This is a genomic window from Salinisphaera orenii subsp. orenii MK-B5, from assembly GCF_003788635.1.
GTDB lineage: Bacteria > Pseudomonadota > Gammaproteobacteria > Nevskiales > Salinisphaeraceae > Salinisphaera > Salinisphaera orenii.
Map to the genome: position 1 here is coordinate 57,067 of NZ_AYKH01000001.1, position 56,651 is coordinate 113,717.

A 56,651-nucleotide genomic window follows, 5' to 3' on the forward strand; every position below is an offset into this window, starting at 1 on the left:
CGGCACGCCCGCAGCGGGTGAGCTCGAGATAGTAACGGTCGCCGAACACCGCCTGCCAGTGGCGCGCCGCGGCGTCCGCGAGCTCGGGCTTGCCCGCGAGCAGGGCCGCCCCCGTGTCGCCGGCCATGCCGCCGGACAGCGCGATCAGCCCCTCGGCCTTCTCCTCGACCCACTCGCGGCGGCACAGCACCTGCCCGCGGTCCTGGCCCTTGAGATAGGCGCGGGTCAGCAACTCGCACAGATGCCGGTAGCCCTCCCGGCTCTGGGCAAGCAAGGTCAGGCGCGACGGCGGTGTTTCCGGGCCCTCGTCGATCTTGAGATCGACCCCCACGATCGGCTTCACACCGGCGCCCAGCGCGGCCTTGTAGAACTTGACCATGCCGAACAGATTGACGTTGTCGGTCACGGCCACGGCCGGCATGCCGGCCTCTCGCGTCTGGGCGATCAGCGGCTTGATCCGCACGATCCCGTCCGATAGCGAATATTCGGTGTGGACGCGCAGGTGAACGAAGGGCGTGGTCATGGGCTTATCGTAACGTGTAATCGAAGACGGTCTGGCGCGCTTCGGCCAGGCGGGCGACCGGAGCGAAGCTGCGCCGGTGGATCTCGGTGACGCCGAGCCGTTCCAGGGCGCGGCGATGGCCGGCAGTGCCGTAGCCCTTGTGCCGGGCGAAGCCGTAGCCGGGATAGGCCGCGTCGAGCGCGACCATCTGCCGATCGCGCGCGACCTTGGCCACGATGGAGGCGGCACTGATCGCCGGTACCGCGCCGTCGCCACCGACCACCGCACGCACCGGCATCGCCAGCCCGGGCGCGTGGTTGCCGTCCACCCAGGCCGCGAAGGGCGTGAGCGTGAGTGCGGCCACGGCCCGCCGCATCGCGAGCAGACTCGCCTGCAGGATATTCATGGCGTCGATTTCCGCAACCGACGCCTCGCCCAGCGCCCAGGCCAGCGCCCGCGCGCGGACCTTGGCATCGAGCCGCTCGCGCTCGGATTCGGTCAGCGCCTTGGAGTCCGTCAGACCCCGCGGCAGCCCCTTCGGCGGCAGAATCACGGCGGCGGCCACCACCGGCCCGGCCAGCGGGCCACGGCCGACCTCGTCGACGCCGGCGACACAGGGGCAGGCGAAACGTCGGCGGCGGCGCGTCACGGGCGGGCCTCGACGAGATCCACCACCGCGCGCGCCGCTCGCGCGTCAGCATCCAGCGCGAGGCGAGCGTGTATCCCGTCGAACGCGTCGATCTGGCGCCGGCGCGCGGTCTCGGCGTGCAGCAGACGATAGAGCCAGGGGCCCATGAAGTCCGGGCTCGCCTCCTGCTGCAGGAATTCGGGCACCAGCGCACGGCCGGCCAGCAGATTGGGCATGCTCACGTGCTCGGTCTTGATCAGGCTGAGGCTTCGGGCGATCCAGTAGTTGCTGTCCGACAGTGCATAGGCCACCACCATCGGTGTCTTGGCCAGCAGCGCCTCCAGCGACGCGGTTCCGGAGGCCAGCAGCAGCACCTCGACCGCGCGCATCACCTCGCGCGATCGACCGTCGATCAGCGTCACGTCGACATCAGGATAGTCGGCGAGATCGGCCTCGAACAGGGCGCGGACGCGGGCGTTGGCCATCGGCGCGACGAAGCGCAGGCCCGGCGAACGGCGCGTGAGCCAGCGCGCGGTCTCGAGAAACGGGCGCCCCAGCCGGCTGACCTCCGCACCCCGGCTGCCGGGCAGCAGGCCCACCCAGCGGGCGCCCGGCTCCAGACCGAGTGCGCGCCGGGCAGTGTCCGCGTTCGGATGCCGCGGCAGCTCACCGGCCAGGGGGTGGCCGACATAGGTCACCGGGATGCCGTGACGCGCGAAGAACGCCTCCTCGAAGGGAAAGATCGCCAGCAGGCGATCGACCGCACGCCGGATGTGGCGCGTGCGCCCCTCGCGCCAGGCCCAGGCCGTGGGGCAGACGTAGTGGACCGTGGGCACGCCGCGCGACTTGAGTCGAAGCTCGAGCCCGGTGTTGAAGGCCGGCGCGTCGATACCGATGAAGGCCGCGGGCCGAGCCGACAATACGTGTGCCGCGAGCCGGCGGCGCAGTCGCAGCAGCCGCGGAATCTGGCCGACCACCTCGCTGACACCGAACAGCGACAACGCCTCAATATCGGCCAGGCTCTCACAGCCCTCGGCCCGCATGAGCGGCCCGGTCACGCCCTCGAAGCGGGCCTGCGGATAGTGCGCCCGCAGCGCCCGGATCAACCCCGCGCCGAGGCTGTCGCCGGAGGTCTCGCCGGCGACCAGCGTGAACAGCGGTGCCGCATGGGACACGCGCGCTCGCCGCGACGCTAGCGGATGATGCCGCGCTGGGCGGCGTCCAGCGACGCCAGCATGACGCGCACCGCCTCGCTGTGTTTGGCCGGTTCGCGCAGTGCCTCGCGGGCCTGATCCAGGCGCAGCTTGGAACGATAGATGGTGCGATAGGCCTGCTTGGCCGCGGCCACTTCGTCCTCGGAGTAACCGCGCCGGCGCATGCCCACGGAATTGATGCCGTGGGGCTCGGCGGGCGCCCCCGAGGAGCGCACGAATGCCGGCACGTCCTGCTGCACGCCGCTGCAATAGGCCAGAAACGCCATCGTGCCCACGCGCCGGAACTGATAGACCAGCGCGAAGCCGGCGAGAATACAGAAATCGCCGATACGGACGTGGCCGGCCAGACTCGCCCCGTTGGCCATCGTGATGCCGTTGCCGAGCACGCAGTCGTGAGCCACGTGGGTATAGGCCATCAGCAGATTGTCGTCGCCGATGATGGTCTCGCTCTGATCGATCGTCGTGCCGCGGTGCACGCTGCAGTATTCGCGGAACGTGTTGCGATCGCCGATGACCAGCCGCGTCGGCTCGCCCTTGTAGACGCGATGCTGCGGCTCCGCGCCGAGCGACACGAACTGGAATATGTGGTTCTCGCGACCGATGTGGGTGTGGCCCGTTATCACGGCGTGCGGGCCGATGCGGGTGCCCGCGCCGATGCGCACGTTGGGGCCGATCACCGAGAACGGGCCGACATCCACGTCGTCTGCGAGCTGGGCCTCCGGATGGACCTGTGCGCTGGGATCAACTGGCATCGGCCTTCCCCGGAATCGCCATCATCTGCGCGCGGCAGGCCAGCTCGTCGCCCACCCAGGCTTCGGCATCGAAACGCCAGAGACGCTTCTTGGCCGAGCCGACCACGAGCTTGAGCAGCAGCTGATCGCCCGGTACAACCTGACGCTTGAAGCGCGCCTTGTCGATCCCGGCGAAGTAGACGATGGTGCCCTCCTCGGACTCGACCGTACGCATGCCCAGAATCAGGCCCGCCTGCGCCAGCGCCTCGAGGATGAGCACGCCCGGCATCACCGGATGCTCCGGGAAATGGCCGGGGAAGAACGGCTCGTTGATGGTCACGTTCTTGATCGCGGTGATGGACTGGCCCGGCTCGCACGAGAGCACGCGGTCCACCAGCAGAAAGGGAAACCGGTGCGGCAGCTGCCGCATGATCGCCCGGATGTCGTCTTGCTCGCTCATTCGTCCTTGTCTCCTGTGAAAGCGCCGGGCCGCTCCACCCGGCGCAGACGGCGCTCGATCCGGTCGAGCTGGCGAAACAGCGCCAGACGCTTGCGCCACTTGCCCGCCGGCATCGCGCGCAGGGTCGACGAGTATACGCCGGCCGCAGTGATGTCCTTGGGCACCTGGCTGGCGGCGGTGATGATCACGCCGTCGACGACCGTGACGTGATCGCCGATGCCCACGCCGCCGCCGATCATGCAGTGCGCCCCGATGGTGCAGGAACCGGCGATGCCCGTACAGCCCGCGACCACCGTATGCGCGCCGATGACGCAGTTGTGGCCGATATGGACCTGATCGTCCAGCTTCACGCCGGGGCCGATGACCGTATCGTCGATGGCGCCGCGATCGATCGTGGTGCCGGCCCCGACCTCGACGTCGTCATCGATGCGCACGCCTCCGAGCTGCGGGATCGGGTCCCACCCCTGGCCGTTGTGAACGAGACCGAAGCCGCGACCGCCGATCGCGGCATTGGCCTCGATGCGCACCCGGGCACCGATGACGACGCCGTCGCCGACGCTGACGTTGGCCTCGATACGCGTATCGGTCCCGATGCGCGCTCGCGCCCCGATCACGCTCGACGGCCCGACCACGACGCCCGCTTCGAGCACCGCATCCGCCCCAACCACCGCCTGCGGCCCGATACTGGCTCCAGGGTCGACACGCGCGCCGGGCTCGACGACCGCACTCGGGTGCACGCCGGCCGCCGGCGGCGCCGGCTCGAACACGCTCGCCGCCCGGGCGAACGCCAGCCGCGGGCGCTCGCAGACCAGCGCCGCCACGGGGCAGCGCGGCGCCAGCGCCGCGGTCAGAATGACCGCCGTCGCGCCGGTCGCGGCCAGGGCGTCGGCCTGCGCCTCACTCTCGGCGAAGGCCAGACCGGCGTCGCGGCCGGGGGTCAGCGCACAGACGCCGTCCAGCCGCGCGCCCGGATCCCCCAAGGCGAGCTCGAGGTCGAACTGCTCGGCTATCGCGCCGAGCGTGGTCTCGTAACCGGAATGATGCGACACGTCAGCGCTGCTTCAGGCGGTCGAGAATCTCGTCGGTGACGTCGATCGCCTCGGTCGCATAGAGCACGCCGTCGCCGAGCATGAGATCGAAACCTTGCTCCCGGGCGTAGGCGTCGATCACGCCGCGGATATCAGCGCGCATCCGCTTGAACTCCTTTTGCTCGGCCTCGGCCACGTCGTCGTTGTACTGGCCCTGGCGCATCTGCAGCTCCCGCTGGCGCTCACGGATACGGGTCTGGAGCCGGGCCCGATCGTCTTCGCTCATCACCGAACCGTCCCGATTCAGCCGCTCCATATCCTGGCGCAGACTCTCGGAGGCGGCCTCCAGCTCGTTCTTTCGCTTGGCGAACTGCTTGGCCATGCTGGTTCGCGCACGGCTGGCCTGCGGGGATTCGCTGACCAGCCGATCAACGTCGACGACGCCGATCCGCGGTGTCTGCGCGGGTGCAGACACTGCCACCGACGCCAGCAGCAGGCCGAACATCAGCACGAAGGCGTACCGCAGATGGGTCATGGTCGCTCCTGGACAAGGCAGCGCAGGCGCGGCGCTACAGCCCCACACCGAAGGAGAACTGGAAGCGATCGGTATCGTCTCCCGGCTGACCGTCGACGTAGGCGGCGTAACTCACGCGCAGCAGACCGAAGAACGGGGTGAACCAGTAGAAGGCAACACCCGCCGACTTGCGCAGCTCACTGGCGTCGAAATCGCTGGCTTCCTCGTACACGCTGCCGATGTCGTAGAACGCGGCCAGACGCGTCGACTTGTTGTCCGACTCGAGGAAGGTCGGAATCACGAGCTCGTTCTGCAGAGTCGTGAGGAACTGGCCGCCGTAGGGATTATCGAAGGAGTCCTGCGGGCCGATGCCGCCGTTCGAGAAGCCGCGCACCGAGCGCGCGCCGCCGCCGAAGAAGTTGTCGTAGGGTGGTACGTCTTCGCCCTGCCCCCAGATATCGGTCTGGGCGATGCGGCCGTCGGTCTGCAGCACGACCTTGTCCGACAGCCCCGGAATCCAGGCGCCGATACGGAAATAGCGCTGGTGCTCGAAGCTGACGTCGTAGTACTCGAGATCCGAGCCCGGGCCCTTGATGTTGAACTCGACCTGGGAATTCGAGCCGCGGGTGGCGAAGAACGTGCGGTTGCGCGTGTCGCGCTGCCAACCCGTCTGCAACTCGTAGGTCGTGGCCTCGCGGCCGTTCTCGTTAATGAACTCGGCAAGCTCGTCGGACAGACGCTGCTCGCCGTCACGATTGACCGCGGAGTTGATTTCGTTGCGCTCGACGCCAAGCCCCGCACGGATCTGCGAATACTCGGTGATTGGCAGGCCGAACGTCATCGCGCCGCCGACCGAGTTCAGATCGAAGCCGGAACCGATGCGAATGAGCTGATCGGTGTCACGATAGAACGCGGAGATCGTGCGCGAAACGCCCTCGTCGGTGAAGTAGGGATCGGTCCAGCTCGCGCCCACGCTACGCGCGTAGTCGTTGGTCTCGGCCTGCAGGCTGACCTTGTTGCCGGTGCCGCGGAAATTGCTGTGCGACACGCTGCCATTGATCAGAAAGCCCTGGGCGTCGGAGAAGCCGACACCGAACTGCAGCGTGCCGGCCGCACGCTCGGACACGTCGTAATTGACGTCCACCAGATCCTCGGAGCCGGCGACCTTCTGCGTGTCCACCTGCACGTCCTGCATGAAGGGCAGACGCGCCAGCCGGGTGCGCGAGCGCTCGACGCCACTGCGCGAGAACGGCGCGCCCTCGAACTGGCGCATCTCGCGACGCAGCGTTTCGTCGTTGGTCTTTTCGTTGCCGGAGAACGTGATCTGACGTACGTAGGCCCGCTTGCCGGGATCGATGAAGAACGTCAGATCGACCGTCTTGTCCTCCTCGTCGACCTGGGTCAGCGGATCGACTTCGGCGAAGGCATAGCCGAAGTCGGCCAGCCCGGAGCTGATGCGGCTGGCCGAACCGTCGACCTCGCTGCGACGGAAGATCTCGCCGGCCTCCACGTCGACCAGACGCTGCAGCGTCGTCTCGGGCACGATCATGTCGCCGGCGAATTCGTAGTCGCTGATCGTGTACTGCGCGCCCTCGTCGACGTTGATCGTCAGGAAAATGTCGCGCTTGTCCGGCGACAGCGACACCTGGATCGAGGACACGTTGAAGCGGATGTAGCCGCGGTCCTGATAGAACGAGTTCAGCGATTCCAGGTCACCGAGCAGCCGCTCCCGCGAATAACGGTCGCGGTCGCGCCAGAAGGTCAGCGGATGCGTGTAGAACGGCGCGCTCGATTCAAGCTGGAACACGTCACGCAGCTGATCGTCGGAGAAGCGCTCGTTGCCGATGATGTTGATGTCCTTGATCGAGGCCACCGGCCCCTCCTGGACATCGATATCGATCGCGACGCGGTTGTTGTCGAGCTCGGTGACCTCGCTGTCGAGCTGGACGCTGTAGTAGCCGTTGGCATAGTACTGGCGCCGCAGTTCCTGATCGAGCTGATCCACGAGAGAGCGCTTGTAGAGCTCGCCCTGGGCCAGCCCCTGCTGTTCGAGGCTCTCCTTGAGCTGATCGCCACCGATCTGCTCGTTGCCCTCGATCGTGAAGCGCGCGATCTCCGGACGCTCGACGACGTCCACCACGAGGGTGTTGCCTTCGCGCTGCAGCGTGACGTTCTCGAACAGCCCGGTGTCGTAGAGGGCGCGGATCGCCTGTTGCGCACGCGCCTGGCTCAGCCGGTCGCCGGTCGAAAGGGGCAGATAGGTCAGTACCGTGCCGGGTTCGAGCCGTTGGACGCCGGTCACCCGCACGTCCTGCACGCGAAAGTCATACTGAGCCCACGCGCCGGCGGCATAGAAACACAACAGCACGACGAGCGCGCGCATCAGAATTCGAGGCATATAAACAGCTCCGCTACCCGAGCAAGCGCAGGATATCGTTGTAGAAAGCCAGAGTCATGAGCATGAGCAGGGCAACCATGCCCGCCTGCTGACCCGCCACCTGTACAGCCTCAGACAGAGGCCGCCCCCGTATCCATTCGATCGAATAATACAGAAGATGCCCCCCATCCAACACCGGGACGGGCAACAGGTTGAGCACCGCCAGACTGACGCTGACGAGTGCGAGGAAGCCAACGAAGGCCTCCAGACCAACGCTCGCGGTCTGGCCGGCGATGTTGGCGATCTGGATCGGGCCGCTGACGTTGCGCCAGGAGACGTCGCCGGTGACCATGCGCGCCATCAGCCGCACCGTCAGCGCCGAGACCTCCCAGGTCTTGTCGACGGCGGCGGGAATCGCCGCCAGCGGGCCGAGCTGACGCGTGGTGCGCATGGCATCCCAGGCCGCGGCATCGACACCGATGCGTGCCCCAAGCTGGCCGCGGGGCTCACCGTCGTCGCCGTCGACCCGTGCCAGCGTCACCGGCAGTGTGAGCCGTTCGCCGTCGCGGGTGACGTCCAGTTCGACGCGTTCACCCGGCCGCGCCTGGACATAGTCGACCAGAGCCTGCGGCGAATCCAGTGCCCGCCCGTCGATGGCCGTGACATCATCCCCGCTCTCGAGACCCGCCCGTGCCGCGGGGGAATCGTCGACCACGCCCGCGATCCGCGGCGTCGCCGGCGGCTGGTAGGGGGCGAGCCCCAGGCGTTCGAACAGCGCTTCCGGATCGGACGGCGCGCTGCTCAGATCGATGGTGATCGAGCGTCGACCCGCGTCCGGCCGCGCCACATCGAGGGTGATCGGATCGCCGTCGAGGCCACGGTCGAGCAGCGTCAGGCGCAGCTCCTGCCAGTCACCCACCGCACGGTCGTCGATCGCCACAATTTCGTCCCGGGCCTGCAGGCCGGAGGCCGCCGCCAGCGTGCCGTCGGCGACCGGACCGATCACCGGCTTGATGCCGGCGACGCCGATCATGAACACGAACCAATAGGCCAGAATGGCGAACAGGAAGTTGACGCCCGGGCCCGCGGCGACGATGGCGATCCGCTTGGCCGGATGCTGTCGGTTGAAGGCGTAGGGCTTTTCCGATTCGGCAACCGCCCCTTCCCGCTCGTCGAGCATCTTGACGTAACCGCCCAGCGGAATCGCCGACAGCCAGTACTCGACTCCGGAACGGCGACCGGTGAAGCCCCAGATACGCGTGCCGAAGCCGATCGAATACCGCAGCACCTTCACGCCCATCCGACGCGCGACCCAGAAATGGCCGTATTCGTGGACCGCGACGAGGATGCCGATCGCCACGATGAATGCCGGTACCGACATCAGCCAGTCAGACATGCGTTTTGATGCTCCCTGTGAACGGCGATGCGCGGCACGGCGTCACGGCCTTCGACCGCGGCGCTGCCGACATGATCCCTCGATGACGAAAATTCCCGATTGCAGCTAGACCTGCGCCGGCAGCCAGTGCAGCCCGGCAACAAACCACGGCGCGGCCGCGAGCACGCTGTCGAGACGGTCCAGCACGCCGCCGTGGCCCGGAAACAGCGTACCGCTGTCCTTGCGCTGTGCGTGTCGCTTGAACATGCTGATCGTGAGATCGCCGACTATCGAAACGGCCGCGACCCAGCCGGCCAGCACCATGAAGGCGATTGTACGCCCACCGCCGTAACCGAGCAGCCATGCGGCCGCAGCGCCCATGATCATGGCGGCGACCAGACCGCCCACAGCGCCCTCGATCGTCTTGCCCGGACTGACGCGCGGCGCCAGCTTGTGGCGGCCGAATCCCTTGCCGGCGAAATAGGCGCCGGTGTCCGCCGTCCAGACGAGCACGAACAACGTCAGCAGCAACAGCACGCCGTCGTCGCTCTGATGCAGATAGGTCACCGCGGCGACCGGCGCAACCAGCGCGACGACGCCGACGGCCGCACCCGGGCCGAGGCGGCCAAGCACGCTGGACCAGCCCTGCGGGTAGCGCACGATCCAGGCGATCGCGGCCAGCCACCAAAGGCATGCCAGACCGATCACGAACAGTTCCGCGCTCACCGGCAGCGGCGCGTTGCGCAGAAGCACGACCAGGCCCATCACCGCAGCAACGACCGCGACGAACACACCGCGACCGGTGGTCTCAAGGCGCACAAGGCCGCCCCATTCCCAGGCGCCGAGCAGCATCAGCGCCGAGAATACGAGCGCGATCGCGCCGGTCGGCAGAAACAGCATGCCCAGGACCGCGATGGGCACCACCACGGCCGCGGTCGCGATTCGCGTGGCCAGCATGCTCAGCGGCCCGGTGCGGCCGCCTCCGGCAACCGACCGAAGCGCCGCTCGCGGCGGGCATACCAGTCGATCGCCTCCTCCAGCGCCTCGCGATCGAAGTCCGGCCAGAGACGATCAGTGAAGTAGAGCTCGCTGTAGGCGAGATCCCAGAGCAGGAAATTGCTGATCCGGCGCTCGCCGCCCGTGCGGATGAACAGATCGGGCTCGCGCACGTGCGCCAGGCTGCGATATCGGCCGAACACCGCTTCCGTGATGCCATCGGGATCCAGCCGTCCGGCCGCGCAGTCGCGCGCCATCTCGCGGGCGGCGCGCACCACGTCCCAGCGTCCGCCGAAGTCGACCGCAACGACCAGATCGAGACCGTCGTTGTCGCGCGTGCGCGTCTCCGCGGTCTCCATGGCGCGCTGCAAGCCGGCGGAGAAATGGTCGCGCTCGCCGATGAAACTCAGGCGCACGTTGTTGTCGTGGAGCGAACCGAGCTCGCGCTGGATCGTCCGGCGAAACAGGTCCAGCAGCAGCCGGACTTCCGCACGCGGACGCTGCCAGTTCTCACTGGAGAAGGCGAAGACCGTCAGCACCCGGATACCGGTCTCGCGGGCGCTCTCGACGATCGCCCGGGCCGCGCGCGCGCCCGCCCGATGACCGGCGGCGCGCGGCAGACCACGCGCGTTCGCCCAGCGGCCGTTGCCGTCCATGATGACGGCCACATGTTCGGGAACAGTCATGGCAGCGGCGTCCGCGTGATGGCTCAAACCGTCATGATTTCCTGCTCCTTGTCCTGGAGCAGGCTATCGATGCGGGCGACGTGCTGATCGGTCAGCTTCTGGATATGCGCCTCAGCGGCATGCTGGTCGTCGGCGCTGATGTCCTTGTCGTTGAGCAGCTCCTTGACCGTGGCGTTGGCATCGCGACGCACGTTGCGGACCGCGACCCGCGCATCCTCGGCCTCGGCCCGGATCACCTTGACCAGGTCCTTGCGGCGCTCCTCGGTCAACGGCGGCAGCACGATGCGGATGACTTCGCCTGCCGTCGACGGATTGAGGCCGAGATCCGCGCCCATGATCGCCTTCTCGATCTTGCTCACCATGGACTTCTCCCACGGCTGGATCGTGATCGTGCGCGCATCCTCGACGGACACGTTGGCGGCCTGATTGATCGGCACTTCGGTGCCGTAGTAGTCGACGGTCACGTGATCGAGCAGGCTCGTGCTCGCCCGACCGGTGCGGATCTTGCTGAAATTGTCGCGCATGACGCTGATGGTCTTGTCCATGCGCTGCTGGGTATCCTTGTAGATGTCCTCGATCATGCTGTGGCTCTCGTCGTATTGTTGTCGACCAGCGTGCCGACATCGGTGGCGCCGTCGACGATCCGCAACAGATCCCCCGCGCGATTGATGTCGAACACCCGTAGCGGCATGCCGTTGTCGCGGCAGAGCACGATCGCCGTCGTGTCCATGACCGCCAGACGCTGGTCGATGACCTCGTCGTAGGTGAGATGCGTGTAGCGGCGGGCGCTGCTGTCGCTGACCGGATCGGCGCTGTAGATGCCGTCGACCTTGGTCGCCTTGAGCATGAGATCGGCGTTGATCTCGATCGCCCGCAGGCTCGCCGCCGAATCGGTCGTGAAGAACGGATTGCCCGTGCCCGCCGCGAAGATCGCCACCCGGCCCTTCTCGAGATGCCGGATCGCACGACGGCGGATGTAGTCCTCGCACACCTGATTGATCCGGATCGCCGACATCACCCGGGCGGTCATGCCCTGGTTCTCGATCGCATCCTGCAGGGCCAGCGCGTTGATCACGGTGGCGAGCATGCCCATCTGGTCGCCGGTCACCCGATCCATGCCGCGCCCGGCCAGACCCACGCCGCGGAAGATGTTGCCGCCGCCGACGACGAGCGCCACCTGCACGCCGGCCTCGATCAACTCACCCAGTTCGCGAGCGAGCCGCTCGGCCACATCGGCGGAAATACCGTAGTCCGACTGGCCCATCAGGGCCTCGCCACTGAGTTTCAGCAATATGCGTCGATAGGTCGGCTTCTTCTGGCTCATCGACAAGCGTGCACGTGGGAGGACATGGGCAAAACTCCGGCCGGGTCAAGATAACAGTACGCACGGCCCGCCGACGGCGGCGGGCAAAAAAAACCGGCTGCCTCGGCAGCCGGCATCTTTCTTCAGGCGGTCTTCTCGGCTTGCGCCTTGACTTCGGCCGCGAAGTCTTCCTGCTTCTTCTCGATCCCCTCGCCGACCTCGATCCGGGCGTAGTCGGTGATCGTCGCGCCCTGCTGCTTGCAGAGCTGCTCGACCGTGACGTCCGGATCCTTCACGAACGGCTGACCCATGAGCGTGATCTCGGCCAGGAACTTGCGCAGACGACCGTCGACCATCTTCTCGATGATGTCGTCCGGCTTGCCGGAGTCCTGCGCCTGGGCGACGAGAATCTCGCGCTCCGCCTGGCGGCGCTCGGCGGGCACGTCGTCGGCCGACAGATGCGCCGGCGCGGTCGCCGCGACGTGCATCGCCAGATCCCGGGCCAGCTCCGGCTCGCCACCTGACACCGCCACCGCACTGCCGATACGGGCACCGTGTTTGTAGACGTCGAGCCGGCCCTCGGCGGACTCGATGCGCCGGAAGCGACGCACCGTGATCTTCTCGCCGAGTTTGGCCACGAGGGCACGTCGGCGCGCCTCGATGTCCTCGCCGTCGATCGTCAGCGCGCCCAGCGCGTCGACGTCGGCCGGATTCTCGTCCAGCACCACGCGGGCCACCGCCTCGGCGAAGGCGATGAAGTCGTCGTTCTTGCCCACGAAGTCGGTCTCGCAGTTGACCTCGACGAGGACCGCCGACTTCGCGTCCTCGGACACGACGGCCGCCACGCGGCCCTCGGCCGCGATGCGGTCAGCCTTCTTGTCAGCCTTGGCAAGACCTTCGCGGCGCATGGCCTCCGCCGCGGCCTCGATATCACCGTCGGCGGCCTGGAGCGCCTTCTTGCACTCCATCATGCCGGCGCCGGTGCGCTCCCGGAGCTCTTTCACCAGAGCAGCGCTAATCGCCATCACTAATACCTCTCGAAAACTGCAGTGTTACTTGTCGGCGTCGTGCGCGTCGGACTCGCGCGGCTCCTCGGCCGGAACCGAGGCGACGTCGCCGAGAGAGGCGGTAGCCCGCGGCTCGGACTCGCCCTGTGATTCCTGGATGACCGAATTCTGGGTCGCCTCGCTGGCGGCCTGCGCCTCGGCCGGCTTGCCGGGCTCGTGCGCCGCGCCCTCTTCCTGGACCTCGACGATGTCCTCGCTTGGACCGGTGAACTCGCCCTTGCTGCCGCGACCGGTCAGAACGGCATCGGCCACCATCTCGGTGTAGATCCGAATGGCGCGAATGGCGTCGTCATTGCCGGGGATCACCACGTCGATGTTGTCCGGCGAGCAGTTGGTGTCGACCACGGCGATCACCGGGATGCCGAGCTTGCGGGCCTCGTCGACGGCGATCTTCTCGAAGCCGACGTCGATGACGAACAGCGCATCCGGCAGGCTCGTCATCTCCTTGATGCCGCCGATCCCGCGCTCGAGCTTGTCGCGCTCGCGGTGCAGGTCGAGGCCCTCGCGCTTGGACAGCTTGCGGATCGAGCCGTCCTCGATCATCTGCTCGAGATCGTGCAGGCGCTGGATCGAGTTCTTGACGGTCTTGAAGTTGGTGAGCATGCCGCCCAGCCAACGATGATTGACGAACGGCATGCCGCAGCGCTGGGCCTGCTTGCCGACGGCCTCGCGCGCGGCGCGCTTGGTGCCCACGAACATGACGTTGCCGCCGTTCGCAGACAGCCGGCTGATGTAGTTGTAGGCATCCTTGATGAGCGGCAGCGTCTCTTCAAGGTTGATGATGTGGATCTTGTTGCGGTGGCCGAAGATGTAGGGGGCCATCTTCGGGTTCCAATAGCGCGTGCGGTGGCCGAAATGCACACCCGCCTCGAGCAACTGGCGCATGCTGACTTGACTCATATCGTTTCTCCGGGTTGATCCTCCGCGCCTCCCATGAGACAACCCGTCGACGTCATGCCGACCGGCACCCCGTCTCATGTGCCGAAGCGCGTGTGTATTTTCGGCGGTCGAGCCGCCGGATTTCGCCTCGCATTGCCGCGAGCGCGAGCGGTTTATACCATAGCCGCCCCATTCAGGCCACCGATGCGGCGCCTCGACACGGCCCCGCCACCCCGCAACGCCGCCCCAGAAGGACAGCCACACCCATGAGCGTGACCCTAAAGACGCCCGAGGAACAGGACAAGATGCGCGAAGCCGGCCGCCTGGCCGCGCAGGTGCTCGACATGATCGGCGAGCACGTCCGGCCCGGCGTGACCACCGACGAACTCAACACCCGCTGCCACGACTTCATGGTGGACACCCTCGGCACGACCCCGGCGCCGCTGAACTACCACGGTTTCCCGAAATCGATATGCACGTCGATCAACCACGTGGTCTGCCACGGCATCCCCGGCGACAAGAAGCTCAAGAAGGGGGACGCACTCAACATCGACATCACCCTGATCAAGGACGGCTACCACGGCGACTCGTCGCGGATGTTCTTCGCCGGGGAGCCGTCGATCAAGGCCCGGCGACTGTCCGACGTCGCCGAGGCCGCGATGTACGAGGGCATCGCCGCCGTGCGGCCGGGGGCCACGCTCGGCGACATCGGGGCGGTGATCCAGACCTATGTCGAGGCACAGCGCTGCTCGGTGGTACGCGAATACTGCGGCCACGGCATCGGGCTGGGCTTTCACGAGGAACCGCAGGTGCTGCACTACGGCGAGCCCGGGACCGGCCTGCGCCTGGAAGCGGGGATGACCTTCACCATCGAACCGATGGTCAATGCCGGCAAGCGCCACGTGAAGGTGCTGCCGGATGGCTGGACCGTGGTCACCAAGGATCACAGCCTGTCCGCGCAGTGGGAGCACACCGTGCTGGTGACCGCCGACGGCGTGGAGATCCTCACGCCGAGCCAGACGGCCGCCTGAGGTGACCGACCCGATCGATAGCGCGCCCGACGCCCCGGCCTCGTCATGGGCCGATTTCCTCGAACGAGCGGGCGCGATTCAGGGACGCGAGATCGCGCCGGCCCGCGACGTCCTCGCCGAGGGCGCACGCCGCATCGAGGCCGCCTTCGAGGCCGGCGCGCATATCGACAGCCTCGTCACCGCGCGCAGCGAGCTGGTCGACACCGTGCTGGCCGGCGCCTGGGAGACACTCGTCGACACCCCCGACGCCTGCCTGGTCGCGGTGGGCGGCTACGGCCGCGGCGAGCTGCTGCCGCATTCGGACATCGATCTGCTGATCCTCTATCGCGACGGCCAGCTCGACGACATCGGCCCCGCGCTGGAAGCGTTTCTGATGCACCTATGGGACATCGGGCTGGAGATCGGCCACAGCGTGCGCTCGCCGGTCGAATGCGCCGAACGCGCCACCGACGACATCACCATCATGACCAACCTGATGGAGTCGCGCGCGCTCGCCGGGGACCTGTCGCTGTTCGCCGCCATGCGGGCGGCGACCTCGGCCGAGCACATCTGGCCCTCGGCCGAGTTCTTCAAGGCCAAGGTGGAAGAACAGCAGACCCGTCATGCCCGCTACGACGAGACCGCCTACAAGCTGGAACCCAACGTCAAGGAATCGCCCGGCGGACTGCGCGACATCCAGACGATCGCCTGGGTCGCCAAGCGCCAGTTCGCCACCGACACCCTCGACGGGCTGGTGGACTACGGCTTTCTGAGCGCGCGGGAGTTCACCGAGCTCAAGCGTGGCCAGGCGTTCCTGTGGCGGGTCCGCTTCGCGCTGCACACCCTGACCGGTCGCGCCGAGGACCGGCTGCTGTTCGATCACCAGATCCAGATCGCCCAGATGCTCGGCTACAGCGACGCCGAGAACACGCTGGCGGTCGAGCAGTTCATGCAGCGTTATTACCGCAATATCAAGGCGCTGTCCGCACTCAATGATATTCTGCTTCAACTGTTTTCGGAAGCGATTCTGCATCCGCACCAGACCGAGCGCCCGCGTCCGATCAACGAGCGCTTCCAGGCCCGTCACGGCTTCATCGAGGTGACCGCGGACGACGTTTTCATCGAGAGCCCGAGCGCGCTGCTCGAAATCTTCTATCTCATGCAGACCCGGCCGCGTCTGACCGGCATCCGGGCACACACCCTGCGCCTGATGCGACGCGACCGCCATCTGATCGACGAAAACTTCCGCAGCTCAATCCATTGCCGGCGTCTTTTCACCGAGATTCTGCGCCAGCGCAGCGGTGTGACGCGCGCGCTGCGGCGCATGAACCGCTACGGCGTGCTCGGGCGCTATCTGCCGAACTTCGGCCGCATCATCGGCCGCATGCAGTACGACCTGTTCCACACGCTCACGGTCGACGAGCACACGCTGTTCGTGATCCGCAATCTGCGCCGCCTGGCATTGCCGCGCTTCGACCACGAACTGCCGTTCGCCAGCGAACTGATGCAGACGCTCAACAAGCCCCAGATCCTGCTGATCGCGGGGCTCATGCACGACATCGCCAAGGGGCGCGGCGGCGATCATTCGGTACTCGGCGAGCGCGACGCCCGGGAATTCTGCACAAACCACGGCCTGTCCTCGGACGACACGGATCTCGTCTGCTGGCTGGTGCGCCAGCATCTGCTGATGTCGATGACCGCCCAGCGGCGCGACATCAACGACGTGACCGTCGTCAACGAGTTCGCGCGCGAGGTCGGCAGCCGGGCCCGGCTGGACCGCCTGTTCCTGCTGACGGTCTGCGACATCCGGGCGACCAATCCCAGCCTCTGGAACTCCTGGAAGGAAAGCCTGCTCGTCGATCTGTACACCAGCACGCGACGCGCGCTCGAGCGCGGTCTGGACGATCCGCTGGACGAAGACGAGCTGATCGCCGAAACGCGCAGTGCCGCCGCCGCCCTGCTCACCCGTACCAAGGTCAACACGCCGCGTTTCAAGGCCGTCTGGGAACGCTTCGAGCCGGATTACTTCCTGCGCCACAGCCCCGAGGAGATCGCGCGCCAGACGCGCGCCATCGTCAGCCACGAGGGCCGCGACGGACCGCTGGTGTCGCTGACCTACATCGAGGATCAGGGCACGACCCTGTTCGTCTACACGCGCGACCGCGACTATCTGTTCGGCGTGACCACGGGGGTGCTCGCCCAGCTCGGCCTGTCGATTCTCGACGCGCGCATCAATTCGACGCGCGACGACTACACGCTGGACACTTATGTCGTCTGCGACGAGAACGGCGAGTCGATCACGGAGGAGTATCAACGCTACGAGGTCGAACAGGCGCTGATCGACGCCATCGCCGACCCGGCGGTGCAGCACATCGACGTGACCCGGCGCGCCTCGCGTCGCAGCCGCTATTTCAATGTGCCGACCCAGATCTACTTCAGCGAAGCGACCGAACGCGACTGCACGATCGTGGAGATCATCACCGCCGACCGCCCCGGCCTGCTCTCCGAAATCGGCGATGTATTCCGCGAGTCCGGCATCCTGCTCGAAACCGCGAAGATCGCCACCATCGGCGAACGGGCCGAGGATATCTTCTTCGTCACCGATCACGACCATCAACCGCTGCGCAATCGCGCCCGGCTGCTCCAACTGCGCCAGACGCTGACCGCCGAACTCGACAAGACCGGCCCATGAATCCCCGACTCGACGCCCTCCAGCCCTATCCCTTCGAAAAACTCGCGCGACTGGTCGCCGATGTCACCCCCAACCCGGACCGATCACCCATTTCGCTGGCCATCGGTGAGCCCCAGCACCCGCCGGCGGCCTGCGCGCGCACCGCGCTGGTCGAGCATCTCGATGGCATCGCGCATTATCCCCCGACCCGCGGCGGGCCGGCGCTGCGCGAAGCGATTAGCGATTGGCTGATAAATCGCTTCAATGTTCCAGCGCAATGGATTGATCCCGAACGACATATACTGCCAGCGGCGGGCACCCGCGAGGCGCTTTTTTCGTTCGCTCAGGCGCTCATCGACGACCGCGCCAGCCCGACCCCGCGGGTGGCGATGCCGAACCCGGGCTATCAGATCTACGAGGGCGCCGCTCTGCTGGCTGGCGCCCAGCCACTCTACCTGCCCTGCCTGCCCGAGACGGGCTTTCTGGCCGATCTCGACGCGCCGTCCGCCGCCGACTGGGACCGGGTTCAGCTGCTGTATCTGTGCTCGCCGGGCAACCCCACCGGGGCGGTCGCCGACCTCGACTATTTCAAGCAGGCGCTGGCGCTGGCCGATCGACACGACTTCGTGATCGCCTCCGACGAGTGCTACAGCGAGATCTATCCGGACGAGAGCGCGCCGCCACCGGGCCTGCTGCAGGCCGCGGCGGAAACCGGGCGCGACGATTTTTCGCGCTGCGTCGTCTTTCACAGCCTGTCCAAGCGCTCCAATCTGCCGGGCCTGCGGTCCGGCTTCGTCGCCGGCGACGCACGCGTGCTCGCCGATTTCGTGCGCTATCGCACCTACCACGGCGCGACCCTCGGGGCCCACGTCCAGGCCGCGAGCATCGCCGCCTGGCGCGACGAGGCCCACGTGCGCGCCAACCGCGACCGCTATCGCGAGAAATACGACGCCGTGATGCCGCGTCTCGCGCCGTTCTGCGACGTCGCGCGGCCCGCCGGCGCCTTCTATCTCTGGCCGGCCTTCGACGCCGACGACGAGGCACTCACGGTGGCCGCGCTACGCGACGAGAATCTGCGCGTGGTGCCGGGTCGCTATCTTGCGCGCGAGGTCAATGGCGTGAATCCCGGGCGCGGCCGCCTGCGCCTGTCGCTGGTGGCCGATACCGGAGGCTGCGTCGAGGCAGTGGAGCGGCTGGCGCGCGTCTGCGAGGCGCGGACGCTCTAGGTTAGACTTCGCAGCCCGACAAGGCCGAGCCATGCACGACCCGCATCGGGGCCACCGATGCGCCGAAGGGAGAGATCATGACCGACACCCAGAAGATCATCGAGGACGCATTCGACAACCGCGATGCGATCTCGCCGGATTCCGCCGACGACAGCGTGCGCAGTGCCGTACAGGACGCGCTCGACCGGCTCGACGCCGGGCAGGCACGCGTGGCCGAGCCCCGGGGTGACGGCTGGGTCGTCAACGAATGGCTGAAGAAGGCGGTGCTGCTGTCATTCCGTCTCCGGGATAACCAGCCGATCGAAGGCGCGCACACCCGCTATTTCGACAAGGTCCCGGCCAAGTACGCCGACTTCGATGCCGCGGACTTCCAGCAGCAGGGCGCGCGCATCGTCCCGCCGGCGATGGTGCGCCGCGGCGCTCACATCGCCCCCAACGCCGTGATCATGCCCAGCTACGTCAATATCGGCGCCTATGTCGGCCGCGGCACGATGGTCGACACCTGGGCGACGGTGGGCTCCTGCGCCCAGGTCGGCGACAACGTGCATCTGTCCGGCGGCGCCGGGCTCGGCGGCGTGCTGGAGCCGCTGCAGGCCGCCCCGACCATCATCGAGGACGACTGCTTCATCGGCGCCCGTTCGGAGATCGTCGAGGGCGTGCGCATCGGCCGCGGCTCGGTGATCTCCATGGGCGTGTTCATCGGCGCGTCAACGCCCATTTACGATCGTGAGGCCGACGAGATCGTGCGCGGCGAAGTGCCGGCCGGGTCGGTGGTGGTCGCCGGCAGCCTGCCGCGCGACAACGGCCGCTACAGCATCAACGCGGCGATCATCGTCAAGAAGGTCGACGAGAGCACGCGCGCCAAGGTCGGCATCAACGAGCTGCTGCGCAGCGCCGAATAACGCGGCGGGGTCCACGATGATCCACCTCTACGGCATCGATAGCTGCGACACCTGCCGCAAGGCCCGGCAGTGGCTGGCCACGGCCGGCATCGACCACAGCTGGACCGACCTGCGCCGCGACGGTGTCGATCGCACGCGCCTGGAGCGTTGGCGCGCGGCCCTGGGCGACAATGCGCTGATCAACCGTCGCAGCAAGACTTGGCGGGACTTCGACGCGGACATGCGCGCACGCGCTGAAGCCGATCCCGTGCCGGTCCTGCTTGAGCATCCGACGCTGATCAAGCGGCCGATTCTGGAGACCGCCACGGACACCCTCGCGGGCTTTTCCGCGGCGCGCTACGAGGCCGCGCTCGCCGGCGCCGACTGACATGGCGGAGGCGGCACTCGAACTGGCCCGGGCGCTGATCGCGCGCGCCTCGGTCACGCCGGACGATGCCGGCTGCCAGGCGCTGATCGCCGAGCGCCTGGCCGCCGCCGGTTTCGAGATCCATCACCTTCGCTTCGGCGAAGTCGACAACCTCTGGGCCGTGGCCGGCGACAGCGGGCCGCTGCTGTGCTTTGCCGGGCACACCGATGTTGTGCCCCCGGGGCCTGTCGAGGATTGGCATCACGAGCCCTTCTCCGCAGAGCTCGCCGACGGCTGGCTCTACGGCCGCGGCGCGGCGGACATGAAATCCAGCGTCGCGGCGATGGTCTGCGCCTCGGAGCGTTTCCGCGCGGCCCATCCCGACCACGCCGGTCGGCTGGGGTTTCTCATCACCAGCGACGAGGAAGGCCCCGCCGTCGACGGCACCCGGGCCGTGGTCGACTGGCTCGCCGAGCGCGATATCGCCATCGACTACTGCGTGGTGGGTGAACCCTCCAGCACCGCCGCACTCGGCGACACGCTGCGCAACGGCCGCCGTGGCAGCCTCAACGGCCATGTGCGGGTGCGTGGCCGGCAGGGCCACGTGGCCTATCCGGACAGCGCCGACAACGCCCTGCACCGGCTTGTTGGGCTACTCGCCGACCTCGGCGCCCAGCATTGGGACGACGGCGACGATTTCTTTCCCCCGACTTCTTTTCAGGTCTCCAACATCCGGGCCGGCACCGGCGCGGAAAACGTGATCCCCGGCACGGCGGAGGCCCGTTTCAACTGGCGCTTCAATCCCTGCCAGGACGAAGCCGGCCTGCGAGCGCGGGTGGAACGTCTAGCCGAGGCGCACGGCATCGACACCGACGCCTTCGAATGGCGGCTGTCCGGGCATCCGTTCGTCACCCGCCCCGGCGCGCTGATCGACGCCACCCGGGCCGCCGTCGCGGAGGTCTGCGGCACGGCGCCCGCGCTGTCGACCGGCGGCGGGACGTCCGACGGGCGCTTCATCGCCCCGACCGGCGCCGAGGTGATCGAGCTCGGTCCGCTCAACGCCACCATTCACCAGGTCAACGAACACATCGCCGCCGCCGACGTGGCCCGCCTCAGCGACATCTACGAACGCATCGCGGCCCGCCTGCTCGGCGGCTGACGGCCGCGGGCGCGACGGCGTCCGCCGCCGCTCAGCGCTGATCGCTGCGGTTGCCCAGCACGCGTTCGCGCACCGGCTCGTCGCGGTCGGCGAGCCACTCGTCCAGCATTTGATCGGCGTGGTGATAGGCGCGATAGACGACCTCGTCCATTTCGTCCCAGTCGAACATGCTCACGTCGCTGACCGGCATGTGCAGGACCAGATCAGCCCGCGAGTCGATATCCCGGCTTTCGCGCTCGCTGGTCAGCGTCGCGGTGTGGAACAGGATCTTGAACATGTTCAGATGCCGGGCCGCCGCGCCGACCGACAGCAGCGACGTGGTCTGCGCATCCTCGGCGGTGTCGACGCGCAGATTCGGCTCCCGGCTGACGTCGGAGACGATGATGCGACCCCGGCCGAAGGCGGCCATCGGCTCGAACGGGATCGCACTCAACAGGCCGCCGTCGACCAACAGATCCCCCTGATGCACGATCGGCGGCGCGATTCCGGGCACCGCCATGCTCGCCCCGACCCAGGTCGCGAGCGCGCCGCTGTCGTGCACCATGGGCGTGCCCCGCGTCAGATTGGTGCTCAGGCAGTAGAACGGGATGTCGAGATCCTCGATACGGCGCTCGCCGAACAGGACCCGCAGCTGTCGGTGGAACTTCTGCGCGCTGATCAGCGAGATTCTCGACAGCGAGTAGTCGTTGAGAAACTTGCCGGTGACGAACGTCGCGCGCAGCCGGGCCAGCAGCTCGTGCGCGTCGTAGCCCATGGCCACCAGCGCGGCGACCATCGCCCCCATGCTCGTGCCGCCGACGGCATCGATGGGAATGCCGCGCTCCTGCAGTGCGCGCACAAGCCCCACGTGGGCGAAACCGCGAGCCCCGCCGCCGCCCAGCACGAGACAGACCCCGCGCCCGGAGACGAGCCGTGCCAGCCGCGCGATATCGCGCGGCGGCAGCGTGCGTTCGACGCGGTGATGGATGTCCGCGCCGACACGTTCGCGCCATGCAAGCCCGGAATAGCGCGCATCGCCGTCGTGCAATAGTGCGAGTTCGCGCGGCGCCCTTAGATTCTGCTCACCGAGCCAGGCCAGATTGCGCGAGACGAACGGGCGCTGGTCGGCGCTGGCCACCACGAGAATACGATCGGCCTGACGCAGGCAGCGCCGCGTCCAGGCGTCGGGCGCGGCGCTGCCCTGATAGACCAGATAGCGATAGCGATCCTCGAGCTGAGTGAGCCAGCCGGTGAGACGGCGGTGACGGTCACCGCCGCCGAAATCGGTCGCGGCCATGCCCTCGCCCAGCGCCTGCTCCACCCGCGCGACGTCCAGGCGCAGGGTGGCGGCGACCCGCCCGAGCTCCGCGGACAGCGCGTGCGCGAACGCCGCCACATCGACGCCCGGATGGGCCGGTACCACGGCGTAGGTGCGGGTACTGCGCACGCTCTCGCGTTCGGGTGCCGGCGTGACCGCACGCAGGCGGGCCACCACCAGCCGGGTGACCTGAAGCATGGCCGTGGGATGTCGCACGACGAGGTCGTCGAACACCTCGCGCGAGAGGCGAATCATCGCGGTGTCGCGCAGGGCGTAGGCGTCCGCGGTGTGGCGCTCGGCCGTCACCAGCGTGATCTCGCCGACAGTGTCGCCGGCACCGACCTCGCCGAGCATCAGCGGCGGGCCGTCGGCGTTCGTGCCGACCACGCGAATGCGCCCGTTGACGATCAGATAGAGCGCGTCGCTGGGCTGGCCGACACGAAACAGGTATTCACCGCCGCCGATCTCGATCCATTCCGCGCGGGCCGCCGCCGCGCGCAGGGCACGCCGGTCGAGATCACGGAACAGCGCGTTGGCTTTCAGCGCTGCCTGTATATCCATGCGGCCATTCTAGAGCCTGTGGCCGGGTTGCGCGCGGCACGCATTGCAGCTCGGGGCCATGACACGCGGTCGGGCATTGAAGCGCACGCCAGCGATTCGGCAGACCGGCCCGACACAACCCGCGCCCGGCCGCGCTTCACGTCGTCGTAAGCGGCGCGGCCGATGCCGCGCTCCGGGCCGGCATACGCCCCGTGCCGCGGAAGAGCGAATTGCGCCGGATACAAAAACCCGGGCGAACCCGGGCTTTTCGACGCGCCTCGTGCGGGGTTTTAGGCCGCGTCTTCCATGTCTGGGCTGTAACGACCCTCGGCGGCCGCGCCGTTGTTGCGGGCGCGCTTGTAGTAGGCCTGCTGCGCGGCCGGAATGTTGTCTGGCTCGCCCCGCCAGGCGGCCAGCGCCGGCGCCTGCAGCGCCCGGCCGTAGGAGAACGACAGCACCCACGGCTGCGGGCCGCGCTTGTTCATGGCGTCCAGGTGCGCGGTGGCGACCTCGTCGCTCTGGCCGCCCGACAGGAAGACGATGCCCGGCACCGCCGCAGGCACCCGGCGCCGCAGGCAGCGCAGCGTCGCGTCCGCGACTTCCTCCACGCCCGCCTGCTGCGGGCACTGCTTGCCGGCGATCACCATGTTGGGCTTGAGCAGCATACCCTCGAGCAGCACCCGCTGGGTCTTCAGTTCGTCGAAAACGCGGTCCAGCACGCGATCGGTGACCGCCTCGCAGCGCTCGATCGAGTTGGCGCCGTCCATCAGCACTTCCGGCTCGACGATCGGCACGATGCCGGCCTCCTGACAGAGCGCAGCGTAGCGGGCCAGCGCGTGGGCGTTGACATGGATGCAGTAGTCGCTCGGGCGATCGTCCGCGATGTCGATCACGGCCCGCCACTTGGCGAACCGCGCACCGGCCTCGCGGTATTCGCCCAGCCGATCGCGCAGCCCGTCCAGGCCCTCGGTGACCTTCTCTTCCGGGCTGCCGGCCAGCGGCTTGGCGCCCTTGTCCACCTTGATGCCCGGAATCACGCCCTTGTCCGCCAGCAGCCGGGCGAACGACGTGCCGTCATCGGCGTTCTGGAACAGGGTCTCCTCGAACAGGATGACGCCGCTGATGAACTGCTCTGCGCCCTCGGTCGTGAACAGCAGGTTCCGATAGGCCTGACGCGTGGCCTCGGTCGACTCCACGTTGATGCTGTCCAGCCGCTTCTTGATGGTGCCCGTGGACTCGTCGGCCGCGAGCACGCCCTTGCCCGGTGCGACCAGTGCCTTTGCCGTATCGATCAGTGCCTGTTCGTACATCGCCATTCTTCCAAACCAATTTGCGCGGAATAATACCGGAAAACGCGCACCGCGAAGAGACCTTGCGCCGCGCACCCTGAACTGGCGGAGAGGGTGGGATTCGAACCCACGAGGGGCGTGAACCCCTGCCGGTTTTCAAGACCGGTGCAATCAACCGCTCTGCCACCTCTCCGATGCACCGACGGCGCGCAGAATGCAATCGATCCGCGCCCGTCGGCGCACGCATTGTCGTTAAACCGCTGCCATCGACGCAAGCGCCGCGCATTCGCGCGCTGGCACGCCCCGTGCATGGGCTCCATGGGGGCGGCGGCGAAACGCTATTTTGCAAGCCAACCCCTGGTTCTCCTTTTCCATGCGGCGGCATCGCCCGCCGGCTCAACCAGGGTATGTCATGAAGCCAGGATTTCTGTTCCTACTGTGTCTGCTGACCGCGCTGCTCGCGGGCTGCAGCGATTCCGACGGCGGCGACGTCGATGTCGATGCGCCGGCGGAATTCGTCTTCGTCGAGGGCACGATCGCTCAAGCGCATGCGGCCATGCGAAGCGGCACGCTGAGCTGCGAGGCCCTCGTGCAGGGCTATATCGATCGCATCGAGGCCTATGATCGCGCGGGGCCCGAGCTTCGGAGCGTGATCAGTATCAATCCCTACGCGCTGGAACGCGCAAGCACCCTGGACGCACGCTACGCCGACGGCGGCCTGACGGGTCCGTTGCATTGCGTGCCGGTGTTGCTCAAGGACAACTTCGATACCGTCGACGTCTACACCACGGCCGGCGGCCTCGCGCTGGAGACGAGCCAGCCGCCGGACGATGCGTTTTCCGTGCAGGGCATCGTGGATGCCGGCGGGATCGTGCTTGGCAAGGCCAATCTGGATGAATTCGCCTTTGGTTTCCGGGGCAGCAGCTCCGTGCGCGGCCAGGTTCGAAATGCCTATGACCCGACCAAGGGCCCGGGCGGCTCGTCGTCGGGCACCGGCGCGGCGGTCGCGGCCAGTCTGGCGATGACCGGCACGGGCTCCGACACCGGCGGCTCCGTACGCGTGCCCTCGAGCGTCGAGGGTCTGGTCGGCATCCGGCCCAGCCTGCGCCTAGTCAGTCAGGACGGCATCGTGCCGCTGGCCGCTTCCCAGGACACGGCCGGCCCGATGTGCCGCACCGTGGAGGACTGCGCGCTCATGCTCGACGCCATGGTCGGCTTCGACGACGGCGAGTACAGCAATCAACGTGAGGCGTTCGCCTACGACTCCGCCCTGATCGAAACGGCCGACGACTACCGCACCGTCACCGGCGTGCCCGAGACCTACACCGGCTACCTGGACGCCGACGGCCTCGACGGTGCCCGCATCGCCGCGATCCGGCCGTTGTTCGGCGATGGCGAGGGCGACAACGCGGCCGTACAGGCCGAGCTGATGGCCGCGATCGAGCGCATGCGCGACGCCGGCGCGACCGTGGACGTGCTTACCGAAGACGACCTCGCCGCACGGAACGTATCCATCGATGCGCTGACCGATTTCGATAGCAATTCGCGATACGAATTCCGCCAGGATCTGACCGCCTACCTCATGAGCTGGTCCTCGGCGGTCGATCAGCACCCGCGCAGCTTCGATGCGGTCGAAGCAAGCGGCGGCTACGAGGCCCGCAACGAGGGCACCTTCGCCTTCTACGGCGCCATCGGTCGGGCGATCGAGAACACGGATGACGACAGCGAACAGGCCGTGGCCTATCGTGCAGCCTACGAACGCAACCTCGAGGAACGTCCGGCCATCGTTCGAAACGGCCTGCTGCGGATTCTCGACAACCGGGCCGGCAACGACCTCAATGCGCAAGCGCTGGGCGCGCCTTACGACGCCCTGCTCTACCCGTCGGTGCTCAGCCTTGCCCCGGAATTGGGCGACTCACCCAACGCCGGCAGCAACAACCGGCTCAGCCCATTCTCCGGGTTCCCGGCGCTGACCATGCCTGCCGGCATGGTGGACGATCCCGATCCGGACACAGAGGGCGAGCCCGCCCTGCCGGTCGGCATGGAGCTTCTGGCCCGCGAATTCGACGAACCGACGCTGATCCGGTTGGCCTACGGCTACCAGCAGACGTCCGAGCCGCGTGCCGCGCCGACGTTCACGCCGGAGCTCGCCACGGCGGAACAAGACACGGCGGACGACTGATCGACTATCGCAACCCTATGGGCAAAGGGCGGCTGCGGCCGCCCTTTTTGCGTGCACCACGTCGCTCGACGCCCTTCAGTCCTGTACCGACGATTCGTGAACGATCGCCAAGCCCGTAGCAAATGAGTCCGACGCTCCCGCACGAGGCATCGCCAATTCGTTTCCGTGAAGCTTTCCGGTTGCCTTAGGCCGTAAAGCTTTATAGAATCGCGCCTCGCCGAACCGGGCCGGGGTAGCTCAGTCGGTAGAGCAACTGATTCGTAATTAGTAGGTCGGAGGTTCGATTCCTCTCCCCGGCACCAATTAAAACCGGCACTTACACTTGAATCAGCCTCCCGTGTGGAGGCTTTTTTGTGTCCATGGACACACTCTTGGACACACTTTCATGGTTGGCATCGCGCTTGCGTGCGCGCATTCACTATTCGCACGCCACCGAAGTAGAAGGCCGCCTACCCGATTTGCAATATTGGAGCCGGCGGATAACGCCCCGACCATTAAGGCGCTGCTGAAAAACACGCCCAGTCTGCGCGATACGTACAACGTAAGCTCGCAACTTCTGGAGCCTGTTTGATACGAAGTCGGTAAACTACCATCGTTGTTCTCTCACGCCCCGGGCGACGGATTTCGTCGCCGCCGAACATGCGCTACGCCGGCTCCGATCGCTGTTAGATGTGGCCTGACGCTCGATAGACGGGACGTAGACGATCAGCTATTCGCGTATCGGGTGACCGCGATCGCCCCGCGACGCCTTATCCAGGCCTTGTTGCTTCGGATCCTGCACTGCACCGTCAGTTTCATCGCGCATCTTAGCTACAACATGCTCTATCGCTGGTTTATCGGCCTGTCGTTGAACGATTCGGGCTGGGGTGCCGCGACCCTGACCAAAAACCGGCGGCGCTTTATCGATAGCCTATACATCGATTGTTTGCTCGACACCGTTGTCGACCCGACCATATCCCGCCAGCGGTAACGCCGAAGTCAATGCTGAACTTTGAGTTATTGGATCCAAGACAGGGCGAATGCCGGCTGACCGTTGGCGCCGAAAAGAACTATTACAGGCATCACTTTGCACGAGGTACGCGACGACGGGCAATACTACGCCGCATGTCGGTCAAAACATGCGGGGCCGCCCATACCAAGCGGGCCTTCGCCAGCTAGAACCTTGTACGGATGGCCGCCTCGGGGCGGCATGAGGGCGTTTCGGAGACGATATACCTATGAGAGGCAGATTTTGAACCATTCTGGTGACTGAGGCGGCTAACATATAAGCATAGGCCGGTGATTGACTTTTATCTTCTGGGCATACACAACGATTTTGTCACTATCGCAGAAGCGCCCTAGCGCATTCGGTGAAGCGTCGGCGCGACCATGAATCTCGCTAGTCCGACTTGAGAGCCTCGCCAATGGGGAATGTAGCGACGTCGCGAGTATTAATCGCCGATAACTTCCCACCACGTCAGCATGTGCGAAGGCTCTAGACTGTCGTCTTCCTTTCCGAGCGTGACCGTTGCGAGCGCCTCATCGTAGTGAATATCACCGCTGCCACTCATATCAATGCGTTTGGCGACCACGCCACCATAAACATCGCCACTACCGGTGATCTCTACATCAGTCTCGGACGCGTATACCGCGATGAATGCGTCGTTGTCTCCATCAATCGTGACGCCAGCTATCCCATTGCCACCGACTTGGTTATAGGCGCTGTAAAGCATTACCGCTGGACGCTTTTCGCCATCCGCTCCGGTCCGCACGAAAGAATCTTGGGTTACCAGGTTGGAGCCTCCCCCCAGCATAGTTTTCCCGGTTACGAAAAGTGTCAGGGTCGCACCATCTGCGACATCCAGCTGCGTATTGCCACCAAGTTGGAAGTCGCCGAGCACGACAAGAGAGACATGTCCTTTAATCGTAAGCCGCTCAAGACGGCCGCCCGTGGTCGCATTATGATTGATCAAAAATAGGGTCTGTTTATCATCGGTACCGATAGTGGTGTTCGCGGCGTCCCGATCTCCTTCTCCTCCAGTGAATTCAAAGGCTGTGTCATTAATTTGATAACAGTATTCGCAATCATTCACCTCGAACCACGAAGCCATCGTTCTAAGTCGACTGTCGTTGAGAACCTCCGTGAATACAGCACCGAGTTCTCCTGTTTCCGGATCTTTAACCTCCCAGGGTGCACAATCTAGACTGGGGTCATAGACGGGTTCAACCTCGGGAATATCCAGCTGAGATGGCGGCAAATTTGCGCTATAGCTCTGCAGGATGAGTCTTTTTTCGCTGTTATTTTTCCACCAATCCGGCACTTTGATCGCACCGCCGGCTTTGACAGATGGTGGTGGGCGGCTCGTGGATTCAATATCGACCCGGCCACCCGCAACGACGCCGCCGTTACTGGCTGAGGCGCTTGAGAACGCCGCATCACCGCCCGCGGTGATCGTACCTTCCACTCGACCGCTCGAATCAAAGTTGCCTCCGACCACCGCATTGCCTTCGAGTATCCCGGATGTCCCAAAACTAACATTGCCGCCGACGATGAGATCTCCATAGATATGGCCATTGAGATCGCTGTCGATGTAGTCTTCTAGGTAAGCATTACCGTTAACACGAACATCACCGAAGACAGGGGTCTGACTGTCCATCTGCAGGTTACCCGTGCTGATGAGATCGCCATAGATCGGCGAGTTGCCGTTGAGTGTTACGTTTGCATTGCGCTCACAAGTGCGGGAGGCGGCGCCGTCAAAGATCGACTCGGTGCCGCTATCCGTCGAATTACGGTTGACAAACGTCGACTCACCGGAGGTTACAGTCTCACCATATTCGCCATAACGCGAATCATAACTATCGATCTGTGCCCCCCCTCCAAGCGAGATGCCGTCGATACCGGTTACGCCGCCAGTGAATGGAGAGCGCACTTTGCCACGGCGGGGAGGAGCGATATAAGCGCCAACCGTTCGCCGCGCTACGATAGCTCCGCCTCGTGATATGTGCCCAGTCGATATAACTTCGAAACGCTCGGCGGCGGCATTCCAATAGCCGCCATCCGAGCCAGCCGCTGCGATGCTGAATTCAGCACCCGAATCATCGCCCAAAAGGGGCGCTGGAGTCTCATGTTCGCTTATTAGCGTTCGCCAAACTGACTCGATCTCATCATCGTCGCCGCTTGCGACCGCAGCACTCACAGCGTCACTGTCAGCGACGTTTCTGGCGACAGCCAAACCTGCTTCCGCTGCCAGAAAACTGTTGGCCTGCGTATGCTGATTGGCGGCCATGCGTTCTTGCAGGGTCGATTGATCCGCACTCGACAGCGTGATCATCGACAACAGCGTGAGCATAAGCATCGAGACAACGAGCGCCGCTCCGCCCTGGCGGGCCCCGAACGTTGCATGTGCGGACAGCGGCTGTCGCAAAACGCCGTGCCGACGTCGGCGATCCGATCTCATGGCGTCCCGGGCTGTCGTCGGTTGGGACGTGCTCAACCGACTCACAAGCCACTCTCCGTGTGCGTGAGCGGCGTCAACGTATTATTGCGAACCGCGACCGTGAATTCGATCGACGGCAACGCGCGATCAGACGGCGTCACCCCGACAGCCACGGCACCCCGAAACGTGAGATTGAGGCGCACCGTCCGCACGGCCTCAGCGTCGGTGATGCCGCTGGAGACATAGCGCAGATTGCCGTCGCCGGTCTCGACCCCGAACCAGATCCGGTTGAGGACCACCCCCTCAAGCAGCCCTTCTGGACTCTGACTGGTGCCGATCTCGCGCTCAACGTAGCGAACTGTGGGATCGCCGCTTTCCGAGTCGGGCTCAAAGTCGTACACGGACTCGAATGCAGTCGCGCCCTCGCAGTAGCGCGCTGTGAGAATCCGCTCGGCGGCGTCCCAGGCCAGCGCCGCTGATAGTGCACCGCAATCGTCGCTCTGATAGCCCGCCATGCGGATATCCCGTGCCATGAAGTCGGTGAGAAAACGAATGTCCTCGGCGACCCTGTTGAGATGCGCCTGTGCGTCTTGGGTCTGACGACTCGCGGCGAACAGTCCGACCACACCCAGCAACAGCAGACTGCCGATCAGCAGCGCAATCATCAGCTCGACCAACGCCAGGCCCTGCACGCGACGCTGTTTGTCGGCGAAATTCATGCCGTACTCAACCGGAACAGATAACGCAGCGAACGCGGATCATCGGTTGTCTCTTCGAGCTGGCTTCGCTCTGTCCACTGCAATGTCAGCTGATACACGCCGTCACCCACTGACTCCAGCGAGATGTCGACGGTACCGGCGAAAAGGCGACGCGTATTCGCCACCCACCGATGCATGTCGTATGTGGCAAGAGCCAGCGCACTGCAGTCAGCCTCCCCGCCCTGACAGTCCGTGGCCGTCTCGGTATCGTCGATGTCTTCGGGATCGGTTTCGACGTATGTGTCTAGCGCGGCCCGATTCGCACGCATGCGCTCTTCCAGATCCATCGCCTGGACGCTAGCGATCGATGCAAGGTACGCGCTGTGGCTGTAGGCCAGCGCATTCATCTGAAGCGCTAGCACGCCGAGGATTCCCACGGACAGAACGACCAATGCGATCAACACTTCGATGAGCGTGAAGCCTCGGACAGAACGCGGGCAGGCCTGAAGCGGACCAGTGCGCACGACCGCTGCTGCCCAAAGGCATGGTTCATTGCCACGTCCCGGTGGTGACCTTACACCTGTACCCATCCGATCGCGCCTCGACTCCGTCGCGCGATGCGTACACACCACGCAATAACGGAAACGTTATCGGCAGCGTTCCCAGAAACCGAAGGCCTGAAGTAGATCAGCAGTTGCCGTCGCGCTCAGTGCGCACTCGTCCCGTTCTCGATAGCACAACCTCCCGCGATTGGTCTCCTGCGCAGAACGTGGTCGTGCCAGCAAGAAATGCACCGCCGGACTGTTGCGGCACTCCGCTCGGTCCAAATCGGATATAGGGATCCGATCCGCCGAAGTTCACGTTTATTCGAATATCGGATGCGGGCTGCCATGCGCGCTCGGTCGCACTCGCCGCCGCCGGGTCGGTCGTGATCAGCCAGCCCGAGGAGTAGCCGACACCGGTGCTGCAACGGGTGCCATCGCTGGACGGGCACACCAGCGCGATCCGCCCCTCGCGCACCGCGAGACTCCGAGCCCCCTGAATCGCTGCCACGTACTCGTTGACGCTGCTCGTTAGCCGCATCCGCTCGAGCAGAGAGGCAAACGACGGCACCGCGATGGTGGCGAGCAGACCTACGATGAACACCGTGATCATCAGCTCGACCAATCCGAAGCCTCTGTTTTGCTCCATGTCCGCCCCCGCGCGTGACCGGCCCTATCGGACCTGTTGAAAAACGCTACGCGAGCCACACCACACGGTCAAAGCGCGCAATTCGGTTATTCTGAGTCGCATGTCTATACATGTTCAGCAAGACAAAGCAACCTTCGGAAAGCCGTGTGTTAGCCCGTCATTCCTGTCGACGGACGAGGCACAGGGCCGGCGATGCGCGGGCGAAGGCAGCTCCGGGTTCACGCTCATCGAATTGATGATCGTGCTCTTGATCGTGGCGATACTCGCCGCGATCGCCTATCCCGCCTATACGGGATATCTACGAAGTGCGCAGCGCGCTGATGCTCAGGCCGCCCTCATGAATGCGGCGCAGCGACTGGAGCGGCGTTATACCGCCGCGGGCGAGTACAGCGCCGCGCAGACAACGATTGCTTCGGAGCAGGGATACTGGACGGTGAAGGTGGACATCACGGATAGCGGCCAGAGTTATTTCCTCACCGCCCAGAAGACGGACAAGGGCGTGACGGACGCCACCTGCAGCGGCAGCATGACCCTAGACCCTCAGGGTCGACGCGAACCGGATTCATGCTGGTGAGCCCGTTTCATACGCGCCATTATCGACCCTCGCGACGACATATCGACAACGAACCAATTACCGAAGAGCATCGGTGCGGCCCGCAAGCGTTCAATCGACGCGACGAACGTCGTTCTCGGCGAACCCGGCCACTCTTGTCGATAACAAAAGCGAATGGCTGTCGGGGCACGCGCTCACGTCAGTTAGTTCTAGGCGTCTCCGGACCAAACAGTCAACGTACTGGCGGGTCATTCCGCCCAAAGAGCATGTCGACACCAAGCAGAATGGCGCCGAGCACGATGGCGCTGTCGGCGACGTTGAACGCGGGGTAATGCCAGCCCTGGATGTGAAAATCCACAAAGTCGATGACGTAGCCCCGGGTTGCGCGATCGATGGCGTTGCCGAGCGCACCGCCCAGAATCAGCGCCAGCGACGCCGCGACCAGCCGCTCGCCGTGGGGATGGCGCCGCATCCAGATCAGGATGCCCACGGAGACCAGCACGCTGAGTGCCACGAACAGCCACGGGGTGGCGCCGGCGAATATGCTGAACGCCGCCCCGGTATTGTGCATGAGCGTGAGGTTGAGCCAGTCGAAGACCGGAATACGATCGAATAGCGCCAGGTTGTTGACCACCAGCTGCTTGGTGATCTGATCGGCCACGATGAGCACGGCGGACAGCCACAGCCAGTGCGCGTTCTGTAGCTGGAAGCCCCGCTCGTGGGTCACGGCCTTTTCGGAGGAAGACGTCATGATGATCGGCGCTCTTGCAGGCACGCGCGCACGCGGTCGACGTCGCGGTGCATCTGGTCGGTCAGCGCCTCGAGCGAGTCGAAGCGCACTTCTTCACGGATAAACGACTCAAAGGATACGTCAACCCGCTGCCCGTATAAATCGCCCTCGAAATCGAGCAGGTACACCTCGAGCAGCGGCTCGCGCCCGTTGACCGTGGGCCGCACACCAAAACTCGCCGCGCCGCTTCGACGCGTGCCGTCGGCCAGCCCGACCTCGACCGCGTAGACACCGTAGCGCGGTGCAGGCCGACGGGCCAGCCGAATATTAAGCGTCGGAAAACCGAGCGTACGCCCCAGGCGTTCGCCAGTGACCACCCGGCCACTCACACGATAGCTGTGGCCGAGCAGGCGCGCGGCCTGATCCGGCCGGCCGTCGGCGAGCGCGCGCCGCACCCGGGTGGAACTCACGCGGGCGCCGTCCACACAGATCTCCGGCAGCGGCGCGATGTCCACGCCGCGCTGCGCCGCATGGGCCCGGAGCAGCGCGACATCGCCCGTACGGCCCCGGCCGAAACGGAAATCTTCGCCGACGAGAATATGACGGGCGTCGAGTCGTCGTTCGAGCAGATCCGTGATGAACCTGTCCGCAGACATCGCCGCGAATTCGGCATCGAAACGTGCGCAGGCGACGATGTCCACGCCCAGCGCGCGAGCGTCCTCGAGCTTTTCCCGCAGGGATGACAGCCGCGCTGGCGCGCCGTCCGGATCGAAAAAGGCCCGTGGCATCGGCTCGAACGTCATCACCACGCTCGGCAGCTGCAGTGCTCGCGCACGCTCGCGCAGGCGGGCGATGATCGCCTGATGGCCGAGATGCAGGCCATCGAAGTTGCCGATCGTCAGCACGCAGCCGCCGGGCAACCCCGCGCAGCGCTGGACCGAACGGATCACGCGCACGATCAGCGCTCCGCCGGCAGGGCGAGATGACGCGGCCGCACCCCGGCGAGCGCCAGGACGACGAAATAGACGCCGATACCGGCGCCCACCCAGGCGAACAGCCAGCCGACGCGCTGCAGCGCCGCGCGCCCGACCCACACGTCCAGATCCGCGGCGCCGTAGACCAGCACCGCCGCCATCGCGGCGCAGCCCAGCAGCACACGCAGTGCCAGCCAGCGCCAGTCCGAGCCCGGCGTATACACCCGGTCCCGGCGCAGATACCGGTACAGCAGTCCGGCATTGACGAACGCGCCGAGCGAGGTCGCCAGCGCCAGGCCGGAATGGGGCGCGGGCAGGCTCAACGCCGTGAACGCCCCGACGAACAACAGATTCATGGCCATCGCGCTGACCATCGAAATCACGCCGCAGCGGACGGGCGTGCGCGAGTCTTCGCGCGAGAAAAAGCCGGTCACCAGCACCTTGACCAAGGAAAACCCCATGAATCCAAACGCATAGGCCATGAGCGCGTACTGACTCATCAGCGCATCATGACCGGTGAAGGAACGATAATTGAACAACGTGGCCACCAGCGGCCCGGCCAGCACGAACAGGCCGATCATCGCCGGCAGCCCCAGCAGGACGATCATCTTCAGCGCCCAGTCCAGCGTATCCGAGAAAGCCGCTGCCGATCGGCTCGCATGGCGCGCGGACAGGTTCGGCAGGATCACCGTCGCGATCGCGATCGAGAACACCCCCAGCGGGAACTCCATCAGTCGGTCCGCGTAGTAGAGCCAGCTGACGCTGCCCGAGGCCAGAAACGACGCCATGATCGTATCAAGCATGAGGTTGATCTGGGCCACCGACGAACCGAACAGTATCGGCAGCATTAGTGACAGAATGCGGCGAACCTGTGGATCGTGCCAGCCCCAGCGCGGACGCGGGAAATGCCCCAGCCGGGCGAGAAACGGCAGCTGGAAGGCGAGCTGGACCACCCCGGCGATCAACACGCCGATCGCCAGCGCGATCTCCGGGCGAGCGAACCAGGGCGCCAGTCCGATCGCGACACTGATCAGCGACAGATTGAGCAGCACCGGCGTGAACGCCGGCACCGCGAACTGACCGTAGGTGTTGAGAATACCGCCCGCGAACGCCGTCAGGGAGATGAACAGCAGATAGGGAAAGGTCAGCCGCAGCAGATCCACGGCGAGATCGAACTGCTCGGTCGCGCCGGCGAACCCGGGCGCGAATAGATAGATCAGCAGCGGCGCGCCGACGATGCCGACCACGGTCACACCAATTAGAATCACGCCGAGCGTGCCCGCGACAACGTTGATCAGATCCTGTGTGGCTTCGGTCCCGTCGCGGCTTTTCGTCGACGACAGCACTGGCACGAAGGACTGGGCGAACGCGCCCTCCGCGAACAGCCGACGCATGAAATTGGGGATCTTGAAGGCGACGAGAAACGCGTCCATGCCCGGCCCGGCGCCGAACAGGATCGCGAACGCCATGTCGCGCAGAAACCCGAACACACGCGAAGCGAGCGTCATCACGCCGACCACGCCCGTGGATTTCGCTAACGACGATGCCATCACTCAAACCGTGAACCGCAGAATGCGGCGCACTATAGCGGCAACCCGACCGGCACTAAAGGCGAGTGCTCCAAAAAGTTGACAACGCGCCCCCGAATCACAATAATCGCGCGCCTGACAACGATTCATCCGACCGATTTCTCAGGAGCTGTCCGTGGCGAATTCTGCCCAAGCCCGCAAGCGCGTCCTCCAGGCCGTCACCCGTCGTGAACGCAACATGGCGCAGCGCTCGCTGGTGCGTACCCATATCAAGAAGGTCCGCAAGGCGATCGCCGCCGGTGACTCCGCCGACGCCATGGCCGCGTTCAAGGCCGCGGTACCGATCATCGACCGCATGGCCGGCAAGGGCCAGATCCATCGCAACAAGGCCGCCCGTCACAAGTCGCGCCTGAACGCCCAGATCAAAGCCATCAGCCAGCAGGCCTGATAGACAGACAAGATCGGCGGCGATCCCCGACGCTGCCGAGATCGAAGAAGCCCGCTCGCGCGGGCTTTTTTCATGTCCACCGTAGAGGCGACGCTCAGGCCAGCGTGCGCGACACCACCAGGTTGTTGCGGTGGATGAACTCGGGCTCGCCTGCATAGCCGATGAGTTCGGCGATGCGCTCGCTCGACTGGCCGGCAAGCAGGCGCGCCTCGCGCGCGTCGTAGTTCGCCAACCCCTGGGCGATCTCCTCGCCGGCGTCGCTCAGGCAGGCGACCAGATCGCCCCGACGAAAATCGCCCTCCACGGCGGTGATGCCGATGGGCAGCAGACTGCGCCCGGCGTCGCGCAGCACGCGCACCGCGCCGGCATCCAGATGCACACGTCCGCGCACGCGCCGCTGACCAGCGATCCAGTTCTTGCGCGCCGCGCGCCGGGCATTGCGATCCGGTATCAGCATCGTGCCGACCGGCTCGCCGCCGACCACACGCGCCAGCACATCCGGCAACAGGCCGTCGGCGATCACCGTGGTCGCGCCCGAGTCGGCGGCCTGGCGGGCGGCGATCACCTTCGTGCGCATGCCGCCACGCCCGAGCGCCCCGCCGCGCTCGCCCGCGGCGGCCAGCAGCGCCGCGTCGGTCGCCTCGCGGATATCGATCAGCGTCGCGTCCGGATGCGTGCGCGGGTCGGCGTCGTAGACCCCCGCCTGGTCGGTCAGGATGATCAGGCCGTCGGCATCGAGCAGATTGACCGCCAGTGCGGCGACGGTGTCGTTGTCGCCCACGCGGATCTCGTCGGTCACCACCGCGTCGTTCTCGTTGACGATCGGTATGACATCCATCTCCAGCAGCGTGAGCAACGTGCCACGCGCGTTGAGATAACGCCCTCGATTGGAGACATCGTCGTGCGTCAGCAGCACCTGGGCGGTCTGCAGACCGTGCGTCTTGAAACAGCGGTTGTAGGCCTCGACCAGCCCGGCCTGGCCCACCGATGCCGCCGCCTGGAGCTCGTTGAGCGCGGTCGGCCGGCCCGGCCAGCCCAGCCGCACGAGGCCCTCGGCGACGGCGCCCGAGGACACCAGCACCACCTGGGCGCCGGCGGCGTGAAGTGCCGCGATCTGGCCCGCCCAGTTTTCCAGGCGCTGCGTGTCGAGACCGCGCCCGTCGGCGGTCAACAGCGCGCTGCCGATCTTGACGACCCAGCGCCGCGCGGTCTTCAGCTGTTCACGCGTCGTGATCATCGCTCGCCGTGATTTCGTCCGTGGTGTCGTCCGACCGCTCGGCAACCGACTCCAGATACGACATCGCGTCGCCGAGCAGCGTCTCCAGCGTATCCGGCCGGATCGCGGAGACCGTGTAGATCGGCCCCTGCCAGCCGAGCTCGGCCGCCAGCCGACCGCGCAGCGTCTCCAGCGCCGAGGCCTCGGCCAGCTCGGCCTTGTTGAGCACGAGCCAGCGTGGCCGCGTCGCCAGTTCCGGGCTGAACTCGGCCAGCTCGCCGGCGATGGTGCTCACCTGGGCCACGACGTCACGCTCTTCCGGATCGACCAGGTCGACCACATGGAACAGCAGGCGCGTACGCTGCACGTGGCGCAGAAAACGGTGCCCGAGTCCGACACCCGACGCGGCGCCCTCGATCAGGCCGGGCAGATCGACCAGGGTGAAGCTGCGCAGCGGACCGACGCTCACCACACCGACCTGCGGCTGCAGCGTGGTGAACGGATAATCGGCGATGCGCGGCCGCGCACCGGACACGCCGGAGAGCAGCGTCGACTTGCCCGCGTTCGGCAGACCCACGAGACCCACGTCGGCCAGCAGCTTGAGCTCCAGCCGCAGCTCGCGGATCTCGCCCGGGGTGCCGTCGGTGGTCTTGCGCGGCGCCTGGTTCGTGCTCGACTTGAACCGCGCGTTGCCCAGGCCATGATAGCCGCCCTGTGCCACGCGCAGGGTCTGGCCGTCCCGGGTCAGATCGCCGATGAATTCGTCGGTCTCGCGCGCGTAGCAGAGCGTGCCGACCGGCACCGGCAGATAGCGATCGGCCCCCTTCGCCCCGGTCCGGTTCTTGCCGGCGCCGTTGCCGCCGCGCTGGGCCTTGAAGACGCGGTTGATGCGGTAGTCGTAGAGCGTGTTGAGATTGTGATCGGCACGCAGATACACGCTGCCGCCGTCACCACCGTCGCCGCCGTCGGGGCCGCCGTGGGGCACGTACTTCTCGCGGCGGAAACTCAAGCTGCCATGTCCGCCGTCGCCGGCTTCCACCCTCAGATTGGCTTCATCGACGAACTTCATGGTCGCGTCTTCCGTTGTTTCGGGCCGTGCATGATCGCATGGGCCACCGACCGGACATAAAAAAGCCCCGCGCGAGGCGAGGCTTTCAGCGCGTTGCGCCCGAACCGTCAGCCGGCGGGCTGCTCCGCCGGCTCGATCGAGATGAACTTGCGATTCTTCGGGCCCTTGACCGCGAAGTTCACCACACCGTCGGTATTGGCGTAGAGCGTGAAGTCGCGGCCCGTGCCGACATTGCTGCCCGCGTGGAAGGTGTTGCCGCGCTGGCGCACGATGATGTTGCCGGCCTTGACGCGCTGGCCGCCGAATTTCTTCACGCCCAGGCGTTTCGATTCGGAATCGCGACCGTTGCGGGTGCTGCCGCCTGCCTTTTTATGTGCCATGGTCTGGGTCCTCTAACCGATGCGTTGCGATCAGGCGCCGGGAATCGACGTGATCTTGAGCTGGGTGTAGTGCTGGCGATGGCCGTGGGCACGCCGATACTTCTTGCGACGCTTGAACTTGACCACCTCGATCTTGTCGCGGCGCGCATGCGTCTGCACTTCCGCGGAGACCGCCTTGCCATTCAGCAGCGGCGTGCCGATCTGCACGTCATCACCGTCCGAAATCAGGAGCACGTCCGAGAGTTCGATCGTGCTGCCGGGCTCGGCATCGAGCTTCTCGACGCGCAGGACGTCGCCCTCTGCCACCCTGTACTGTTTACCGCCGGTGCGAATTACCGCGTGCATGACCACTCCACGTCGCCTGTTGCTCTTGGGCTCTCGCCCGATGAAAGACGCGGAATAATACGTGCTTTCCGGCGACCGGTCAACGCGCACACCATCGCCCGCGCGCCTTGACAGGCCGGGGCCGCACGCCTAAGTTTGCCGCTGTTTTTCGGTTCCGGGCAACATGAGTATTCAGCCGCTTTTCGAGCCGGTCGAGGACGACATGCGCGCGGTCGACGCCCTCATACGGCAGCGGCTGAATTCGGACGTGGTCCTCATCAACACGCTCGGCGAGTACATCATCGCAAGCGGCGGCAAGCGCCTGCGGCCCGCGCTGGTGCTGCTGGCGGCGCGCGCGAGCGGCTACACCGGCGATCAGCACCACCTGCTCGCCACCATCATCGAGTTCATCCATACCGCCACGCTGCTGCACGACGACGTCGTCGACGAGTCCACGCTGCGGCGCGGGCGCGACACCGCGAACACGCTCTGGGGCAACGACGCGAGCGTACTCACCGGCGATTTCCTCTATTCGCGCGCCTTTCAGATGATGGTGGAGCTCGACTCCTTCCAGATCATGCGCGTGCTCGCGGACGCGACCAACCGCATCGCGGAAGGCGAGGTCATGCAGCTGATGCACAGTCACAATCCCGACCTCGCGGAAAACGACTATCTGGAAGTCGTCGATCGCAAGACAGCCAGCCTGTTCGCCGCCGGCTGTCGGCTGGCCGCCGAGCTGGCGGGCTGCGACGCCGCGCGCTGCGACGCCATGGCCACCTACGGCCGACACCTGGGCGTGGCCTTCCAGGTCATCGACGATTCGCTGGACTACGGCCGCGGCGACGGCGACTACGGCAAGAACGTCGGCGACGACCTCGCCGAAGGCAAGGCGACCCTGCCGCTGATCCGCGCGCTGTCGCAGGTCGAAGCCGCCGTGGGGGAACCGATCCGCCGGGCTCTGCGGGACGGCGATCGCGATGCGCTCGACGATGTGCTGAAAGCGATTGAATCGACCGATGCGATGGAATACACTTGCGGCCGCGCCGAGGGCGAAGCCGACAAGGCCGTCGCCGCACTCGACGTTTTCGACGAGTCGCCGTTCAAGGCGACACTCGTCTCGCTGGCCGAGTTTTCGGTTCAGCGCCGATACTGAATCGGAGTATAGCTCAGCTTGGTAGAGCGCCACCTTCGGGAGGTGGAGGTCGTAGGTTCAAATCCTGCTACTCCGACCATCGACGCGATGTCCCGCCCCACCTGTGACCGCAGACCGTTTCCGGCACGGCGTGTCCACACGGCGGCCCGCGTTCTCCCGCCTGCATCCCCGCCCACCTGAATACCGACACCGAATTCCGGATTAATGCGGATGGCGACGTCATCACGTCCGGTTCACCCTGCACGAACATTCCGGTCGCCGACGCACCGGCGCGGCGGCCCGACATTGCAGGAGTCTTCATGCAGACCGATCGTTTCATCGCCCACGTCAACCACGCCTGCCCGTCCCTGGACGCGGATGTCGCCCACGAGGCCACGCTCATCACGCTGGAAACCCTGTGCGAGCAGCTGCCGCTGGATCAGGCCAAGCGCCTTGCCGCCCAGCTGCCCAAGGAATTGACGGAGGCCGTCGAGGCGGGCGGCGACCGAGGCGAAACCTCCGACGTACCGATCACGCTCACCGAGTTCTACAGCAAACTGATGTTCCGCACCGAGCTGGACGAGGACACCACGCGCCGCGTCGCCCAGGCGGTCGCCAGCGCGCTTCGCCAGGCCGTATCGGACGGCGAGATCTCCGATGTCGCGCTCGATCTGCCGTCGGAACTCGACCAGCTCGTCGCAGCCTGACACCGCGACGCGAAACTGCCTCAGCGAATACCCGGCCCGGAGAGACATCATGGCTCGATGCGACTGTTGCGGCAACGACTACGACAAGGCGTTCGTCGTGGAGATGGACGGCAAGCGCTACACTTTCGATTCGTTCGAATGTGCAGCGCACCGGCTCGCTCCGACCTGTCCCCAGTGTGGATGTCGCGTACTTGGACACGGCGTGGAAGGCGGGGGTCGCATCTACTGCTGCGCGCATTGCGCCGCCGCTGATGGAGCGCAGGATCTGACCGATCGGCGTTGACCGCCAACTCGCGCCACTGTCCCGCGGCTGCGGCCGGCGGGCGTGATCTCGCCGTCGGCCGGTTCCGGGCCTCGGCTCGCTGATCACGAAACCGAGCGAACCGAAAACCATCGGCGAGACGTGTCGGGACCGACGAGATTCGGAACACGATCACACAGATGCGCTCGATCGCCGAGCCGGACGGTATTTTCCGTTGCCGGCTGCAGGCCTCGAACGGAGTGACCTCAATCACCCCGGGCGATCGTCCCGAATCAGGCGGACATTTCGTCCATGAACGCGTCATATCGTGTTGCCAGATCGGTCTTTTCTTCCTCACCGAGCACCCGTCCGGCCTGTTGAAAAACCTCCTGTTCCTCTTCTTCCAGATGGTGCGTGACCAGTTTCCGCAGCTTTTTCGCATCGCTCAGCCACGCGGGCGAGCTGTAGTCGGTGGTCTCCAGCGACTCGACCAGTTCGTCGATCTCGTGGTGTTCGGCGACGCTGTGGCGCGCCTTTTCCTGCGTCATGTCGTATTCCATCAACGGCACATAGAAATACCGCTCTTCCGCCGCCGCGTGGTGGGCCAGTTCGGCCTTCAAGGCCGCGAAGATGCCGTCGCGCGTATCGCTGTCGCCATGCGTATCCGTGAGCGCGTCCAGCAGGCGACGCTGCTTGTCGTGGCTCTCGCGCAGGGCCTCGAATATGTTTTTCACGTATCTTCCCGGTTTGTGGTCGATCGCGCATGGTAGCGTCATGACAAACACCATAGAATCCGTACCGTTGCTGACGCACGTCGATCTTCCTCCGCGCCCGCTGGCCACCCGTGTCGGGGCTTTTGTGGCAGGCCATTCCACAGAACGGCCACGTTCGGGCCGTCCGGGGATGCCTCCATGGCGATGAACAGGCGCAACGCGTCGTCGCCTGCCCTCGGCGGTCTGGCGCGGCAGCTGGTCGAGGACGGCCTGATCGAGGCGGAGACCGCGGCGCAGGCGCAGCGCGAGGCCGTCCGCGACGAGGAGTCGTTCGTCGCCCGCGTGGTGAATCGGGGCCTGCTCAGCGCCGCCGTTCTGGCCAAGGCGGCATGCGAGGAGTTCTCGATGCCGCTGCTGGATCTGCGGGCGATCGATCTGGCCCAGGCGCCGGTCCAGAAGGTGTCCGAGTCGCTGATCCGCAAACACGGCGCGCTGCCGATCTTCCAGCGCGGACGCAACCTGTTTCTCGCGGTGGCCGACCCAACCAATCTGGCCGCCCTCGACGAATTCCAGTTCAACACGGGGCTGAACATCGAGCCCGTACTGGTCGAGCAGGACAAGCTCGCGCGCGCGATCGACAGCGCGTTCAGCGCGATCGACAGTGCCATGGCCGGCCTCGACGACGTCTCGCTGGACAATCTCGGCGTGGATGAAGGCGAAACCGAGCTGCCCGACGCGACGCGGGTGGATTCCGACGATGCGCCGGTGGTGCGGTTCGTGAACAAGGTGCTGCTGGACGCAATCCACAAGGGGGCCTCGGACATCCACTTCGAGCCCTACGAGCAACGCTATCGGGTGCGCATGCGTCAGGACGGCGTGCTGCGCGAGGTCGCAGCGCCGCCGGCCGCGCTCGGGATGCGGCTGTCGGCGCGCCTCAAGGTAATGGCGCGTCTGGACCTCGCCGAGCGGCGCATCCCCCAGGACGGGCGCATCAAGCTCAATCTGTCCCGCAACCGGGCGATCGACTTCCGCGTGTCCACCTGCCCCACGCTTCACGGCGAGAAGATCGTGCTGCGTATCCTCGATCCGGCCAGCGCGCAGATGGGCATCGAAGCGCTGGGTTACGACGATGCCCAGCGCGCGCTGTTCGAGGAGGCCATCCATCGCCCCTACGGCATGGTCCTGGTCACCGGCCCGACCGGCAGCGGCAAGACGGTGTCGCTCTACACCGCGCTCAATATCCTCAATACCGCCGACCGCAACATCTCGACGGCCGAGGATCCGGCGGAAATCAATCTCTCGGGCATCAATCAGGTCAACGTCCACCCGAAGGTCGGGCTGACGTTCGCGACCTGCCTGCGCGCCTTTTTGCGCCAGGATCCGGACGTGATCATGGTCGGCGAGATCCGCGACCTGGAAACCGCCGAGATCGCAATCAAGGCGGCGCAGACCGGCCACATGGTGTTGTCGACGCTGCACACCAACGACGCACCGCAGACGCTCACGCGCCTGATCAACATGGGCGTGCCGGCCTATAACATCGCCGCCTCGGTTTCGCTGATCATCGCCCAGCGACTGGCGCGCCGCCTGTGCCCGCACTGCAAGCAGCCCGCCGAGATTCCGGCCGCGGAGCTCGTGGCGGAGGGCTTTCGCGAGGACGAGATCGACCACCTGAGGATCTTCGAGGCGAATCTCGAGGGCTGCGACAACTGCACCAAGGGCTATTCCGGCCGTGTCGGCATCTATCAGGTGATGCCGGTGACCGACGCCATCGGACAGATCATCATGGACGGCGGCAATGCGCGCGACATCGAGCGCCAGGCCGAATCCGACGGCGTACTGGATCTCCGCCAAGCCGGGCTGCAGAAAGTCCGCACGGGCGTTCTCGGCCTGGCCGAGGTCAATCGCGTCACCGTCGACTGAGCGCAAAGAACGCGTCAGGGCGACGCCAACCCCGTCGGCGCCGCCCCGAATATGCCGTTCCGCTGGCCGGGGTTAGGCCTCGGCCGTCTCCTTCGGCGACACGTCGAGCTCCAGTTCGTCGTCGTGCACCCGCACGACGACGCGACCGCCGTCGGCGAGCCGACCGAAGAGCAGCTCCTCGGCGAGCGGCTTCTTGATGTGCTCCTGGATCACCCGCCCCATCGGACGTGCGCCCATCTTCACGTCGTAGCCGCGCTCGGCGAGCCAGTGGCGGGCTTCCTGCTCGACCACGAGCTCGACGCCGCGGGCCTCGAGCTGGGCCTCCAGCTGCAGAATGAACTTGTCGACCACCCGCTCGACGACCTCGCCCTGCAGCGGCTGGAACTGGATGATCGAATCCAGCCGGTTGCGGAACTCGGGCGTGAAGCCGCGTCGGATCGCCTCCAGCCCGTCGCTGCTGTTGTCCGACGGGTTGAAGCCGATACCACGCCGGGCCATGTCCTCGGCCCCGGCGTTGGTCGTCATCACCAGGATCACGTTGCGGAAGTCCGCCTCGCGTCCGTTGTTGTCGGTCAGCTTGCCGTGGTCCATGACCTGCAGTAGCAGGTTGAAGATATCCGGATGCGCTTTCTCGATCTCGTCGAGGAGCACCACGGAGTGCGGCTGCTTGGTCACCGCCTCGGTGAGCAGGCCACCCTGGTCGTAGCCGACATAGCCCGGCGGCGCGCCGATCAGACGGGATACGGTATGCCGCTCCATGTACTCCGACATGTCGAAGCGGATCAGATCGACGCCCAGATGCAGCGAGAGCTGGCGCGTGACTTCGGTCTTGCCCACGCCGGTCGGGCCGGCGAACAAGAAGGAGCCGATCGGCTTGTCGCGGTTGTCCAGCCCGGAGCGCGACATCTTGATCGCGCTTGCCAGCGAAGTGACGGCCTCGTCCTGGCCGAAGATCACGAGCTTGAGATCGCGTTCGAGCGTCTTGAGGACATCGCGATCGTCGCGGGAGACGGTCTTCGACGGAATCCGCGCGATGCGCGAGACCATGTCCTCGATGTCACGCACCTGCACGGTCTTGCGACGCTTGCCGGAGGGCCGCAGACGCAGCCGCGCGCCAGCCTCGTCGATCACGTCGATGGCCTTGTCGGGCAGATGCCGATCGTTGATGTGACGCGCCGAGAGTTCGGCCGCGGCTTCCAGCGCCGGCTGCGTGTAGCGCACCTGGTGATGGCTCTCGAAGCGATCCTTGAGGCCGCGCAGAATCTGGACCGTATCCGCGACGGTCGGCTCGGGCACGTCGATCTTCTGGAAGCGACGGGCCAGCGCGCGGTCCTTTTCGAACACGCCCCGGTATTCCTGGTAGGTGGTCGCGCCCATGCAGCGCAGCTCGCCCGAGGCGAGCTTCGGCTTGAGCAGGTTGGAGGCGTCCATGACGCCGCCGGAGGCCGCGCCGGCACCGATCACCGTGTGGATCTCGTCGATGAACAGGACCGAGCCTTCCTGCTTGCCCAGTTCGGCCAGCACCGCCTTCAGCCGCTTCTCGAAATCGCCGCGATACTTGGTGCCGGCGATCAGCGCGCCGAGATCCAGCGCGTAGATCACACTCTTGCTGAGCACATCCGGCACCTCGCCGTCGACGATCTGACGGGCCAGCCCCTCGGCGATCGCAGTCTTGCCCACACCGGCCTCACCGACCAGCAGCGGATTGTTCTTGCGCCGCCGGCACAGCGTCTGCACCACCCGCTCGATCTCTTGATCGCGGCCGATCAGCGGATCGACCCGGCCTTCGGCGGCCTTGCGGTTGAGATTGGTGGCGTACTGGTCCAGCGCCGACTTCGACTCGCCCGCCTCGTCGCCGGTCTTCTCGGCGCTGTCGGTCGGCTGCTCGCCGGACTCCTCGCCCGACTTGCTCACGCCGTGGGAGACGAAATTGACCACGTCCAGCCGGGTGACGCCCTGCTCGCCGAGCAGGTACACGGCGTGGGACTCCTGCTCGGAGAAGATCGCGATCAGGACGTTGACCGCCGTGACCTCTTTCTTGCCGGACGACTGCACGTGATAGACCGCACGCTGCAGCACGCGCTGGAAGCCCAGCGTCGGCTGCACCTCATGGTCCTCACCTGCCGGCACGACCGGCACGTGGGTATCGATATAGCTCTTGAGTTCGCGCTCCAGGCGCGCGATGTCGGCGTTGACCGACTCCAGCACCTCGATCACCGCCGGATTGTCGAGCAACGACATCAGCAGGTGTTCGACGGTCAGCATCTCGTGGTGCTGCCGCCGGGCCACCATGAAGGCGGCATCGAGTGCGGTTTGCAGTTCCTGGCTCAGCATTTTGCGTCCCCGAACTTGGCGTTCGATTGAGGCCGGATCGTCCACCGCCGATCGGCGGCGATCAGGCTTTTTCCATAGTACACAACAGCGGGTGCTGGTGGGCACGCGCATGGTCGTTGACCAGTGCCACCTTGGTCTCGGCGACCTCGGCGGTATAGGTGCCGGCAACGCCCTTGCCGCGCGTATGCACGGTAAGCATGATCTGTACCGCCTGCTCCCGGCTCAGGCTGAAATAGGTGGTCAGCACCTCGACGACGAACTCCATCGGGGTGTAGTCGTCGTTGTGCAGCACCACCTTGTACAGCGGCGGCTGCTTGGTCTTGGGCTCGCTGGCCTGGACGGCGGTATCGCCGTCGTCCTCGACCATCGGATTCGGTTTGTCCTTGTCACTCATGACGTGCACCTCGGCTCGCGTGCACCGGCACGGCGCCGCGCGGGGTGGCCCCGTTGTCGCTGTACGCAGGATATAGGGATTTAGGGGCGCCGAATCAATCGTTCGAGCACAACCGAAAAGCGTCGAACGGGGCGACCGGGCGGCCGCCGTCGCCATACGCGCGGCGTAGCGGGCGCCGCCCTACTCGCCCAGGTTGTGCGCGAGCAGATCGTGGATGCGCCGGGGCACCTGCTGATCGACCGCCATCCGCGCGACGTTGATCGCGCTGGCGAAGGCAACCGCATCGGCGTCGCCGTGGGATTTGATCACCGTCCCCTGCAGGCCGACCAGGGTGGCGCCGTTGTATTGCCGGGGGTCCACGCGCAGACGAAAGGCCTTGAGCACCGGCATGGCGAAGAAGGCGGCCGTGCGGGTCAGCGCGTTGCGCGAGAACTCCTCGCGCAGGAACTGGGCGATCAGCTTGCCGAGCCCTTCACTGGTCTTGAGCGCCACGTTGCCGACGAAACCGTCGCAGACGACGACGTCGACGTCACCGATGTAGATGTCGTCGCCCTCGACGAAGCCGATGTAGTTGAGTTCGCTGTCCGCGAGCAGCTTGCCGGCCTGCTGGATCTGGAGATTGCCCTTAATCTCCTCCGCCCCGATGTTGAGCAGGCCCACGCGCGGCGACTCGATGCCGTGCACCGCGTGCGCCAGCACCGCACCCATCACCGCGAACTGGAACAGCTGCTCGGGCGTGCACTCGGCGTTCGCGCCCAGATCCAGCATCAGCGTGCGACCGCGACGCGACGGGATCGGCGACACGATCGCGGGTCGATCGATGCCGGCCAGTGTCTTGAGCACGAAGCGCGCGGTGGCCATGAGCGCGCCGGTATTGCCCGCGGACACACAGGCCTCGGCCTCGCCCGCCTGCACGAGGTTGATCGCCACGCGCATGGACGAATCCTTTTTCTGGCGCAGCGAGCGGGCCGGCGACTCGCACATGCCCACGACCTCGCCGGCGTGATGCAGACGCAGGCGGTCGTCGAAACGATCGGCCTTGCGGCGCCGCCCGAGTTCCTCGCGCAGGGCGGCTTCGTCGCCGACGAGCACGAGCGCGAGCTCCGGATGCGCCTCAAGACTGGCCAGCGCGGCATCCACGGCCACAGGAAGGCCACGGTCGCCGCTCATGGCGTCGACGGCAATACGAATCATGACAATGCGGGCGGGTCACGCGACCACTCGGCCGGTGACCCGCCGGAGCGTCGTCGTGGCTAGACGTCGTCGCCGAGTTCGACGACGCGGCGGCCCCGGTAGAAGCCGTCACGCGTGACGTGGTGACGTCGATGGGTCTCGCCCGTGGTCGCGTCGATCGAAAGCGTCGGCCGCACCATGCGGTCGTGGGTGCGACGCTTGTCGCGCTTGGAGCGGGATTTGCGGTTCTGCTGAACGGCCATGGCCTTTCGCCTGTATCAGATGGGTGTGTTCGTCGTGTCGTCTAATCGTCCCGCGTCAGCCGGTCGAGCCCGGCAAACGGGAACTGTCGTTCATCGGCCTCGGGCGCCGGTGCTTCCGGTTCGGCCGCGTGGCGCGAGCAGCAGTCCGCCCGCTCGCAGCGACCCACGCTCGGCAGCGCGAGCAACAACTCGTCGCTGATCAGCGCGTGCAGGTCGAGCGTGTCGCCCTCGGCCAGCACCGGCTCATCGGCGCGCGGCACGTTCGCCGCGGCCTCGTCGCTGCCCACGACCACCCCGGCGATCGGAGCGTCCATGGCCTGCGCGTAGTCTCGCAGACAGCGCTGACAGATCAACGTCAGCGTCGTCCGAATCGAGCCCTCGACGCGAACGCGCCGCTGGGCGTCCTCGAAGAACCGGAGTTCGGCCTCGACCTCGTCGTCCTCGCCCGGCCGGCGAGCGCAGACGGCCGCCACGCGCGGCAACCGCCCGAGAGTGATCGCACCACTCACCTCGCGCCGCTGGGTCGCCAGCCGCCGATAGTCGACGTGATGTGCCAGCGTGCCCGGCTCGTACATGGCGCGCGATGATAGGCCCCGGATCGGGGCAAGTCAAAGATTTTCGCCTTTGGCAGGCGCGCCCGGCCGGACCGCGCGCCCCGAGGGCCGTGATCCATTATCCTTGCCCACCCAGTTCCACCGCAAGCGCTGCATATCATGGCCAAGGACCATCCGCTGCTCATTCTCGCATCGAGCTCTCCGTGGCGCCGCCAGTTGCTGCGTCAGCTCGGCGTCCGCTTCGAAGCGACCGCCCCCGATGTCGACGAGACCGCGTTGCCGGGTGAACCGCCGATCGATCTCGCCCGTCGCCTCGCCCGAGCGAAGGCCGAGCGCGTGGCCTCGATGTGGCCGGAGGCGATCGTGATCGGCTCCGATCAGGTCGCCGACGTCAACGGCACCATTCTCGGCAAGCCCGGCAGCCGCGAGCGCGCGATCGAACAGCTGCAGCAGCAATCGGGGCAAACCGTGTACTTCCACACCGGTCTTTGCGTCTGCGCTCCCGGCCTGGACACGCCGCTGCTCACGGTCGAGACGGTGACCACGACCTTCCGCGAGTTGGGCGACGACGAGATTCGGCGCTATGTCGCCGCAGAGGATGTGACCGCGACCGCGGGCAGCATCAAATCCGAGGGCCTGGGCATCGCACTGGTGGAGTCGATCCAGTCGCGCGACCCGAGCACGCTGGTCGGCCTGCCGCTCATCGCGCTGCGGCACTTTCTGGCCCGGGTCGGCATCGCCGTCCCCTAGGCCGCCCGACGCCGGCCGACAGCCCGGAACGCATCGAGTACGGCGATCCGGCCAGGCGACTGATCGACGGGCCGCAAGCCTGTGCCCTCGGGCCCGGCTGCACGATGCGTCGTCGGAACTCGCGCGAGGTGGTCTTGTGATTCGCCCAGCGCGCGGGATCACGCCTGTGCGCCGCGGCTCGCGCCGAGCGCACACGTCTTCGCGCACCCGCCGGCCCGTCGAGTAGTGGACGGGATCGGCCGCGCGGGCCGGTAGCGATGATCGGGGCTGACGAGGCCTGCCGCCGGCCCTGCCGAACGCGCCGGCCGGGCAGGCGCATTCCACCCAGGTGCGACGCGGCCGCGATCGGTGGTCAGTCCTGCCGCGCCTTGCCCGCAGCCCGCCGATCGAGCCAGGCCGGCAGCGCCTCGACGCTGTCCAGCACCTCGAGCGCGCCGGCGCGGGCCAGCCGCTCGGCATCGTGCACGCCCCAGCCGACGCCCACGGAATCGACGCCGGCCGCGCGCGCCATCGACACGTCGTATTCGGTGTCGCCGATCATCAGCGCCCGCTCGGGCAGCGTGGCGGTGCGCAGGAGAATATCCTCCAGCATGTCCGGCGCCGGCTTGGGCACGGATTCGTCGGCGCAGCGCGTGGTCTGGAACAGATGCCGCGTGCCGCTCGACGCCAGCGCGTCGTCGAGGCCCCGCCGGCTCTTGCCGGTGGCCACGGCCAGCGTGAAATCCCGGTCCCGCAGCACGTCCAGCGTGGCGATCACGCTGGGAAAGAGCACGGCGCGCGAGCGCTGCATGCCGTAGCGGCGCCGATAGTCGTCGAGCCGGGCGCGCACCTTCCGGGTGTCGAGCTCCGGAAACAGCCGCGCCAGGACATCGTTGAGTCCGAGCCCGATCAGCTCGCGCATTTGCGCCGGCGTGCGCTCGGGCAGCCCGGTGTCCTGTATCGCCTGCTGCATCGAGCCCACGATCTCGCCGGCCGAGTCCATCAGCGTGCCGTCCCAGTCGAATACCAGCAGCTCGTAGGACTTCATTCCGCCGAGTCCAGTCGCTCGAGCACACGATGCAGATCGGCGGGCAGATCGGCCTCGAACGCGAGGCGGCGGCCGTCGTAGTCGATCTGGAGCTCGGCCGCGTGCAGGAACATGCGCCGCAGACCGCGCTCGCGCCAGCGCGTGGCCGCGGTGTTCGCCCCGTACTTGTCGTCACCGACCACCGGGTGGCCCTTGTACGCCGCATGCACGCGGATTTGGTGGGTGCGACCGGTGCGGATCGCCACCGACATGAGCGTCGCGTCGGTGAAGGCTGTCTTCGGTTCGAACCACGACAGACTGGTCCGACCGCCTTGGGTGTCCACCTCGACCATGCGTTCACCGCTGCGCTCGTTGTCGCGTGACAGCGGCGCGTCCACCTCCACCGCACCGTGGCGCCAGCGGCCGTCTACAAGCGCGAGATAGCGTTTGCTCGAGGAGACATCGTTCAGCGCGGCCCGCAGCCCATCCAGCGCGGCGCGTGAACGCGCGACCAGCAGGCAGCCACTGGTCTGGCGATCGAGCCGATGCACCAGTTCCACGAATTCGCCCGGCCTCAGAGCTCGCAATACTTCGATCAGCCCGAAGCGCAGGCCGGTACCGGCGTGGACCGCGAGCCCCGGCGGCTTGTTGAACACGAGATAGTCGTCGGTCTCCGCGATCAGCGCGCGCTCGACGCGTTTCAGCAGCGCGTCGGGCGGCCGCCCCGGCCCGGGCCGGTCGCGCTGGCGAACCGGCGGCAGACGGATCTCGTCGGCTTCGGTCAAGCGGGTGCCGGGCTTCGCGCGGCCGCGGTTGATCCGGACCTCACCGCTTCGGATGATGCGGTAGACACGCGATTTCGGCACATCGCGGAAGGTTCGCAGCAGAAAATTATCCAGGCGCATGCCGGAATCGTCGCGAGTGACGCGGACATAGCGCACTTGAGCATGCGTCGTTGTCAGATTACACTCCCAAGGTCGAGCCGATATAGCGGCCTGCGCTCTTATTCCTATCCCGAGCGGGCGGCGATCGCCGACCGACAGTCAATGCCACACGCTGCATCGCGCAAGTCCAGCCTAGCATGGCGTTCTCCGGCAGCGTGTTCATGAATCAATCGTTCGAGTCATTCACTTCATGCGCTCCTGCCTCATTGTTGCTGCCTACCGCGTGATCCTCGAGGCCCTGACCGGGCCCGGACATTCGAGCGGGGCAGCCAACGGCGCCCGCGTGTGCGCGCCGCAAGCCGCAGCGATACCCGGCAGTCGAGCGCCAGCCGGAATTCAATTCAATGAAACGCATCCTAATCAACGCCACCCAGCCGGAAGAGCTGCGGGTGGCCATCGTCGACGGCCAGAAGCTCCATGATCTAGACATCGAGGTCGGCAGCCGCGAGCAGCGCAAGGCCAACGTCTACAAGGGGCGCGTCACCCGCGTCGAGCCGAGTCTGGAAGCCGCCTTCATCGACTACGGCGGCAATCGGCACGGCTTCCTCCCGCTCAAGGAGGTCGCCAAGGACTACTTCAGCGGCGACGGCAAAGACAGCATCAAGTCCGCCCTGTCCGAGGGCCAGGAGATCATCGTCCAGGTCGAGAAGGAGGAGCGCGGCAACAAGGGCGCCGCGCTCACCACCTTCGTCAGCCTGGCCGGGCGCTATCTGGTGCTCATGCCCAACAATCCCCGCGCCGGCGGCGTATCCCGCCGCATCGAGGGTGAGGAGCGCAACGAACTGCGCGAGGCGCTCAACCACGTGCAGGTGCCCAAGGGCATGGGTGTCATCGTGCGCACCGCCGGCGTAGGCCGCTGCGCCGAAGAGCTGCAGTGGGACCTGGACTATCTGGTCCATGTCTGGAAGGCGATCACCGACGCGTCCGCCGAGCGCAAGGCGCCGTTCCTGATCTATCAGGAATCGAACGTCATCATCCGCGCGCTGCGCGACTACCTGCGCGACGACATCGGCGAGGTCGTGATCGACCAGGCCGAGATCTACGAGACCGGTCGCGAGTTCATGCAGCAGGTCATGCCGCAGGCGCTGTCCAAGCTCAAGCACTACACCGACGAGACGCCGCTGTTCTCACGCTTCCAGATCGAATCCCAGATCGAGAGTGCCTTCGAGCGCGAAGTCACCCTGCCCTCCGGCGGCGCGATCATCATCGACCACACCGAGGCGATGACCACGGTCGACATCAACTCCGCGCGCGCCACCAAGGGCGGCGGCATCGAGGAGACGGCCTTCAACACCAACCTCGAAGCGGCCGAGGAAATCGCCCGCCAGCTGCGCATCCGCGACCTCGGCGGACTGGTGGCGATCGACTTCATCGACATGGAGAACAACAAGAACCAACGCGAGGTCGAGAATCGCCTCAAGCAGGCGGCCAAGGCCGACCGTGCGCGGGTTCAGATCGGGCGCATCTCGCGTTTCGGTCTGCTGGAGATGTCGCGCCAGCGGCTCAAGCCGTCGCTGTCGGAGTATTCGAACCAGGTCTGCCCGCGCTGTCTAGGCCAGGGCAGTATCCGCAGCGTTGAGTCGCTGTCTCTGTCGATCCTGCGACTGCTCGAAGAGGAGGCGATGAAGCCGGCCACCGGACGCGTGATCGTCCAGCTTCCGATCGCGGTCGCCAGCTTCCTGCTCAACGAGAAGCGCGAGGACATCGCGGGCGTCGAGCGCCGGGCCAAGACGCTGGTCACCCTGGTGCCCAACGAAACGCTCGACACGCCCCACTTCGAGATTCGCCGCATCCGCGGCGACGAACTCGCCACCGACAACAACGATGCCACCAGCTACCGCCTGGACAACGAGGTGGACATCGAGAAACCGGTCGAACCCAACCACGCCGGCAGCACCGCCGCCGCGAAGCGCGAGGAGCCGGCGGTCAAGCGCGTCGAACGCCCCGACGCGCCCGTAATCGAACGCACGGCCGAACCCGAAAAAGAAGCGGAGACCACCGAAGCGCCCCAGGCTCAGCCCCAGCCGACGCCGGCCGCCGCCGCGATGACCCCCTGGCAGCAACTCTGGGACGCGCTGCGCCGCATATTCTCCGGTGACGAGCAGTCGACGCCGGCCACGCAGGCGCAAGCCACCGCGTCCGCGACCGAGTCTACGCAGAAGAAGCCCGAGTCCGGGACATCGGCCGGGCCCGAGAGCGGGACGGGCGAAGAGACGCGCAAGCGCCGCCCCAGCCGCAATCGGCGCGGCAGCGACGACGGCAACGAGGGCAGCCGCTCGCGCTCGCGTCGCGGCGGCCGCAATCGTCGCGGCTCGGGCTCGGGCGACGGTCCCAAGTCCGATAGCGACGGCACCGACAAGAAGAACCGCAGCCCGTCCGGCTCGAACGGCAAGAAGACGGACGGCGGCAACCACAACGCACCGAGCGGCAGCAAGGACAAGTCGGCCAACGACAACAAGTCAACCAGAGACAAACAGTCCAACGACCGCAACGGCGGCTCTACCAAGACGGCGGCCGGCGCCGAGACCGCGGGCGACAGCGCCGCTAGAAACATGGAGAAAGCCGTCGGCAATCGCGCCGACAAGACCGACAAAACCGGCAAGTCGAACAAGACGGAGTCAAACGATCGGTCCGCCAAACCGGACCACGCGGACAAGAAGAACGACAAGAACGACGAGGATCGAAAAGCGGCCAAGACGGCAACGCCTGAGGCCGCTGAGCAAAGCGATCAGACCGAAGACAGCGAGACGCACAACCGCGGCAACGACGATTCGGACAACAGCAGTGCCGGCGGCCGGCGGCGGCGCCGGCGGCGCGGTGGCCGCGGCCGTCGCGGTGGCCGTAATCGCGGCAACGGCGCGCAGAGCGATGATAACGGCAGCACCGACGACAACGCCGGCAAGACCCCGGCGGCCGCCGACACCGGCGAAACCGGCGCGGACCACTCGGCGCCGGAGCATGACAACGCACCGCAGCCCCGAGCCGACCAAGCGTCCGCGTCGGACGACCAGCGCAACGATACCGGCGACGACGCGGCTGCGCCGGCGCCCGCAGGAGCCGACGCCTCGGAAACCGAGGACACCCCCCGCGTGGCCGACGATGTGCGACTGAACGGCGATCCCCAGGACGCCACCGACGCCGCGCCCACCGCGGTACCGGCGGACGCCGACCGGCCCGCCGCGGAAGACGGGCCCGAGAATACCGAGCAGGCGGAAAACACGACCGCGGTCAAGCCGCCGGCGCCCGAGAACGACGAGCCCTGGTCGGCCGCGCGCGCAAGTGACAACGCCCGTGCCGCCTCGCGCCAACACGGGGAGCTCGCCTCGGAGGACCCCGCCGCCGGGTCCGAGTCTCGTGCCGTCGAGACGCCCGAGACGCCCGAGACGCCCGAGACGCCCGAGACGGCTGAGACGGCTGAGACGGCTGAGACGGCTGAGACGGCTGAAAAGGCTGAAAAGGCTGAAAAGGCTGAAAAGGCTGAGACGCCCGAGACGCCCGAGAAGGCCGAAAAGGATAAGCTCGCAACCGCATCGCCGAGCAGCGATGAGGCGGCCTCATCCGCGACGGCCGACACCGCCCCCGGGGACTCCGCCGTTACGACGGCGGCGCCGGAACCGACCGCCGAGACCGAGACCGAGACCGAGACGAGCGATGATCCGGCCCGGGCCGAGGTCGATCCGGAAAACACCTCGGACCAGGTTGAATCCGGCACGGCTTCCGACGCGGCGCCGGAGACCGCCGACGACGATGACTCGGCGCTGCGCCAGGTCGAAACCGATGCCCGTCGCAGCGTCGACCAGACGGCGATCGAAGACACCGCCATCGATACCCGTGAGGACACCGCGAGCACGGACGATCCGGACGAGAGCCCGAACGCGGACGGCGCGATGCCGAGCGCCACACCGCGGGCCGATGCCAAGCGCGTCGTCGCCGAGACTGCGGACGACACGGAAGACGCGGCCCTGAAGCAGGTCGAGACGCAGCGGGCCACCGGCACCGAGGACGACACCCCCGGCGGCCGTTAGCGGCGTGCACGGCGCCCGTCGGCGGTCCGACGGGCGCCGTGACTCTCGCGTCAGCCCGGATCGCGCTCCAAGTCCGCGCGTATTTCGGCGAGCAGACCCTCGGCGGCGTCCTCGATGAGATCGAGCACGCGCTCGAAGCCGTCCTCGCCGCCGAAGTACGGGTCGGGCACGGCCGCCCCGGGGTGACGACCGCTGTAATCGCCGAACAGGGCGACACGGGCGCGCGCGTCCGCGCTCTCTCGAGCCAGCCGCTCGAGCACGGCGAGATTGTCGGCATCCATGGCGAGCACGTAGTCGAAGGCCTGGAGATCGGCCGCTGCGACCTGGCGGGCCCGCAGATCGCCGATATCGCAGCCGCGTGCCGCCGCTGCCGCACGGGCCCGCGCATCCGGCGGCTTGCCCACATGCCAATCGCCGGTACCCGCCGAGTCCACCTCGATCCGGTCGGCGAGACCGGCTGCGGCGACGCGGTCGCGAAACACCCCGTGCGCGGTCGGCGAACGGCAGATGTTGCCCAAGCAGACGAAGAGCACGCGTGTCCGGTTCCGTTGCGTCATGTCGCCGCCAGTAGCCGTTCGACCGCTGCCAGGTCCGCTGCGGTGTCGACCCCCGGCCCGGGTACGGCGACCGCGCACACCAGCGCGATCGGCAGCCCGAGGTCGAAGGCACGCAGCTGCTCCAGCGACTCGCGGCGTTCCAGTACTCCGACCGGCGCCGCGGCGAAGCTGCGCAGCGCGTCGGCTCGATAGCCGTAGATGCCGATATGACGGCTGGCCGCGTCGTCGTCGACGAGACGATTGCCGCTGTCGCGATGGTAGGGAATCGGCGCGCGACTGAAATACAGCGCGCGTCCGGCCGCGTTCGCCACCACCTTGACGATGTTGGGGTCGTGAAAATCGTCCGCGCGCAGGATCGGCGTGGAGGCGGTCGCGATCGCCGCGCCGGCATCGGCGACCAGCGCCTCGCCGATCTGATCGATCAGCGCCGAGGGCATCAACGGCTCGTCGGCCTGCACGTTGACCACGATCGTCTCGTCGCCCCAGTCCCGGGCCGCCGCGACCTCGGCGATTCGATCGGTCCCGCAGGGATGATCGTCCCGCGTCATCACCGCGTCCGCGCCGGCTTCGCGGGCGGCCTCGGCGACCACCGGATCGTCGGTCGCCACCAGCACCGCCCGCGCGCGGCTGGCATGGGCGGCCGCACAGACATGCGCCAGCATGGGCCGCCCCGCGATGTCGCGGAGCACCTTGTCCGGCAGCCGGCTGCTGGCCCGCCGCGCGGGGATCACCACGACGAAACTCATCGCGTCGCTCCGGGATGCACCGCGAAACGCGCGAGCGCTCGCTCCAGGCGCGCCGCGCCGGCCTCGGTCAGCCGCGCGTCCACGGGAACATACCAGCGCGTCTCGGCCGCCAGATCGGCACACTTGACGGCATCCTTTTCGGTCATCAGCACCGGCGCATCATCGTCGAACATCAACTCCCCGGCGGTATACACATGGTGATCGGGCATCGGATGCTCGATCACGGTCAGGCCGCATCCGCGCAGCATAGCGAAAAAACGCCCGGGATCGCCGATGCCC

Annotated in this window: 54 protein-coding genes and 3 tRNA genes (2 of these 57 only partly in view); 17 read left to right on the forward strand and 40 right to left on the reverse strand. The window is 66.5% G+C overall.

Going from position 1 to position 56,651, the window contains the following annotated elements:
* The 15 genes from dnaE to rpsB form a co-directional block, all read right to left on the reverse strand.
* A protein-coding gene (gene dnaE / locus SAOR_RS00280) for a DNA polymerase III subunit alpha (protein ID WP_123629717.1) crosses the window boundary here: on the reverse strand, positions 1-523 show its 5' portion. 2,975 nt of this gene lie to the left of the window's left edge; the window shows 523 of its 3,498 coding nt (coding positions 1-523); the start codon lies at positions 521-523; its stop codon lies beyond the left edge, outside the window.
* Positions 524-527: 4 nt separating this feature from the next.
* Complete coding sequence (gene rnhB / locus SAOR_RS00285) at positions 528-1,151, reverse strand: ribonuclease HII (RefSeq protein ID WP_123629718.1); 624 nt, start codon at positions 1,149-1,151, stop codon at positions 528-530.
* Positions 1,148-2,305: a lipid-A-disaccharide synthase gene (gene lpxB, locus SAOR_RS00290; protein WP_123629719.1), complete on the reverse strand. Its 1,158-nt coding sequence runs from the start codon at positions 2,303-2,305 to the stop codon at positions 1,148-1,150. The genes rnhB and lpxB overlap by 4 nt, the downstream gene beginning before the upstream one ends.
* A 17-nt stretch (positions 2,306-2,322) precedes the next feature.
* Positions 2,323-3,096 carry an acyl-ACP--UDP-N-acetylglucosamine O-acyltransferase gene (gene lpxA, locus SAOR_RS00295; protein WP_123629720.1) on the reverse strand — a complete coding sequence of 258 codons (774 nt, stop codon included), beginning with the start codon at positions 3,094-3,096 and terminating at the stop codon, positions 2,323-2,325.
* The gene (gene fabZ, locus SAOR_RS00300; protein WP_123590458.1) at positions 3,086-3,535 is read right to left on the reverse strand and encodes a 3-hydroxyacyl-ACP dehydratase FabZ; all 450 of its coding nucleotides are present in this window, start codon (positions 3,533-3,535) and stop codon (positions 3,086-3,088) included. The genes lpxA and fabZ overlap by 11 nt, the downstream gene beginning before the upstream one ends.
* The gene (gene lpxD / locus SAOR_RS00305; protein ID WP_123590457.1) at positions 3,532-4,584 is read right to left on the reverse strand and encodes a UDP-3-O-(3-hydroxymyristoyl)glucosamine N-acyltransferase; all 1,053 of its coding nucleotides are present in this window, start codon (positions 4,582-4,584) and stop codon (positions 3,532-3,534) included. Before lpxD ends, fabZ begins: the two co-directional genes overlap by 4 nt.
* Position 4,585: 1 nt before the next feature.
* Complete coding sequence (locus SAOR_RS00310) at positions 4,586-5,098, reverse strand: OmpH/Skp family outer membrane protein (protein WP_123590456.1); 513 nt, start codon at positions 5,096-5,098, stop codon at positions 4,586-4,588.
* A gap of 34 nt (positions 5,099-5,132) precedes the next feature.
* Positions 5,133-7,475, reverse strand: a complete 2,343-nt coding sequence (bamA, locus tag SAOR_RS00315; RefSeq protein WP_123629721.1) for an outer membrane protein assembly factor BamA — start codon at positions 7,473-7,475, stop codon at positions 5,133-5,135.
* A 13-nt stretch (positions 7,476-7,488) separates the two neighbouring features.
* Entirely contained in the window at positions 7,489-8,850 is a 1,362-nt protein-coding gene (rseP, locus tag SAOR_RS00320; RefSeq protein ID WP_123629722.1) for an RIP metalloprotease RseP, read from the reverse strand.
* Positions 8,851-8,955: 105 nt separating this feature from the next.
* Positions 8,956-9,786 carry a phosphatidate cytidylyltransferase gene (locus SAOR_RS00325; RefSeq protein WP_123629723.1) on the reverse strand — a complete coding sequence of 277 codons (831 nt, stop codon included), beginning with the start codon at positions 9,784-9,786 and terminating at the stop codon, positions 8,956-8,958.
* 2 nt (positions 9,787-9,788) lie between these two features.
* Entirely contained in the window at positions 9,789-10,511 is a 723-nt protein-coding gene (gene uppS, locus SAOR_RS00330) for a polyprenyl diphosphate synthase (protein ID WP_123590452.1), read from the reverse strand.
* Between the two features lie 23 nt (positions 10,512-10,534).
* A complete protein-coding gene (gene frr, locus SAOR_RS00335; protein WP_123590451.1) occupies positions 10,535-11,092 on the reverse strand; it encodes a ribosome recycling factor in 558 nt (185 codons plus the stop codon).
* The gene (gene pyrH / locus SAOR_RS00340) at positions 11,089-11,835 is read right to left on the reverse strand and encodes a UMP kinase (RefSeq protein ID WP_123629724.1); all 747 of its coding nucleotides are present in this window, start codon (positions 11,833-11,835) and stop codon (positions 11,089-11,091) included. Before pyrH ends, frr begins: the two co-directional genes overlap by 4 nt.
* Before the next feature lie 122 nt (positions 11,836-11,957).
* Positions 11,958-12,839 (reverse strand): translation elongation factor Ts, encoded by an 882-nt coding sequence (tsf, locus tag SAOR_RS00345; RefSeq protein ID WP_123590449.1) that lies wholly within the window; start codon positions 12,837-12,839, stop codon positions 11,958-11,960.
* A 27-nt stretch (positions 12,840-12,866) separates the two neighbouring features.
* Positions 12,867-13,781, reverse strand: a complete 915-nt coding sequence (rpsB, locus tag SAOR_RS00350) for a 30S ribosomal protein S2 (RefSeq protein WP_123590448.1) — start codon at positions 13,779-13,781, stop codon at positions 12,867-12,869.
* 245 nt (positions 13,782-14,026) lie between these two features.
* On the opposite strand from rpsB, the gene map reads away from it, so the two are divergent.
* The 6 genes from map to dapE all read left to right on the forward strand — a co-directional run bounded on the left by map (position 14,027) and on the right by dapE (position 21,074).
* Positions 14,027-14,791, forward strand: coding sequence for a type I methionyl aminopeptidase (gene map / locus SAOR_RS00355; RefSeq protein WP_123590447.1), 765 nt, complete (start codon positions 14,027-14,029; stop codon positions 14,789-14,791).
* 1 nt (position 14,792) lies between these two features.
* Positions 14,793-17,462, forward strand: coding sequence for a [protein-PII] uridylyltransferase (glnD, locus tag SAOR_RS00360; protein ID WP_123629725.1), 2,670 nt, complete (start codon positions 14,793-14,795; stop codon positions 17,460-17,462).
* Positions 17,459-18,667 carry a succinyldiaminopimelate transaminase gene (dapC, locus tag SAOR_RS00365; RefSeq protein ID WP_123629726.1) on the forward strand — a complete coding sequence of 403 codons (1,209 nt, stop codon included), beginning with the start codon at positions 17,459-17,461 and terminating at the stop codon, positions 18,665-18,667. Before glnD ends, dapC begins: the two co-directional genes overlap by 4 nt.
* Before the next feature lie 77 nt (positions 18,668-18,744).
* A complete protein-coding gene (dapD, locus tag SAOR_RS00370) occupies positions 18,745-19,569 on the forward strand; it encodes a 2,3,4,5-tetrahydropyridine-2,6-dicarboxylate N-succinyltransferase (protein ID WP_123590444.1) in 825 nt (274 codons plus the stop codon).
* 16 nt (positions 19,570-19,585) lie between these two features.
* Positions 19,586-19,936 (forward strand): ArsC/Spx/MgsR family protein, encoded by a 351-nt coding sequence (locus SAOR_RS00375; protein ID WP_123629727.1) that lies wholly within the window; start codon positions 19,586-19,588, stop codon positions 19,934-19,936.
* 1 nt (position 19,937) lies between these two features.
* On the forward strand, positions 19,938-21,074 hold the full coding sequence (dapE, locus tag SAOR_RS00380) for a succinyl-diaminopimelate desuccinylase (RefSeq protein WP_123629728.1): 1,137 nt from the start codon (positions 19,938-19,940) through the stop codon (positions 21,072-21,074).
* A 31-nt stretch (positions 21,075-21,105) separates the two neighbouring features.
* Here the strand turns inward: dapE and SAOR_RS17175 are convergent, their stop codons facing one another.
* The 3 genes from SAOR_RS17175 to SAOR_RS00395 form a co-directional block, all read right to left on the reverse strand.
* Positions 21,106-22,932: a patatin-like phospholipase family protein gene (locus SAOR_RS17175; protein ID WP_123629729.1), complete on the reverse strand. Its 1,827-nt coding sequence runs from the start codon at positions 22,930-22,932 to the stop codon at positions 21,106-21,108.
* Positions 22,933-23,201: 269 nt separating this feature from the next.
* Positions 23,202-24,221 (reverse strand): class I fructose-bisphosphate aldolase, encoded by a 1,020-nt coding sequence (locus SAOR_RS00390; protein ID WP_123629730.1) that lies wholly within the window; start codon positions 24,219-24,221, stop codon positions 23,202-23,204.
* A gap of 82 nt (positions 24,222-24,303) precedes the next feature.
* Positions 24,304-24,393 (reverse strand) — tRNA-Ser (locus tag SAOR_RS00395).
* Positions 24,394-24,612: 219 nt separating this feature from the next.
* Here SAOR_RS00395 and SAOR_RS00400 point away from each other — a divergent pair.
* The 3 genes from SAOR_RS00400 to SAOR_RS00410 all read left to right on the forward strand — a co-directional run bounded on the left by SAOR_RS00400 (position 24,613) and on the right by SAOR_RS00410 (position 27,352).
* Entirely contained in the window at positions 24,613-26,382 is a 1,770-nt protein-coding gene (locus tag SAOR_RS00400) for an amidase (protein WP_123629731.1), read from the forward strand.
* 226 nt (positions 26,383-26,608) lie between these two features.
* Positions 26,609-26,684 (forward strand) — tRNA-Thr (locus SAOR_RS00405).
* 422 nt (positions 26,685-27,106) lie between these two features.
* Positions 27,107-27,352 (forward strand): transposase, encoded by a 246-nt coding sequence (locus SAOR_RS00410; RefSeq protein WP_185015490.1) that lies wholly within the window; start codon positions 27,107-27,109, stop codon positions 27,350-27,352.
* A gap of 460 nt (positions 27,353-27,812) precedes the next feature.
* Here the strand turns inward: SAOR_RS00410 and SAOR_RS00415 are convergent, their stop codons facing one another.
* From SAOR_RS00415 to SAOR_RS00430, 4 genes are all read right to left on the reverse strand, one after another.
* Positions 27,813-29,819, reverse strand: a complete 2,007-nt coding sequence (locus SAOR_RS00415; protein WP_123629733.1) for a DUF7305 domain-containing protein — start codon at positions 29,817-29,819, stop codon at positions 27,813-27,815.
* Positions 29,820-29,860: 41 nt separating this feature from the next.
* Complete coding sequence (locus SAOR_RS00420) at positions 29,861-30,517, reverse strand: prepilin-type N-terminal cleavage/methylation domain-containing protein (protein ID WP_123629734.1); 657 nt, start codon at positions 30,515-30,517, stop codon at positions 29,861-29,863.
* Positions 30,514-31,020: a type IV pilus modification protein PilV gene (pilV, locus tag SAOR_RS00425; RefSeq protein WP_221179819.1), complete on the reverse strand. Its 507-nt coding sequence runs from the start codon at positions 31,018-31,020 to the stop codon at positions 30,514-30,516. Before pilV ends, SAOR_RS00420 begins: the two co-directional genes overlap by 4 nt.
* A gap of 163 nt (positions 31,021-31,183) precedes the next feature.
* Positions 31,184-31,687 carry a GspH/FimT family pseudopilin gene (locus SAOR_RS00430; protein WP_123629736.1) on the reverse strand — a complete coding sequence of 168 codons (504 nt, stop codon included), beginning with the start codon at positions 31,685-31,687 and terminating at the stop codon, positions 31,184-31,186.
* Between the two features lie 100 nt (positions 31,688-31,787).
* Between SAOR_RS00430 and SAOR_RS17250 the strand changes: the two genes are divergently transcribed.
* Positions 31,788-32,261 carry a type IV pilin protein gene (locus tag SAOR_RS17250; RefSeq protein ID WP_123629737.1) on the forward strand — a complete coding sequence of 158 codons (474 nt, stop codon included), beginning with the start codon at positions 31,788-31,790 and terminating at the stop codon, positions 32,259-32,261.
* Positions 32,262-32,472: 211 nt separating this feature from the next.
* Here SAOR_RS17250 and lspA read toward each other — a convergent pair whose 3' ends face one another.
* From lspA to murJ, 3 genes are read right to left on the reverse strand one after another with little or no spacing between them, the layout of a single operon-like run.
* Positions 32,473-32,991, reverse strand: a complete 519-nt coding sequence (gene lspA / locus SAOR_RS00440; RefSeq protein ID WP_123629738.1) for a signal peptidase II — start codon at positions 32,989-32,991, stop codon at positions 32,473-32,475.
* On the reverse strand, positions 32,988-33,926 hold the full coding sequence (locus SAOR_RS00445) for a bifunctional riboflavin kinase/FAD synthetase (protein WP_221179820.1): 939 nt from the start codon (positions 33,924-33,926) through the stop codon (positions 32,988-32,990). The genes lspA and SAOR_RS00445 overlap by 4 nt, the downstream gene beginning before the upstream one ends.
* A gap of 2 nt (positions 33,927-33,928) precedes the next feature.
* Positions 33,929-35,494, reverse strand: coding sequence for a murein biosynthesis integral membrane protein MurJ (murJ, locus tag SAOR_RS00450; RefSeq protein ID WP_123629739.1), 1,566 nt, complete (start codon positions 35,492-35,494; stop codon positions 33,929-33,931).
* A gap of 154 nt (positions 35,495-35,648) precedes the next feature.
* Between murJ and rpsT the strand changes: the two genes are divergently transcribed.
* Positions 35,649-35,921 carry a 30S ribosomal protein S20 gene (gene rpsT, locus SAOR_RS00455; RefSeq protein ID WP_123629740.1) on the forward strand — a complete coding sequence of 91 codons (273 nt, stop codon included), beginning with the start codon at positions 35,649-35,651 and terminating at the stop codon, positions 35,919-35,921.
* A gap of 94 nt (positions 35,922-36,015) precedes the next feature.
* Here rpsT and proB read toward each other — a convergent pair whose 3' ends face one another.
* The 4 genes from proB to rplU all read right to left on the reverse strand — a co-directional run bounded on the left by proB (position 36,016) and on the right by rplU (position 38,931).
* Positions 36,016-37,158: a glutamate 5-kinase gene (proB, locus tag SAOR_RS00460; protein ID WP_123629741.1), complete on the reverse strand. Its 1,143-nt coding sequence runs from the start codon at positions 37,156-37,158 to the stop codon at positions 36,016-36,018.
* Positions 37,142-38,206 carry an Obg family GTPase CgtA gene (gene cgtA / locus SAOR_RS00465; RefSeq protein ID WP_123629742.1) on the reverse strand — a complete coding sequence of 355 codons (1,065 nt, stop codon included), beginning with the start codon at positions 38,204-38,206 and terminating at the stop codon, positions 37,142-37,144. Before cgtA ends, proB begins: the two co-directional genes overlap by 17 nt.
* A gap of 107 nt (positions 38,207-38,313) precedes the next feature.
* Positions 38,314-38,586, reverse strand: a complete 273-nt coding sequence (rpmA, locus tag SAOR_RS00470; RefSeq protein ID WP_123592653.1) for a 50S ribosomal protein L27 — start codon at positions 38,584-38,586, stop codon at positions 38,314-38,316.
* 30 nt (positions 38,587-38,616) lie between these two features.
* Complete coding sequence (rplU, locus tag SAOR_RS00475; protein WP_123592656.1) at positions 38,617-38,931, reverse strand: 50S ribosomal protein L21; 315 nt, start codon at positions 38,929-38,931, stop codon at positions 38,617-38,619.
* Positions 38,932-39,094: 163 nt separating this feature from the next.
* On the opposite strand from rplU, the gene SAOR_RS00480 reads away from it, so the two are divergent.
* The 3 genes from SAOR_RS00480 (at position 39,095) to SAOR_RS00490 (ending at position 40,749) form a co-directional block, all read left to right on the forward strand.
* A complete protein-coding gene (locus SAOR_RS00480) occupies positions 39,095-40,063 on the forward strand; it encodes a polyprenyl synthetase family protein (RefSeq protein ID WP_123629743.1) in 969 nt (322 codons plus the stop codon).
* Positions 40,064-40,065: 2 nt separating this feature from the next.
* Positions 40,066-40,142 (forward strand) — tRNA-Pro (locus SAOR_RS00485).
* Positions 40,143-40,362: 220 nt separating this feature from the next.
* Positions 40,363-40,749, forward strand: a complete 387-nt coding sequence (locus SAOR_RS00490) for a DUF2267 domain-containing protein (protein ID WP_123629744.1) — start codon at positions 40,363-40,365, stop codon at positions 40,747-40,749.
* 534 nt (positions 40,750-41,283) lie between these two features.
* Here the strand turns inward: SAOR_RS00490 and SAOR_RS00500 are convergent.
* Positions 41,284-41,724, reverse strand: coding sequence for a hemerythrin domain-containing protein (locus SAOR_RS00500; RefSeq protein WP_221179821.1), 441 nt, complete (start codon positions 41,722-41,724; stop codon positions 41,284-41,286).
* A gap of 177 nt (positions 41,725-41,901) precedes the next feature.
* Between SAOR_RS00500 and pilB the strand changes: the two genes are divergently transcribed.
* The gene (gene pilB / locus SAOR_RS00505) at positions 41,902-43,626 is read left to right on the forward strand and encodes a type IV-A pilus assembly ATPase PilB (RefSeq protein ID WP_221179822.1); all 1,725 of its coding nucleotides are present in this window, start codon (positions 41,902-41,904) and stop codon (positions 43,624-43,626) included.
* 72 nt (positions 43,627-43,698) lie between these two features.
* Here pilB and clpA read toward each other — a convergent pair whose 3' ends face one another.
* From clpA to SAOR_RS00530, 5 genes are all read right to left on the reverse strand, one after another.
* Positions 43,699-45,960, reverse strand: a complete 2,262-nt coding sequence (gene clpA, locus SAOR_RS00510; protein WP_123629747.1) for an ATP-dependent Clp protease ATP-binding subunit ClpA — start codon at positions 45,958-45,960, stop codon at positions 43,699-43,701.
* A 61-nt stretch (positions 45,961-46,021) separates the two neighbouring features.
* A complete protein-coding gene (clpS, locus tag SAOR_RS00515) occupies positions 46,022-46,354 on the reverse strand; it encodes an ATP-dependent Clp protease adapter ClpS (protein WP_123589783.1) in 333 nt (110 codons plus the stop codon).
* A gap of 180 nt (positions 46,355-46,534) precedes the next feature.
* On the reverse strand, positions 46,535-47,548 hold the full coding sequence (gene plsX, locus SAOR_RS00520; protein ID WP_123629748.1) for a phosphate acyltransferase PlsX: 1,014 nt from the start codon (positions 47,546-47,548) through the stop codon (positions 46,535-46,537).
* Between the two features lie 59 nt (positions 47,549-47,607).
* On the reverse strand, positions 47,608-47,790 hold the full coding sequence (rpmF, locus tag SAOR_RS00525) for a 50S ribosomal protein L32 (protein ID WP_123589785.1): 183 nt from the start codon (positions 47,788-47,790) through the stop codon (positions 47,608-47,610).
* A 41-nt stretch (positions 47,791-47,831) separates the two neighbouring features.
* Positions 47,832-48,365 carry a YceD family protein gene (locus SAOR_RS00530; RefSeq protein ID WP_123629749.1) on the reverse strand — a complete coding sequence of 178 codons (534 nt, stop codon included), beginning with the start codon at positions 48,363-48,365 and terminating at the stop codon, positions 47,832-47,834.
* Between the two features lie 138 nt (positions 48,366-48,503).
* On the opposite strand from SAOR_RS00530, the gene SAOR_RS00535 reads away from it, so the two are divergent.
* Complete coding sequence (locus tag SAOR_RS00535) at positions 48,504-49,094, forward strand: Maf family protein (RefSeq protein WP_123629750.1); 591 nt, start codon at positions 48,504-48,506, stop codon at positions 49,092-49,094.
* Between the two features lie 352 nt (positions 49,095-49,446).
* On the opposite strand, the gene SAOR_RS00540 is transcribed toward SAOR_RS00535, so the two are convergent.
* Together SAOR_RS00540 and SAOR_RS00545 are read right to left on the reverse strand one after the other, a co-directional pair.
* Positions 49,447-50,121 carry an HAD family hydrolase gene (locus tag SAOR_RS00540; protein WP_123629751.1) on the reverse strand — a complete coding sequence of 225 codons (675 nt, stop codon included), beginning with the start codon at positions 50,119-50,121 and terminating at the stop codon, positions 49,447-49,449.
* Positions 50,118-51,005, reverse strand: coding sequence for an RluA family pseudouridine synthase (locus tag SAOR_RS00545; RefSeq protein ID WP_123629752.1), 888 nt, complete (start codon positions 51,003-51,005; stop codon positions 50,118-50,120). Before SAOR_RS00545 ends, SAOR_RS00540 begins: the two co-directional genes overlap by 4 nt.
* A gap of 383 nt (positions 51,006-51,388) precedes the next feature.
* On the opposite strand from SAOR_RS00545, the gene SAOR_RS00550 reads away from it, so the two are divergent.
* Complete coding sequence (locus SAOR_RS00550) at positions 51,389-55,069, forward strand: Rne/Rng family ribonuclease (protein WP_123629753.1); 3,681 nt, start codon at positions 51,389-51,391, stop codon at positions 55,067-55,069.
* 50 nt (positions 55,070-55,119) lie between these two features.
* Here SAOR_RS00550 and SAOR_RS00555 read toward each other — a convergent pair whose 3' ends face one another.
* The 3 genes in view from SAOR_RS00555 to lpxK are tightly spaced (each overlapping or abutting the next) and all read right to left on the reverse strand, a layout consistent with a single transcriptional unit that may run on beyond the window.
* Positions 55,120-55,626: a low molecular weight protein-tyrosine-phosphatase gene (locus SAOR_RS00555; RefSeq protein ID WP_123629754.1), complete on the reverse strand. Its 507-nt coding sequence runs from the start codon at positions 55,624-55,626 to the stop codon at positions 55,120-55,122.
* On the reverse strand, positions 55,623-56,372 hold the full coding sequence (kdsB, locus tag SAOR_RS00560) for a 3-deoxy-manno-octulosonate cytidylyltransferase (protein WP_123629755.1): 750 nt from the start codon (positions 56,370-56,372) through the stop codon (positions 55,623-55,625). Before kdsB ends, SAOR_RS00555 begins: the two co-directional genes overlap by 4 nt.
* On the reverse strand, positions 56,369-56,651 hold the 3' portion of the coding sequence (lpxK, locus tag SAOR_RS00565; protein WP_123629756.1) for a tetraacyldisaccharide 4'-kinase. 713 nt of this gene lie beyond the right edge of the window; the window shows 283 of its 996 coding nt (coding positions 714-996); its start codon lies beyond the right edge, outside the window; the stop codon is at positions 56,369-56,371. Before lpxK ends, kdsB begins: the two co-directional genes overlap by 4 nt.

Coding starts and splice junctions, on each gene's coding strand:
- lpxA (WP_123629720.1), bottom strand. CDS start 3,096: ATGCCAGTTGATCCCAGCGCACAGGTCCATCCGGAGGCCCAGCTCGCA.
- fabZ (WP_123590458.1), bottom strand. CDS start 3,535: ATGAGCGAGCAAGACGACATCCGGGCGATCATGCGGCAGCTGCCGCAC.
- SAOR_RS00310 (WP_123590456.1), bottom strand. CDS start 5,098: ATGACCCATCTGCGGTACGCCTTCGTGCTGATGTTCGGCCTGCTGCTG.
- bamA (WP_123629721.1), bottom strand. CDS start 7,475: ATGCCTCGAATTCTGATGCGCGCGCTCGTCGTGCTGTTGTGTTTCTAT.
- rseP (WP_123629722.1), bottom strand. CDS start 8,850: ATGTCTGACTGGCTGATGTCGGTACCGGCATTCATCGTGGCGATCGGC.
- SAOR_RS00325 (WP_123629723.1), bottom strand. CDS start 9,786: ATGCTGGCCACGCGAATCGCGACCGCGGCCGTGGTGGTGCCCATCGCG.
- uppS (WP_123590452.1), bottom strand. CDS start 10,511: ATGACTGTTCCCGAACATGTGGCCGTCATCATGGACGGCAACGGCCGC.
- frr (WP_123590451.1), bottom strand. CDS start 11,092: ATGATCGAGGACATCTACAAGGATACCCAGCAGCGCATGGACAAGACC.
- pyrH (WP_123629724.1), bottom strand. CDS start 11,835: ATGAGCCAGAAGAAGCCGACCTATCGACGCATATTGCTGAAACTCAGT.
- tsf (WP_123590449.1), bottom strand. CDS start 12,839: ATGGCGATTAGCGCTGCTCTGGTGAAAGAGCTCCGGGAGCGCACCGGC.
- rpsB (WP_123590448.1), bottom strand. CDS start 13,781: ATGAGTCAAGTCAGCATGCGCCAGTTGCTCGAGGCGGGTGTGCATTTC.
- map (WP_123590447.1), top strand. CDS start 14,027: ATGAGCGTGACCCTAAAGACGCCCGAGGAACAGGACAAGATGCGCGAA.
- dapC (WP_123629726.1), top strand. CDS start 17,459: ATGAATCCCCGACTCGACGCCCTCCAGCCCTATCCCTTCGAAAAACTC.
- dapD (WP_123590444.1), top strand. CDS start 18,745: ATGACCGACACCCAGAAGATCATCGAGGACGCATTCGACAACCGCGAT.
- SAOR_RS00375 (WP_123629727.1), top strand. CDS start 19,586: ATGATCCACCTCTACGGCATCGATAGCTGCGACACCTGCCGCAAGGCC.
- dapE (WP_123629728.1), top strand. CDS start 19,938: ATGGCGGAGGCGGCACTCGAACTGGCCCGGGCGCTGATCGCGCGCGCC.
- SAOR_RS17175 (WP_123629729.1), bottom strand. CDS start 22,932: ATGGATATACAGGCAGCGCTGAAAGCCAACGCGCTGTTCCGTGATCTC.
- SAOR_RS00390 (WP_123629730.1), bottom strand. CDS start 24,221: ATGTACGAACAGGCACTGATCGATACGGCAAAGGCACTGGTCGCACCG.
- SAOR_RS00400 (WP_123629731.1), top strand. CDS start 24,613: ATGAAGCCAGGATTTCTGTTCCTACTGTGTCTGCTGACCGCGCTGCTC.
- SAOR_RS00415 (WP_123629733.1), bottom strand. CDS start 29,819: ATGAGATCGGATCGCCGACGTCGGCACGGCGTTTTGCGACAGCCGCTG.
- SAOR_RS00420 (WP_123629734.1), bottom strand. CDS start 30,517: ATGAATTTCGCCGACAAACAGCGTCGCGTGCAGGGCCTGGCGTTGGTC.
- SAOR_RS00430 (WP_123629736.1), bottom strand. CDS start 31,687: ATGGAGCAAAACAGAGGCTTCGGATTGGTCGAGCTGATGATCACGGTG.
- SAOR_RS17250 (WP_123629737.1), top strand. CDS start 31,788: ATGTCTATACATGTTCAGCAAGACAAAGCAACCTTCGGAAAGCCGTGT.
- lspA (WP_123629738.1), bottom strand. CDS start 32,991: ATGACGTCTTCCTCCGAAAAGGCCGTGACCCACGAGCGGGGCTTCCAG.
- murJ (WP_123629739.1), bottom strand. CDS start 35,494: ATGGCATCGTCGTTAGCGAAATCCACGGGCGTGGTCGGCGTGATGACG.
- proB (WP_123629741.1), bottom strand. CDS start 37,158: ATGATCACGACGCGTGAACAGCTGAAGACCGCGCGGCGCTGGGTCGTC.
- cgtA (WP_123629742.1), bottom strand. CDS start 38,206: ATGAAGTTCGTCGATGAAGCCAATCTGAGGGTGGAAGCCGGCGACGGC.
- rpmA (WP_123592653.1), bottom strand. CDS start 38,586: ATGGCACATAAAAAGGCAGGCGGCAGCACCCGCAACGGTCGCGATTCC.
- rplU (WP_123592656.1), bottom strand. CDS start 38,931: ATGCACGCGGTAATTCGCACCGGCGGTAAACAGTACAGGGTGGCAGAG.
- SAOR_RS00480 (WP_123629743.1), top strand. CDS start 39,095: ATGAGTATTCAGCCGCTTTTCGAGCCGGTCGAGGACGACATGCGCGCG.
- SAOR_RS00490 (WP_123629744.1), top strand. CDS start 40,363: ATGCAGACCGATCGTTTCATCGCCCACGTCAACCACGCCTGCCCGTCC.
- pilB (WP_221179822.1), top strand. CDS start 41,902: ATGGCGATGAACAGGCGCAACGCGTCGTCGCCTGCCCTCGGCGGTCTG.
- clpA (WP_123629747.1), bottom strand. CDS start 45,960: ATGCTGAGCCAGGAACTGCAAACCGCACTCGATGCCGCCTTCATGGTG.
- clpS (WP_123589783.1), bottom strand. CDS start 46,354: ATGAGTGACAAGGACAAACCGAATCCGATGGTCGAGGACGACGGCGAT.
- plsX (WP_123629748.1), bottom strand. CDS start 47,548: ATGATTCGTATTGCCGTCGACGCCATGAGCGGCGACCGTGGCCTTCCT.
- rpmF (WP_123589785.1), bottom strand. CDS start 47,790: ATGGCCGTTCAGCAGAACCGCAAATCCCGCTCCAAGCGCGACAAGCGT.
- SAOR_RS00530 (WP_123629749.1), bottom strand. CDS start 48,365: ATGTACGAGCCGGGCACGCTGGCACATCACGTCGACTATCGGCGGCTG.
- SAOR_RS00535 (WP_123629750.1), top strand. CDS start 48,504: ATGGCCAAGGACCATCCGCTGCTCATTCTCGCATCGAGCTCTCCGTGG.
- SAOR_RS00540 (WP_123629751.1), bottom strand. CDS start 50,121: ATGAAGTCCTACGAGCTGCTGGTATTCGACTGGGACGGCACGCTGATG.
- SAOR_RS00545 (WP_123629752.1), bottom strand. CDS start 51,005: ATGCGCCTGGATAATTTTCTGCTGCGAACCTTCCGCGATGTGCCGAAA.
- SAOR_RS00550 (WP_123629753.1), top strand. CDS start 51,389: ATGAAACGCATCCTAATCAACGCCACCCAGCCGGAAGAGCTGCGGGTG.
- SAOR_RS00555 (WP_123629754.1), bottom strand. CDS start 55,626: ATGACGCAACGGAACCGGACACGCGTGCTCTTCGTCTGCTTGGGCAAC.
- kdsB (WP_123629755.1), bottom strand. CDS start 56,372: ATGAGTTTCGTCGTGGTGATCCCCGCGCGGCGGGCCAGCAGCCGGCTG.